This window comes from Rufibacter immobilis (assembly GCF_003721565.1).
Lineage (GTDB): Bacteria > Bacteroidota > Bacteroidia > Cytophagales > Hymenobacteraceae > Nibribacter > Nibribacter immobilis.
The window spans coordinates 171,760-229,430 of sequence record NZ_RJJE01000003.1 but is presented as its reverse complement, the minus strand read 5'-3'; the positions used below and the strand labels follow the sequence as shown (position 1 = coordinate 229,430).

Below are 57,671 nucleotides of genomic sequence, written 5' to 3'. Positions count from 1 at the left end.
GTGAGATAGAAGCGTTCTGCACCACTAAATCAATGACTGGCATGGCAACGGTAAGTTTTACAGAAACCATATTGTTGGCCTCATTGCTTTCTGCAACAGCACCCGCGTGGTCTGCGACAAACAGGATGTAGTAAGTTCCGTTGGCCGTGTTAGCCGGTATGGTAAGCGTGGCTGATTTAGAAGCACTTGCCTGAGGGGCTAGGGAGGCACCAGTTGAGTTGCCTAAGGCAATGTCTGAGCTCTCCAATGTGTTGTTCGCTGATAAATAATAGCCTACTGTGCTAGTGTTGGCAGCAGTATTTCCATTATTAATGATTGTGCTTGTGACGGCTACAGTACCACCGCTGAGTACGGACGCTACAGAAACAGATGGAGATTCCAAAGCTAGATCAATAGTTGGAGCTATCACGGAGAAAGCGGTGTTCATTACATTGTTGTTCTCATTGCTTTCAGTGACTGCATTGCCTGGGTCTGCGACAAACAGTAGATAATAGTTGCCTGCGGCAGTGCTAGTAGGAACAGTTAGTTTAGAAGATCTTGTCGCATTGGCACCTGCGGCAAGCGCTCCACCTGTAGAAGTTCCCAATGCAATGTCATTGACATCAAAGGTTAAATTAGAAGAAAGGTAATACCCTACATTGCTGCTGGCCGCTTCTGTGTTCCCACCGTTGTTGATTTTCACAGATACATCAAATGAAGAACCTATCAGCGCGTTTGAGCTAGAAGCCGTCACGTTGGTCAATGTAAAATCAACAGTGGCGTTCACTACCGTTACACTGCTTGAAGTCACATTATTGTCTTCATTTCCTTCGGTTACGGTATTTGCATAATCGGCTTTGGCTATCAATTTGTAAGCTCCGGCAGCAGTAGCCGTAGGGATTGTCACCGTAGCAGATAAAGTAGAAGTAGCATTCACATTCAACGCTGTTCCTGTTGCCTGCCCTACCAGGAGATCGTTCGCATCCCAGGTGTCGTTTGCGGACAAATAGAAACCTACAGATGAAACCGTACTGGAGGCATTACCTTGGTTCGTGATAGTGGAGGAAACCGAATAGGCAGCTCCTTTGATGAAGGTGTTGGAGGCTGCCGTTGGTGCGCTGGCCACTAAATCAGGCAGGGCTGGCGCGGTAACAGTTAAGGCTACGGCCTGTAGGTTATTGTTTTCATTACTTTCTGTCACAGCGCTGGTTGGATCAGCTACAAACAAGATGAAGTAATTGCCAGCGGCAGTGGTAGCAGGAATGGTAAGCGTAGCCGTATTGGATGCAGAAGTACTGGCGGCTAGCGTTCCTCCGGTAGATGTTCCCAAAGACACATCACCTGCTTCATACGTATTGTTCGTAGACAGATAATAGCTCACCGTACTCGCGCTGGCTGAGACTGTGCCGTCATTCTTGATAGAGCTGGTGGCGGTAAGGGTGTTTCCTCTTACTATTGTAGACACTGACAATGCTGGAGTCTGGATGAGTAAGTCAACAGTAGGCGCTACAATGGTGAGGGAAGTGCCATAGATGTTGTTCGTTTCGTCTCCTTCTGTAACTGCGTTGGCAGGGTCTGCTACAAACAAGATATAATACGTGCCAGCTGCTGTTCCTGCCGGTATGGTTAGAGACGCGGTCTTGGAGGCAGAAGTTTTAGAGGCCAATGAACTACCAGTTGTAGTGCCTAATAAAACATCAGCGGCTTCAAACGTCTTGTTAGTGGATAGGTAGTAGGACAGATTGCTGCTGGCCGCGGCAATGGTGCCTTGATTTTCCAACGTGGCAGTAGCCGTTACCGTTCCACCCGCTAAAAGTGATGAAGCAGATAAACTACCATTTTTTACCACAAGATCAGCAGAGTTACTTGTAACAGTTATAGCCGATGACATTACGCCATTGGTTTCATTAGATTCTACAATGTGATTCTCTGGGTCTGACACAAACAGAATATAATAACTACCTGACGTTGTGGCGCTAGGTATGGTTAAGGTGGTGCTAATAACTTCTGATGCAGCTGCGGTCAGCGTACTAGTCGTTTCCTTACTTACCAGTAAAACGTCATTCTCATCAAAGGTCGTATTGCTGGAAAGATAGAAGCCTATCGTATTCTTTGGTGCGGTTACATTGCCATTGTTTTTGATTGTAGCTGTGGCGTTCACCGTACTGCCTACTGTCACAGAAGTGGAGGCTAAGGTTTTAGCGGTAACTTCTAAGTCAAGATAATTTGAAGAGTTAACTGTAATGGCAGCGGTTCTAACGTTATTTTTTTCGTTTGTTTCCTCCACATCATTGTTTGCATCTGCAACAAATAGCAGATTATAGTTCCCTGCCGTGGTAGAGCTAGGTAAAGAAAGTGTGCTTTTGCGCTCTACAGTGGTTCCACTTGTCAGTAAACCACCGGCAGTGTTGCCTAGATACACATCAGTAGACTCAAACGTGCTGTTGGCCGATAGATAATATCCTACAGCACTGCTAGGAGAGGAGGTGGTCCCTATATTGGCGACAAAACTATTGGTGGTAAATGAAGTTCCGGGGCTCATGCTGCTAGCGGAAGTAAACGCAGAAAGCAATGTTAAGTCAACAGCCGGCTCAACGCAGGAAATATCCGCTTCAAATCCAGAATAGGAATAATAATAGCCACTACCGTAGAAGCGGAGGGTTAAAGCGCCAGATGCATTTGAAGCCGTGACTATTGCAGGACCTGAGCTAGAGGAGTATCTGCCTATTAACGTTGCAGATGTACTGGTGCCATCATAGATTTCTAAGTAATCATAATAATACAGTGCGAAACTCAGAAACGATAACTGTATCTTATTGCCAGTGACAGCAGGACTCAGCGTGAGAGTCGAATTTGATGTAGAAGTATAAGGTCCTGTTCCGCCATTGTCGTATAATTTCCCTGAACATGTGGTAAAGCTGGAGTTTCCACTGGAAGGCATCACAAAGGTGGTGCCTTGCGCGGTAACACTCATATAAGTGCTACTGGTGTTGTTGTTCTCATTGCTCTCTTTTACCACGTTCAGGTAATCTACGGCCTGAATAAGGTAATAATTCCCTGGAGTGGTGTTAGAGGGAATAGTCACGGACGTGCTTCTGTATTCATATGATTCTGGATATACTGAAGAACCATTGGCAAATCCAATCAGGACATCTGCTGCATCTAAGGTATTATTTGTAGATAAATAGTAACCAATGTTGCTGGAAGTAGCACTTGTATTCCCATAGTTTCTCACAGTGGCAGTGACAGTGACTGGGTTTCCAGCAGAAACGGAAGAGGCAGTAACCGCAGCAGATTCTAAGGCAAGGTCAATGGAGGGTAAAACCACAGCCAAGGGCATGCTCACAGTATTATTTTTCTCATTGCTCTCCGTAAGGGTATTGAGATAATCTGCCACAAATAATACATAATAGTTTCCTGCTGTGGTATTGCTTGGGATGGTAAAGCTAGGATTCCGATAAGAGTAGCTTCCCGCAGCCAAGGCGCCACCCGTAGAGGATCCAACAAACACATCAGAGGCATCATAGGTGGTATTGGTGGAAAGATAAATACCAACATTGCTGGAGGTAGCGGAAACGTTTCCTAAATTATAAATATAATACTGTCCAGACATACTGGAGCCAGGAGTGGCGGAGGTAGAATACAAATAGGCAGATTCAATATATAAGTCTGAATAAGGCGCTACTACGGAAATAGCCAGACTGTTCACATTGTTAGATTCATTGGTTTCTGTGACGCTGTTCAAATAATCCGCCGCAAAAAGAATGTAATAGGAGCCAACAGCAGTACCCGAAGGAATGGTAAGGTTGACGCTTCGGTAACTAGAAGATCCAGCAGCGAGGCTGGAACCGGAAGAAGAACCAATGAAGGTATCTGAGTTGTCTAATGTAGTATTGGTTGACAGGTAAAATCCAACATTGCTGGAAGAGGCAGCTGTATTCCCCTGATTATAGACATAACAACTTGCCGCTACCGTATTGCCTGGAGATAAAGTAGAACTGCTTAGGTAAGAGCTCTGTACAATCAAATCAATAGAAGGAGAAGTTACTGTGAACTGACGAGAAAGAGTATTGTTGGTTTCGTTACTTTCTGTGACACTATTGAGGTAATCTGCTACAAAAACAATGTAGTAAGTGCCAGGAGTGGTATTAGAGGGAATAGTTATAGAGGAGCTGAAACCTGTGGTATACGAAGGACTGATTGCACTGCCAGAATAAGAGCCTATAAATACATCTGAGGCATCATAAGTGCTGTTGGTAGATAAGTAGAAACCAACAGAACTGGAGGTTGAGGCAATATTTCCCTGGTTGTAAATACTCCCCTCTACATATAATCCGCTCCCCGCTGTAACAGAGGTAGAATACAAGTAAGCACTGTAGATGGAGAAATCAACACTGGATGGAACTACTGCAATAGAAACACTGCTCACATTGTTATTCTCATTGGATTCTTTAACAGACCCAAGATAGTCAGCCACGAATAAGAGATAGTAACTTCCGGTAGCTGTACCTGTGGGAATAGTTAAATATACATTTCTGGATGAGGTTGCACCTTCGTTAAGGTTACCTCCGGAAGAAGAGCCAATGAAAACATCTGAGTTATCTAAGGTGTTGTTTGTAGACAGATAGTAACCAATATTACTGGAAGAACCTGCCGAGCTACCTATATTATAGATAGAACCTGTTGCGTAAATGGAACTCCCCACAGCCACTGATGTGGGAGATACGGCTGCTCCTTGTATGGCGAAATCAGCCTGAGCATAACTGAGATGGATACCGCTAAAGAAAAATAGGAATGCGCAGAGTAGTTTCCATCTGGTGCCAGATGGAGAAGAGAGTAAATTTTCCAACATAAAGGGAGAGTAGTAGTTTAGACGATAGGTAGATGATTTTGATTTGTGATATTTTATAAAGTGTACTAAGGATCGGTATAGAAGCCTGAATCTGTGGGGGAGAGATCAAGGGCTATGAATCTTGCAAAATGTTTATATGCTATAAATTTTTTATAAATATAAGAGTTTAAAAATAAAGGATATATAGGTGTTGAAGATATTATCTTAGAAGTGAAGTTGCTCTCCAAATAATTGCTGCTGCTTTTTCCTTGGTGAATGTAAAAGACAAAAGGAGCAGAAAAGAACCATACCATTCTTTCTTGCTCCTTTTGCAGTGGAAGTGTTCAGCAGTGACCTTTCCAACTTCTAGGCCAAATATTCCTATCTTAAATGCTCCTCCAAATACTCCGTTACTTTTTTGTACAGGTGCACCCGGTCTTTGCCGCCCACGTTATGCGGGTGGCCAGGGTACACAAAATAATCCAGAAGTATGCCTTCGTCTACGGCTTTCTTCAGGAAGGCTTGGCTGTGCTGCCATACCACCACATCGTCTACCGTGCCGTGGATCATGAGCAGTTTGCCTTTCAGGTTTTTTACGTAGTTCAGCAGGTTGGCTTTCTGGTAGCCTTCGGGATTTTCCTGCGGGGTGTCCATGTAGCGTTCTGTGTACATGACCTCATAAAGGCGCCAGTCAATTACCGGACCGCCGGCCACGCCCACTTTGAAAACGCCCGGCTGCTTGAGCATCAGGGAAGTAGTCATGAAACCCCCGAAGCTCCAGCCGTGCACGCCCATCCGGTTGGCATCTACGTACGGCAGGTTTTTGAGGTATTCCACACCTTTCATCTGGTCGGCTAGTTCAGGGGTGCCTACCTGGCGGAAAATAGCCTGCTCAAAGGCGCGTCCTCTGTCGGCGGAGCCTCGGTTGTCCAGGGAGAAGACAATGTAACCTTTCTGGGCCATGAGCTGCATCCAGAGGTTAGAGCCTCCCAGCCAGCTGTTGGTGATCATTTGCAGATGCGGGCCGCCGTAGACATACACTACTACAGGGTATTTCTTCTTCTCATCAAAATTGGGCGGGGTAATCATGCGGCAGAACAAATCAGTACCGTCTTCGCCTTTGATGGGGAAAATAGAAGTTTCACCCAGATTGTAGTCCAGGAGCGGGTTTTGGGCCACCAGCAACGTACGGGCAACTTTCCCTGCATCGGTATCCAGAATCCGGATGGTGCGCGGGGTCACGGGGCTGCTGTAGTTGTCAATAAAGTATTGACCGGTAGGGCTGAAGGAGATGTTGTGCACCCCGCTGCCCTGGGTGAGTCTGCCGGTGCGGGCCGAACTTAACTCCACAGCGTACAGGTGACGCTCCAGCGGGCTCTCGGCGGTGGAGGTATAGTAGACCTCGCGGCCGCTTTTGTCAAAGCCCACCAATGATTTCACAATGAAGTCGCCCTGAGTGAGTTGCCGGATCAACTGGCCATTGGTGTTGTACAGGTACAGGTGCATAAAGCCGTCGCGCTCGCTCATCCAAACAAATTGGTTGGGCTTGCCCGGAACAAAGTACATGGGATTCTCTGGTTCCACCCATTTGTCTTGCTGCTCCCCAAACAGGGTTTTCACAAAAGCTCCGGTGGTGGCATCGTACTGGTTCAGCCACATGTGGTTCTGCGCGCGGTTCACCACGGCCAGATAAATGGATTTCTCATCTGGACTCCAGGTAAGATTGGTGAGGTACTGCTCGGCGGGCTCACCGGTCTTCAGGAAAATAGTTTTACCTGACGCCACATGATAGACCCCTACAGTTACGTGATGGCTCTTGTCGCCCGCCATAGGGTATTTAATGTTGTTTAGTTTGGCAGGCACGGCATTCACATCTACCAATGGATAATCGGTGACCATGGTTTGGTCCATGCGGTAGTAGGCCAGGCTGTTGCCGCTGGGGCTCCAGAAAGTGCCTTTGGTAATCCCGAATTCTGAGCGGTGGGCCGCCTGTCCGTTCACAATGGCTGGGTTAGTCTCCTGCGTGATCTGGAGATTTTCCTTACCGGGCTGGGAGAGGTACAGGTTCTGAGCCTTGGTATACGCTACACGTTGCAGCGTAGGCGCAAAGTCTATGTTCTCAGCGGCGGCGTCTAACGCATAATAGGCCTGAGCGGCTTTTGTCTGGAGGTTATAGCGGAAGAGGCGCCCCCGTTGGTTTAGCAGTACCTCGTTTCTGTTAAGCCACCGTAGCCCGCTCACGGTAGAAGTTTTGGTGCCGCCGGCTTTTGCAAGGCCCGCCCCCAGGTCTGCCGCGGTGAGAACTACTTGGGCGTTGCCTTTTACGGTGCCGCGCAGGAGTTGGTCCATTTTATCAGACACGTAGCTATATTCATCGGTGCCCGGAATCCAGGTGAGTTGGCGCAAATTGGCCGGAGTTAAAGCAGGATTCAGGAACGCGTCTTCCATGGTGAGCTGCTTTTTCTGGGCAAAGGCAGAAACAGAGGAAAGCAGCACCAGCCAGAGCAGGGTCAGGTAGGTGAAAAATGGTTTGTGCATGTTCATTTGGGTTTAAACAAAGGGAAAACCACGGTGGCAACACTGGCCAGCGATTGGTTTTGAAAGAGGATAATTCCTCAAAAATAAGGCTAAACTACCTATTTTTCAGGAACAAGGGCTACTTTTTAGCTGTTTTACTATTGCTGAGGCCGGAGCAGGAGGAGCTTCCTTAACTCATGTTTATTGCTTAATTTTGTGGTATGGATATTCTAACCGAAATTCTGGAGCAGGAAGACGTGCTGTTGTTGGAGGAAACCACTGATATGCGGGAGCTGGTGGTGTACAACGACGACGTGAATACATTTGAGCATGTCATTAATACATTGGTACAAGTCTGCAAACACACGCAGGAACAGGCCGAACAGTGTACCATGTTGATACATTACAAAGGGAAGTGCTCTGTGAAACTAGGTACTTTCACAGAGCTTCAAACCATGTGCACTGCCATCCATGACCGGGGTATCTCAGCGGATATTGTTTAACCCTGACCTAATTGGATGAATTTTCCATCAAAGCTGATTGAGAATGCGGTTGATGAGCTGGCTAAATTGCCGGGCGTAGGTAAGAAAACTGCCTTACGCCTGGTGTTGCACCTGCTCAAAGCCGAAACTGAAGACACCAAACAACTTTCTGAAGCCTTGGTGCGCATGCGTACCGGTATAAGGTACTGCAAAACCTGCCATAATATCTCAGACACAGAAGTATGCAGTATCTGCGCCAACCCACTCCGCGATAGGGCTCTGCTCTGCGTGGTAAGTGACATGCGCGATGTGATCGCTATTGAGAATACGGCGCAGTACAAAGGGCTCTACCACGTGCTGGGCGGTGTCATTTCTCCGCTGGAAGGCATTGGCCCCTCTGATCTGCATATTCAATCGTTGGTGGAGCGGTTGCCTAGTTCTGGAGTGAAGGAAATCATTCTGGCTTTGAGCCCTACCATGGAAGGAGATACCACCGCTTTCTATCTTACCCGTAAATTAAAAGACTACTCGGCAAGAATTTCCAGCATCGCCAGAGGCGTACCGGTAGGAGGAGAGCTGGAATATACAGATGAGATTACCCTGGGGCGCAGCATACTAGATCGTACCACTTATAGCCAGGGCTGAGTCAAAATATAAATGCAATGATATTAAAAGCAGGAACAATGGTTCCTGCTTTTTTATGTTTGTAGTATCTTCCAGAATTAATGCCTGCACATTAACAATTCTAATAAAGGCCAACCCAACAGCTGCTTGAAAGACCTCTCCGTCATTATTGTCAATTACAACGTCAGCTACTTCCTGGAGCAATGCCTGCTCTCGGTCAGGAAGGCCGTGCAGGGGCTGCAGGCTGAAGTGTTTGTGGTAGACAATAATTCTGTGGATGGATCTGTGGAGATGGTGCGGCGGCGTTTCCCTGAGGTAGTTCTGCTGGCTAATAAAGAAAACCTAGGGTTTTCCAAAGCCAACAACCAGGCTATTAGGCAGGCGCAGGGCAAGTACGTGCTGTTGCTCAACCCAGATACGGTGGTAGAGGAAGACACCTTTCGGAAGTGTTTCCAGTTCATGGAGGAGCACCCGGGGGCAGGGGCACTGGGGGTGAAGATGATGGACGGAGCCGGTAAATTTCTGCCAGAATCCAAGCGGGGACTTCCTACGCCATGGGTAGCTTTTGCCAAGGTATTCGGGTTGGCGGCTCTGTTTCCAACGTCAAGCTTATTTAACCGCTATCACCTGGGGCACCTGTCCCATGATGAAGTCCATCAGGTTGATATATTGGCTGGGGCCTTTATGTTTATGCGTGCCAAGACTTTGGCTAAGGTAGGGTTGCTGGACGAAGGCTTTTTCATGTACGGCGAGGACATTGATCTCTCTTACCGCATCAAAGAGGGAGGGTATGAGGTCTATTACTTCCCGCACACCCGCATCATTCACTACAAAGGCGAGAGCACCCGTAAAACCAGCGCCAACTACGTGTTCATGTTTTACCGTGCCATGATGATCTTCGCCGAAAAGCACTTCAGCGGCCGCCAGGCCAAGCTGTACTCCGTCCTGATCAGGTTGGCTATTTATCTGAGGGCGGCCATGGCTTTGGTGTCCAGGGTTTTTCAGTGGCTGTTTCCAGTTCTGCTTGACGGGCTCTGTCTGGCGGTGGGCGTGTGGCTGGGAGTCCAGGTAGTGGCGCATCCGGTACCGTTGGAATTCAATGGCAAGTGGGGCCTGTATTTTGCAGTTTGGCTGGGTACTGCCTTCTTCAGCGGAGCGTATGATCAGCCTCCACACCTGTACCGTTTGGTGAGAGGAATGCTTTGGGGAAGTATCTTACTCATGGCTTTCTCCAGTGCGGGAACCATTGCGGGCAGTGCCAATAAGAGGCATATTCTGGTGGCGGTACTGGTAGGGTTAGTGGGCATGAGCCTCTGGCGCTTTGTCTGGCATTACTGGCAGTTTGGCCACTGGCGGTTTGGTGAGCCCAAGGCCAAGCGCATAGCGGTGGTGGGCAGCAGCCAGGAAATCAAGAGAGCCGCAGAACTGCTCAGTCAGGTGGGTGCCCAAAAACCGGTTGCCCATCTGGAGCCCCAACATACCCCCGCCGATTTAAGGCAGATACGTGAGGTAATCCAGATTCATAAAATCAACGAGCTGATCTTCTGTGGCAAAGATTTAACGGTGTCCCAGATAATTGAGTGGATGGTACAGATTCATAACAGAGCTGTTGAGTTCAAGATTCTGCCCGAAAACAGCGCCTATATAATTGGGTCTTCCTCCAAAAATGCCCGAGGCGACTATTACGCCCTGCACATTGAGGTGAATCTGCTGAACCCGTATCACCGGCGAAACAAGATCATACTTAACTCTCTGGTGAGTGTGCTGCTCCTGGTGCTGTCGCCGGTGCTTGTCTGGAGGGTGAAAGGAAAAAAACAGTTTTTCAGGAATTGTCTGGGCAATCTGTTCGGGCTCTATCAGTGGGTAGGGCTAAAGGAAACAGCCACCGATGAGACCAGGCCGGCCGTACTTTCACCGGTAGACAAAGTTTCCCAGCAGCCCATTCATCTCACCGCCGCCCGGCAGATAGAGATGTTATATGCCAAAGACTATACCCCTTCCGCCGATTTGCTGATTCTGGCGCGCAATCTCTCCAATCTGGGCCGGAAGGTGTAATTTTAAAATAAGCCGACTTGTCGTAATTCATAGCGGAGCGCGCTGCCTTGCCGTTTGAGTAAGCTTCCTGTTTTCCGGTTTAAGCCATGCCCTCCTCTGTTTAGGCGCTAGGCTAACTCTTTCAAAAGTTGCTAATCCTGGGTCGCGTTTGCCTAAAGCTTTAATTAAATTTAGCCGAAGAAGAGATAAAAACGGCAAAAGCTTCTATTTTTGGAGCCACACCTTATATGTCTGCTTAAGAGATGATTACTAACCAACAAAAAACACTTTCTGACCGCATTACCTCTCTGGCTGAGTCTCAGACAATTGCCATGGCTAAAAAAGCAAGAGAACTGGCGGCCAAGGGGGTTGATGTGATTAATTTAAGTTTCGGGGAGCCTGATTTCCAGACCCCTCAGTATATTAAAGATGCAGCCAAGAAAGCCATTGATGACGGCTATACGTTCTATACACCGGTTGCAGGGTACCCAGAGTTGCGCAAAGCCATTGTAGAGAAATTGCGCCGAGACAACGGCCTGGAGTATGGCCCGGAGAACATTGTGGTTTCCACGGGTGCCAAGCAATCTATCGCCAATGCCGTGATGTGTCTGGTAAACCCCGGCGACGAGGTGATCATTATCTCTCCGTATTGGGTTAGTTATGAAGAAGTGGTGAAACTGGCCGAGGGGATTCCGGTGCCGGTGCGTGGCCAACTGGAGAACGATTATAAAGTGACCGCCCAGCAACTGGAAGAGGCCATCACGCCAAACACAAAGCTGATCATGTACTCTTCGCCGTGCAACCCTACCGGCTCGGTGTTCACCAAAGATGAACTGGCTGCCTTTGCGGCTATTCTGGAGAAACATCCGCAGGTGCACGTCATCGCAGATGAGATCTATGAGTACATCAACTTTACCGGTGAGCATTACAGCTTGGCGCGTTTTGAGTCTGTGAAAGACCGTGTGATTACCGTGAACGGTTTCTCCAAAGGCTACGCCATGACCGGCTGGCGCGTGGGCTACATTGCCGCCCATAAAGACATCGCCGATGCCTGTGACAAGATGCAGAGCCAGATAACGAGCGGTACCTGCTCCATTGCCCAGAAAGCAGCCCAGGCTGCGTTGGAGGGCGGAAGAGCATCTGCCGAGGAAATGAGTGCGTCTTACCTGCGCCGCCGCGACCTGGTGCTGGGGCTGATGAACCAGATTCCGGGCATCAAGACCTATGTGCCGCAGGGGGCGTTCTACATCTTCCCAGATATCAGCGACTACTTTGGCAAATCTACCGGCGAGGTGGAAATCAACAACGCGAATGACCTGGCCATGTATCTGCTCAATGATGCGCACGTGTCATTGGTAGAAGGTGGGGCCTTTGGCGCGCCTGAGTGCCTGCGGTTCTCTTTCGCGGCGTCAGATGCCAAGCTGATTGAAGCCCTGGAGCGCATCAAAAACAGCCTGGCTAAGCTTAGCTAAAAGCAGAATCAAGTTTTTCTTGCTACCTTTACCCCAGACATTGGATAACGCGCCTGCTCATTGGGCGCGTTATCCAATGTTTTGTTTCTAACCTATTTTTATTCTGAATGTCCATTCGGCACACGGTTTCTGCTCTGTTCAACCGCTTCAGCCAGCTCAAGGTGTTGGTGGTGGGTGATGTCATGATTGACGCGTACCTCTGGGGGAAATCTTCCCGCTTGTCGCCGGAGGCGCCGGTACCTATTGTGAACAGAACCAAGACCGAACAGCGGCTGGGCGGGGCCGCCAACGTAGCCCTGAACGTACAGAGCCTGGGCGCTACCCCGTTGCTGTGCTCCGTGGTAGGCGATGATCAGGATGGAGCTGCTCTCATCAGGCTGCTGCGGGAGCAGGGGCAGAGCGAGGAGGGGATTGTCCTGAGCCCCGAACGGCCCACCACGGTAAAACAGCGCATCATCTCCGGCGGCCAGCAACTTCTCCGGATAGACTCTGAAGTAGAAACCGACCTGACGGAGTTTGAGCGCCGCGCCCTGGTGCAGCGGTTCCAGCAGCTTCTGCCCAGCGCCCACGTCGTGATCTTTGAAGACTATGACAAAGGAGTTTTGAGCGCCCCCGTAATTCAGGAGTTGCTGGCGTTGGCCAAACAAGCGGGCATTCCTACCGTGGTAGACCCCAAGAAAAAGAACTTTCTGTCTTACAAAGGCAGCACCCTGTTCAAGCCCAACCTGAAAGAACTTAAAGAGGGCCTCAAAGTAGATTTCTCAGATGCCAATCTGGATGCTTTTGAAGCCGCCGTTGACCAGTTACAGGAGCAGATGGCGTTGGAGAATGTATTAGTGACCTTATCAGAGCGCGGCGTTTTCTGCCAATCTGCTGAAAAGAAGAGAACGTACCTGGACGCTCACATCCGTTCCATCTCAGATGTGTCCGGGGCCGGAGATACGGTGGTGAGCATTGCCGCCCTGAGCCTCGCGGTGGGGCTACCGTTGCCCGCATTGGCTGAGTTAGCCAACCTGGGAGGCGGTTTGGTCTGCGAACACGTGGGCGTGGTACCTATAGACTGGGATCAGCTCCGGGAGGAAGCATTGCAGTCTGAGGTGTTGCAAAAAGAACTGGCAGGATTTGAAGTAAAGCAGTAGATGCCCCACGCGCCGTTTAGCGGCTCTTTTTCTGAAATCAATCCTAAAACGCCCGAAGCTTTTCCGGGCGTTTTCTGTTGGGAGACAGGGCAAAGGCCCTTGCGTGTATTAACCTTGTTTTAGGAAAAAGAGCCGCTAAACGCAATTCTGAAAATGGGAAGCCCTAAAGCCGATGCCCGGGTTGCTCCTGGAAGCACGAACGCCACTGCAAAAAAACGTCCTCCCGCACCAGAGGCACAGGAGGACATTTAGCGGCTGTTTTTCCTAAATTAGGCCTAAAACAGATTTTAGCGCTGGCTATATTCTTTCACCGTCTGGATAAAGCATTTCACCTTCTCAGGGTCAGTGTCTGGGTACACGCCGTGGCCCAGGTTGGCAATATGGCGGTTCGGCCCGAAAGCGTCCAGCATTTTCATCGTCTCCTTTTTCACGCCGTCAAAAGAGTTGTAGAGGGCGCATGGGTCCAGGTTGCCTTGCAGGGTTTTGGTATCTCCCACTACTTTGCGGGCATCGGCTATGTCCATGTTCCAGTCCAGACCAATCACCTGGCAGTCCAGCTGCGCGAAATCAGAGAGGGAGAAGAAGGCGCCTTTGGCAAACACGGTAACGGGTACGTCTGTGATGGCCTGGCAAATCTCTGAGATATAGCGGTAAGAGAACTCCTTGTAGTGCGCCGGCGGCAGAATACCCGCCCAGGAATCAAAGATCTGAATCAGGTTGGCACCGGCTTCCACCTGGGCCTTCAGATAGGCAATGGTAGTATCGGTGATTTTGCGGAGCAGCTGGTGCGACATTTCCGGTGCCTCGTACAGCATTTTACGGGCTTTGGAGAACGTCTTGGAGCCGCTGCCTTCCACCATGTAGGCGAAGATGGTCCAGGGCGCACCGGCAAACCCGATGAGCGGCACCCGGCCGTTAAGTTCCCGTTTGGTGACTTTGATGGCCTCCAGAACGTAGTTCAGGTGCTCGTACGGATCGGCTACGCGCACTTGCTCCACATCGGCGGCGGTTTTGATGGTGTTAGGGAACAGCGGACCGCGTTTCTCTATCATCTCATAGGTACAGCCCATGGCTTCGGGCACCACCAGAATGTCAGAGAAAATAATGGCGGCGTCTACATCCAGCAGGTCAACGGGCTGAATGGTCACCTCCGCGGCCAGTTCTGGGGTTTCTACCAGTTCCTTGAAGCCAGAGAGGCGTTCGCGCACGGCACGGTATTCAGGTAAGATGCGGCCTGCCTGGCGCATGAGCCAGACCGGGGTCCGTTCAGTTGGCTGGCCCAGGGCGGCACGCAGCAACAGGTCATTCTTTAATTGCATGGTGCAAAGATAAGGCAAATAATGAGTCCTGAGTTCTGAGTCTGGAGTTCTGAGTTAGAAAAAATAGGCAGTAACGTCTTTGGGTGAGGGCTGTTTTTAAGCAGTTTTCGGAAAAACAGCCCCTAAACAGGATACGGTACGGGAAGAAGCGGTTTATTTAAAGAGCGCCAGCAGGGCCGTCACAATAAAGCTCACGCCCAGAGACAGCACAATGAAGCCCATGATTTTGGCCAGCGCCGCCAGCCCCGCCTTGCCCATGAACATGACCAGTCTGGGCGAAAAAAGCAGAATCACGTAGCTTACGGCACCTAACAGCACAATGGCCAGCACCGTAAGGCCCATGTCAATCACGGTGAGAGATTTGGTGAAAAGGCTGATGACCACCGCAATAGACCCGGGGCCTGAGAGCAGCGGCATGGCCAGCGGCGTAAAGGAGATGTCTTCTTTCTCCACCCCTTCGGCCACCACGTCTTTGGAGATCTTCTTGCCTTCTTCGGCCTTGGGGTTGAGCAGGTCCAGCCCGGCCCGCATGATCATGATGCCGCCCGCAATGCGCAGGTCATGGATGCGGAGCCCGAAGAAATCCAGAACCGCCTGCCCGGCCAGAAAAAAGACCGTGAGAATGAGCACCATGTACATACAGGCCCGTAGCGCCTGCTGGCCCCGCCGTTCGGGGGTGTCGTCTTGGGTTAGGGTGAGAAATACCGGCATGGCCCCAAAGGGGTTCACCACAGAGAAGAGGGCCGAAAAGGTAGCGAGTAGAATTTCCATTGCTTCCAATAATACGGAATTTCAGGAAATTACCCACTTAGTATAAAACGGAGATAGCTACAGAAGCCCGGTCTCTAGCTGAAGAGCCGTTTCCAGAAACTTTTAGGGGCGGGTTTGGGGCTACGCGAATAGGTGCGGGTCTGCTGCACAAACTGCACCTTCTGGATGGCCTGTACCAGCCACCGGTGGGCTTCGGGACTGCGTTCCAACACGCCTTTCACGCCCGGCTGCCACAGGCGCAGGATTTCCTCTCCGTCTTTAGAGGGTGTTAAAATATAGATGTGCGTCCGCTCCATCTGGGCCAGCAGCGTTTTGAGTAGCTGAGGGTCAGGATTGAAGTCCAGAGCAGCTTTGCCGCCCATCACAATGAGCTCACGGGTGGAATTACGGGCAATACCAAACCTCGCTTCAAAGTCTGTGTAGCTAAAAGATTGAATTTCAATCCTCTGACTGTATAAGTTCTGCTTGTTTAAAGCTTGGAGAAGAGAACCTACTAAAGCAAGGTCGTCTTCTATGAGAAGGAGCCGGTAGGGTGTTGTCATACGAGCTTCTAAGGTAGAATATTTCTTCTTATTGGCTCAAGCTATCTTGATAAATTTATGAACATTTAAGCCATTATTATAAGTATAGAAGAAATTACCTTAACATGAGCTCAAAAAGCACGCAGCTGCTCCTCATGATAAACCGAAAGGAAGGGAGAGGGACGGAGAAAAAGTGCCGTCGCCGCTTAAAAAACTTGTAGCTTACTTTTATAACTGTGAGATTTGGGTTTCTGTAGAAGAAGGCCTTTTCTCTGCGTAAAGAGGCGCTTCCTGTACCATGAAACCATCAGCTTTCCAATGAACAATATACGATTAGGCATCTTGGGCGGAGGACAACTGGGCCGCATGCTCTTGCAGGCCGGCCTGGACTTCAACCTCTATACCCTGGTGCTGGACCCCGATGAAAACGCGCCCTGTCGGCATCTCTGCGAAGAATTTGTGCACGGCGATTTCAAAGATTATGACACGGTGTATGCTTTTGGCAAGCGCTGCACCCTGCTTACCATAGAGATTGAGCACGTAAACGTAGACGCCCTGTTCCAACTGGAGAAAGAAGGGGTGCAGGTATATCCTAAGCCTGCGTCGCTCAAAATCATCCAGGACAAAGGCCTGCAAAAAGAGTTCTACCGGCAGAACGCCGTTCCCACCGCCGACTTCAGGTTACTGGCCCAAGCCGATGAACTGGAGAACCACCTGGACTTTCTGCCCGCTTTTCAGAAGCTGCGCCGAGGTGGTTATGACGGCAACGGCGTAACTCGCCTCACCTCGCAAGAGGATTTCCCCAAAGCTTTTCAGGCCCCCACGGTTCTGGAGAAGCTGGTGCCGTTCGAGACTGAAATCTCCGTGATCTGCGCCCGCAATGTGCAGGGGGAGGTAAAGGCGTTTCCGGTGGTGGAGCAGGTCATGCACCCCCAGCACAATCTGGTGGACTATCTGTTGGCTCCCGCACAGATTTCGTACAAACTGCAGCGCATGGCCATAGAAATCGCCACGCACGTAACCACCGCCCTTGACATTGTGGGTTTGCTGGCCGTGGAGATGTTTGTGACGCCAGACGGCCAAATTCTGGTAAATGAAGTGGCCCCGCGTCCGCACAACAGTGGTCACCACACCATGAAAGCCAATGCCACCTCCCAGTTTGAGCAGCACCTCAGGGCTATTCTGGGACTCCCCCTGGGCGACACCGAGCCGCATTGCCCCGCCATTCTGGTGAATCTGCTGGGCGAAGCCGGTTACGCAGGCGAAGCCAAATATGAAGGCTTGCCCCAAACCTTGCAGGAGCCCGGCGTGCACATCCATTTGTACGGCAAGAAGTTCACCAGACCGCACCGCAAGATGGGGCACCTCACCGTGCTGGCCCCCACCCTGGAAGAAGTAAAACAAAAAGCAGATACCATCAAAAACCGTCTAAAGATCATTGCATGAGCCAATCTCCTGATACCAACACACCCCAGATAGGAATTATCATGGGCAGCCAGTCAGACCTGAAAGTGATGTCTGGCGCCGCCGATATTCTGGAGCAGTTGGGGATTCCCTTTGAAGTCACCATTGTTTCTGCCCACCGCACCCCGCACCGCATGCTGGAGTACGCCGAGGGAGCCCGTAAAAAAGGCCTGAAGGTAATCATTGCCGGGGCCGGCGGGGCTGCGCACTTGCCCGGTATGGTGGCCGCGCTCACCACGCTGCCTGTGATTGGAGTACCCGTTAAATCAAGCAACTCCATTGACGGCTGGGATTCCATCTTGTCTATTCTACAGATGCCCTCAGGAGTACCGGTGGCCACAGTGGCGTTGAACGGAGCCACCAACGCCGGTTTACTGGCCGCCCAAATTCTGGGTACTACCAATGCCGTTGTAGCCGACACCCTGGAGAAGCACCGCACCACCCAACGCGACAAGGTCATGCGCTCCGTAGAGCAACTGCGCCGCGGTGACATTGAAATGGACTAGTCTTTTGCTGTCTTTTTCGCCCATAAAAGATACTGCCACGCCCGATTTCGTTCAGGCGTGGCAGTTGTATGAAGAGGCCTTCCCAGAGGAGGAGCGCCGTAGCCTGGAGCAACAGCGAACCTTATTGCCTTGTCCAAACTATTCTTTTGAAGCCATTTCCCTGGATGGGGAAATCTGTGGCATTATAGGATACTGGCAACAGCCCGGCTTCCTGTTCCTGGAGCACTTCGCTGTTGACGCAAGGAAAAGAGGAACGGGAATTGGGAGCCAGGCACTGGGGCAGTTTCTTCAAGGCAAACAACAACCAGTAGTGCTGGAGGTAGAGCCACCCACAGACCAACTGACCCAACGTAGGGTCGAATTTTACACCAGAGCCGGGTTCTGTCTGAACGAGTTTTCCTATCGGCAGCCTCCTTACAGCCCCGAGAAACCGTGGGTTCCCCTGCAACTGATGACCTTTCCAGCAGCTTTGTCTCCGGTGGCTTTTGAGCAGGTGCGCTCTCAGTTGTACCAGGTGGTGTATCAGCAGGCATAGCCGCTAGGACGTTTAGGGGCCATTTTTTCAAAAACAGCCCCTAAACGGACGTTTCCCCTTCTCCAGCTTAAAACCCATAACCCACCAGCACCGAGAACTGATCTGTTATGGTAGGGATGCCCACGTAATCAGAGAAGCCGTTGCCGCGTTCATACCTTGCCTCTACCGTGACCGGGTGTTTTGACCAGGCTGGCAGCGCCAGCCCAAAGCCCGCCAGGTAACCTTGGGCATACTTGCGGTACTCTTTTAAATAGGGCTCAGATGAAACCGTACTGCTGCCTTGGTAAATCAACGTTCTGGTTACACTTGTCTCGTCTTTAACCTTAACGGCAAATGAGTTGACAAACCCCAGGTTGAAAAACGGCTTCAGCTTACCTACCGGCACAGCGTACCGCAGCAAAACAGGCACCTTAAGGTAGTTGAGCGTCAGATGTACATCATATTCATACCGCATCGCCGATTCTGATTCTGTCACCACATTGGTATATTTCTGGGGCTGGTACTGCAGTTCTAGCTGCAGGGCAAACTTTTTGTTGAGCCAGGGGAGCGTGAGGTGGTAAAAAAGTGCCGCCGATGGCCCCCAAGACGTGAACGATTGGTTATAACGGGGTCTTTCTGAGCTGCCAGACACTTGGAGGCTGGTATGGGTAGCCCCCGCCGCCACTCCCCAGGAAGAAACCGCTTGCCGGGGTTGGGCCACATACGTTTGGGGAGGCAGAGGAGTGCACCCGTTGTTATAGTCCGTAACGTACTGGATCAATTCTTTTTCCCTGTAACGGAGATTTTTGGCTTTGGCGGCCAACGCCGGACAATCTTTAAAAGCCTCCTGCAAAGTACCCCTAAACAGGTTGTAGGGAATAGAAACTCGTCGGCCTTGTACCTTCTCAATGGCTTTATAGGCCACTAGTTCCCGCAATGAGCCATCTTTCAGCAGATAAAAGCGGTCTCTGGAGTCTTTGTCCCTGAAAAAGTACAGACTGGCGTAACCTTTCACCAAAAGGGTAAAGAAATGAACCTGGGCTGTGTCACCGGTTCCTAGGCCGTGCGTTTCAAATCTATGACCGCCGTCCAGTCCATAGCCACCAATCTCAGCGGGAGTGTACGTGATGGCTTCGGCTTCTGCCGATGCTTTGAAAACTACCTTGGCGGCGCTTCGGCGGTCACCGCGTTCGTCCACCAGTCCGCGCAAGGTGTCCTGCTGCTGGAGAATATACCCTGGTTTGAAATTGCGTTGCGCAAAAACAGCATGAAAAGCCAGCACCAGCAGGCCTGAGAGGAAAATTTTTTTCATGGAAGAGCATTGGTGGGTAAAAATAAGACAATTCCTGAAATGCAAATAACAGTAAGATACCCAGCTTCTTCTTTGTAGGCAGAATATTTGGAAGAGTGAAAGATTTAGAATTCTTACTGCTGTTCTGGGGCTATTTTCTAAAACAGTCTCAGAACAGCAGTAAGCTTTGTCATGTTAAATGTGTGATAAAAGCGTAGTTGCTCCGTATCTAACATGTCTTGCCAAGAGGCGGCTTACATACGTTTAGAACGCTAAGCCCATCAGCAGAGAAAATTGCTTAGTGTTTGTGCTTATGACTGGAATTTCTGAAAACCCGTTGCCACGTTCAAAGCGTGTTTCAATCATTAAAGGATGCTTTGGTAAAAGTGGCAATTTAACTCCGCCGCCTATGAAAAATGCTTGTGCATGTTTTCTGAAGGCTTCTACATAACTCCATCTAGACTCATTGGGGTTGAAGGTTTCAATGAGATAGCGATTCTCTACAGTGGTGGTACCAGAAGAGGTGCTAGAGGTAGTCAATACGTTTTGTTTATGCTTCAGAACTAAAGAGTAAGCTATGCCAGCCTGTAGATATGGAGCTATCTTACCAATAAAAAAGGAGTATCTGAGCATTACAGGTATTTTGAGCGAATGTACATCTATGTCGACATCGTACTCATTCTGTCTGATACTCACCACTTCAGTGAGATGTTTTGAAAATGACATTCTATCATAGAGTACTTCTGCCTGAACCGAAAGTTTTTTATTCACCCAAGGCAGAGTGGTATTGATAAATAATCCTGCCGTAGGTCTTAATGTAGATGTGTATGTTTGGTTCAGTACTGGAGTAGGTACATTTTTAACCTCCAATGATGTTGTGGAAGTGCCTATTAAAACTCCCCAACTCACCTGTGCTTTTACTGGTTGCGCCACATACAAGGTCTCGTCTGAACGCTGGCAGTTATTGAATTGAATTATGAAGTTGGTTAAATCTTTTTGCTTCAAATAAACTCTCTTTAATGCTGTATGTAAAGAAGGACAATCTTTGGCCAAATCCAGTAACGTAGCCCTGTAGACCTCATTAGTAAACATTACCTTTTGACCAGAGGGAAGTACTCTGGTCTCTTTTTTCCTGATCAATTCTCTTGTTATTCCTTCATGTGTAACATAATAATGTACTTTGTTGTCTGCATCTCTGAAGGAGTAAAGATTAGTGTTTCCAAGAACCAATACTTTAAAGAATACAAGCTGAGCAGTATCCCCAGTTCCTATTCTCATGGCCTCAAATCTGTCACCTTGGGCTAAGCCATATGCATCAATATCATTAGGGGTATAAGTAGTAATGGCAGAGGAATGAGGTAGTTTAAAGTCTACTTCATTCCCACTTTTAACTAATCCTTTAAGGCTCACCAAACCTTCAAGTGTATCACCTTTCTGAACTATGAAACCTGGATTGAAATTTTTTTGGGCAATTACTTTAAAAGTTAAAAAAGGGAGAATAATAAAGAGAAATAGCTTTTTTTTCATGAAGGATAGAAAGATTAATTCTTAGAGGATATAGTTGGAAGGAATTATGCTACTCAATTAGGTATAGAAATGAAACTTCTTTCATAAGCAAAGATATAAATATAGTGTTGAAACCTTCCTCATCTAATAAATAGAATTATTTAAGATAGGAATGGGTTGATTGTTCCATGAAAATCTTCTTAGAGTAATTAGACTTTCCTAAGCTCACCTGAACAAATACATTATGAGGAAATCAAAGTTAAGAATCTACCTCATTCGGCACGCCAGGCCCCTTGTCAGCCGGGAAGGGCTCTTCAGCAAGGCGCAGGCAGAGCAGTACCTGAAGGACTATCAGGTGGCCGAGGTAGAACAGATCTTGCCCCAGCCTGGGCATTTGCCGCTCACTCAGGTGAAGAAAGTTTTTTGCAGTATCATGCCCCGGGCCAAAGCCACCGCCAGAATGTTGTTGGGGGAGGAGGTGGAGCTGGTGGAGGATGCTATGTTCCGCGAGTTTGAGAACCGCATCTGGGGTTTGCCGTGGGCGAAGCTTCCCTTAAGCTGGTGGCAGGTTCCGTCGCGCATTCTCTGGTTTCTGGGGCTCAACCAAAAGGAGATAGAGAGTTTCAGGGAAGCTAGGGCCAGGGCCGCGCAAGCGGCGGAACATTTAATTGCTGAAGCAACACAGAACGGCGTGGCGGTGCTGGTGGCCCACGGCTTCCTGAATGAATTTATCAAACGGGCACTGGTGAAGAGGGGCTGGCACGTGCTGGTGAACGGTGGGCGCGGCTATGTTGGCATCACTCAACTGGAGAAGTAAAGCCGTTTAGCGGCCGTTTTTCCCAAAACAAGCCCAAAACAGGAACGGTAGCAGCGCCGCAGTTTTAGGCAAAGACTTGAAGTAAATTGATAATGCAAGCGTCCGTTTTGGCCCGCGTTTAGCGCCTGTTTTTAGAAAAACAGGCGCTAAACAGAAAACCGTTTTACCTTCAGGTACCAGTGTTTGAGTATGGGCTTTGCAGCAGTTATCAGACTTATATCAATTTGGGCAATCGTCTGTAAACCATGTGGCTGGTCCTGAGGAAATGAAGTCGAAATTCGCCTTCTCCTCGCCAATTCGGCTCACGGTTTTGGGAGTTTGAAACAAATAAATATATTGGCCCCCAAACCCCTACGCCCAATGCGCCTTAAGCAATTCACCATTGTTCCGGCTTTTCTTCTGTTGTTAAGCTGCAATCCCTCCAAACAGATTAGCACGCCCGTCTCGCGCAACAGCCTGGAGACCATCCTCAAAGAATTCCATGACCCCCATGGCAAGCAGGTGCTGGTGGTGGCGCACCGCGGCGATTGGCGCAATGCCCCTGAGAATTCGTTGCAGGCCATCCAGAACGCCATAGACATGGGGGTAGACATCATGGAGATTGACATCCAGAAGACCAAAGACGGGCATCTGGTGCTCATGCACGACCAAACGCTGGAACGTACCACCAACGGCAAAGGAAAAGTAGCTGACCATACCCTTGCCCAGCTGAAGAAACTGTACCTCAAGGGCGGGCACGGCGTAGTCACAGAACACCGGGTGCCCACGCTGGAGGAAGCCATGCTGCTCATGAAAGGCAAAGTAATGGTGAACCTGGACAAAGGCTACGATTATTTCAAGGAAGCCCATGCGGTGCTGGAAGCCACCGGTACCTTGCGGCAGACCATCCTGAAAAGCGGCCACCCGTACGCCAAAATAGCGCAGGAGAACGGAGACGTGCTGCGCCAGGTGCCGTTCATGCCCGTAGTGTGGTTGGAGAAAAAGGAAACCCGCCAGATTATGGCCGATTACCAGCGGGAGTTAAACCCCCCAGCCTTCGAGATTGTCTTTAAAACCGATACCTCCGCCGTGCTGAAGGAATTTAATGCGATCAAGAAAGCCGGCGCCCGGGTATGGGTGAATACGCTGTGGCCCAGCCTCAATGCCCGCCACCACGATGATCTGGCCGTAGAAGGCAAACAGGCCGACCAAAGCTGGGGCTGGGTCCTGGACCGAGGCTCCAACATCATCCAAACCGACCGCCCCAAAGAACTCCTGGAATACCTCCGCAAGCGCGGCCTGCACCAATAGCTTTTCTTAGTCAGCAGTTCAAGAAACGAGCATGTGTCTGTTTAGGGGCCGTTTTTCTTAAAACGGCCCCTAAACAGACACATGCTCGTTTTAGAAAGGCGAAGTACTTCTACGCGGGGCTTTCTTCACCGAGGACGCCGTATACCCTCCTGCAAACAGCCGGCCGGGGTTGATCTTCAGCTTTTCCGGGAAATCGGTGAGGTGGTGGCAGTTCACTTGTTCCAGGGCGCGTAGGGTCAGTTCTGCGCAGGCATAGGAGTCTGCCGCGGCCCGGTGGTGCTTAAACTGAATGCCGTGCCGGTTGCAGAGCGATTTCAAGTCATACTGCGGCAATCCCTGCCACACTTGCTTGGAAAACTGCACGCTGCACGCATAATGTAGCTCCGGAAAGGGCAGCCGGTACGTGTTCAGGGTAGCCCGGAGCACGCTCATGTCAAAGCTGGCGTTATGGGCAATGACCAGCTGGTTCTGCAACAGCGGGTGCAACTCCCGCCACAGTTGGTCAAACTCGGGGCTGTTTTTCACATCCTGGGGCTTAATGCCGTGGATGCTGATGTTCATGCCATTGAAGTAAGGGTAAGACTTCGGTTTAATCAGCCAAGATTCTGTTTCGGCAATCTGCCCGTTCCGCACAAATGTCAAGCCAATCTCACAGGGGCTGTCCCGTTCTGGGGTGGCCGTCTCAAAATCTAGGGTGATGAAGTTCATTCTGGTACCTCCATAAAATAGGTGTGCGTAAAGTTACGAACTAGGCCGGGCAGAAATGGAACCTGGGCAAACAAAAAAAGCCTCACCGCAGGGCGGCGAGGCTTTCCTCAACTAAACCTATTTTAGTATTACTTCACTTCTTCGTAGTCAACGTCGGTCACGTTGTCACCGGCCGGTTGGCTGGCTCCCTGACCGTTGCCGCCAGGCTGTCCGCCCCCGAAACCGGCGTCTGCGCCTGGCTGGCCAGCGCCTTGGGTGGCGTTGTACATCTCCTGAGAGGCAGCCTGCCAAGCGTTGTTGATGTTGGTCATGGCGCTGTCAATAGCGGCTAAGTCTTTAGACTCATGCGCTTTCTTCAGGTCGGCCAGGGCACCTTCAATGGCAGATTTGTTTCCGGCAGATAGTTTGTCTCCGTACTCGCTCAGCTGTTTCTCAGTCTGGAAGATCATAGAGTCAGCCTGGTTCACTTTCTCTACCTGCTCCTTGGCTACACGGTCAGCTTCGGCGTTGGCCTCCGCTTCTTTGCGCATGCGCTCAATTTCCTGCTCAGACAGACCGGAAGAAGCCTCAATTCTGATTTTCTGCTCTTTACCGGTGCCTTTGTCTTTGGCAGACACGTGCAGGATACCGTTGGCATCAATATCAAAGGTCACTTCAATCTGCGGAACGCCGCGTGGAGCCGGTGGAATATCTGACAAGTGGAACCTTCCGATGGTGCGGTTGTCGCGGGCCATAGGGCGCTCACCTTGCAGTACGTGAATCTCCACGCTTGGCTGGTTGTCAGAAGCGGTAGAGAACGTCTCAGATTTCTTGGTTGGGATAGTGGTGTTAGACTCAATCAATTTGGTCATCACACCGCCCATGGTCTCAATACCCAAGGAAAGCGGAGTAACATCCAAAAGAAGAACGTCTTTCACTTCGCCGGTCAATACACCACCCTGGATTGCAGCACCAATGGCTACTACCTCATCTGGGTTCACACCTTTAGATGGTTTCTTGCCGAAGAATTTCTCTACTTCCTCCTGTATTCTTGGGATACGGGTAGAACCACCCACCAAGATTACTTCATCAATGTCACTTGGCTGCAGGCCAGCGTCTTGCAACGCCTTTCTTACCGGCTCCATAGATCTGCGAACCAATGAATCTGCCAATTGCTCAAACTTGGCTCTAGACAGACGGCGCACCAAGTGCTTAGGACCAGTCTGCGTAGCGGTGATGTACGGCAGGTTGATCTCAGTTTCAGAAGAAGAGGAAAGCTCGATTTTAGCTTTCTCAGCGGCTTCTTTCAAACGCTGCAGGGCCATTGGGTCTTGGCGCAGGTCCATGTTCTCCTCTGCTTTGAACTCGTCTGCCAGCCAGTTGATGATTACTTGGTCAAAGTCATCACCACCTAAGTGCGTGTCACCGTTGGTAGACAATACTTCAAATACACCGTCACCTAATTCCAGCACGGAGATATCAAAGGTACCCCCCCCTAAGTCGTACACGGCAATTTTCTGGTCGGCGTGTTTTTTATCTAAACCATACGCCAAGGCGGCGGCGGTAGGCTCGTTGATGATGCGTTTCACATCCAGACCGGCAATCTGTCCGGCCTCTTTGGTGGCCTGACGCTGGGCATCGTTGAAGTACGCAGGAACGGTGATCACCGCCTCGGTCACGGTAGTGCCTAAGTAGTCCTCAGCGGTCTGCTTCATTTTCTGCAACACCATGGCTGAAAGCTCCTGCGGCGTGTACTCGCGGTCGCCGATTTTCACGCGTACGGTGTTGTTGCTGCCAGACTGCACGTTATAAGACACGTGGCTGGTTTCGTCTTTTACTTCTGAATAACCGCGGCCCATGAAACGCTTGATGGACGCGATGGTATTTTGTGGGTTGGTGATAGCCTGACGCTTGGCAGGATCTCCTACTTTACGCTCACCGTTCCCGTTGTCCAGGAAAGCCACGATGGACGGCGTAGTCCGACGGCCTTCGCTGTTCGGAATCACCACTGGTTCGTTCCCTTCCATTACGGCAACGCAAGAATTGGTAGTTCCTAAGTCAATGCCTATGATTTTTCCCATTGTCTATAGTTATATTTAGTAGTTCCAGATTCAAACTTAATTGCTGTCTTATTAACAAGACATGTGCCAAGGCCTTTTTCTATGCCATTTGTGACACAATGTCATTTTTGCCAAAAGCTGGAAGTTTCTCTATACGAAGTTTCGGCAGAAGGTGACAGGCAGGACTGCGGTTTTGACTTGTTTTCTGGAGGAGCGGGGGGAGACATTAGATGTATTTCTCCCACAGTATTGACTAATGGGTACTCTTCCGCCGCCACCGGTGCCCGCAGCCGCTAATTTAATTTCCCCATTGAGCTTACTGCAAAAGTATCATCATGTTCCATTGGTGCATATGAGCGGGGTATAATGATATATTTACTTGGCGAAGCATGCTAATTGTAAAGTTTATGCTTTTGTTAAATTTTGTCTTGCTGGCTTTCTGTTTCCTAATGTTCTCTTAAGCTTGGTTAAACATTAAGGTAAAACCGATGCCCTAGCTTTGCTCCAGAATCTTATCACACACTGAAGCAAAGGAGGATGGAGTGCATGAAGAGCTGTAATTGCCCTGTTAGGAGGGCAGTCCCTCGCTCCTGCAGCTCAATTTCCCCATTTCTGCTGCGTTTGAGCCATTGTCTCAAATAACTTGGAAAAATTCAATAGCAAATTCAACAATAATATCTAGTTTAGGCACTGCAGGGTGGTAGTGGTGGTCTGATTCTTCCAGTGTAAAAACCGAATATGAATATAATTAACCCTTTACCATAGCTTAGCAATGAAATCAAAATTACCAGTTAAAAGCAAAGATGGCACCAAGGCAGGGTACTCCCTCCTGTTTCTGGCCATGCTTGGCTTAGCCCCCTTCCATGGTGTTGCGAAAGGCTCTGAGCACACAGACTCTAAAGCTGCTTTTTCTGATGCCGTACAGCGAGTCAGACAGAGCAGAGCCGTCTCCGGGCAGGTGAAGAACTCAGCTGGGGAGCCACTCCCCGGGGTTTCTGTATCTCTGAAAGGTACTACTACCGGAACCCTAACTGATGTTGACGGTAAATTCTCACTCAATATGACCGGGGCCGGGGAACCGGTATTGGTCATTACCTACATTGGGTATCTCAAACAGGAAGTGGCTGTAGGCAGCCGGAGTTTTGTGTCAGTTTCCCTCGCTGAAGACACTCAGGCGCTTGATGAGGTGGTAGTAGTTGGGTACGGCGTGCAGGAAAAAGTAAACGTAACAGGAGCCGTGGAGGTGATTGATGCCGAAGCTCTGGAAAACAGACCTCTCACCAATGCCGCTTCAGCATTGCAGGGCTTGGCTCCAGGCTTGACGGCGGTAAGTTCCTCTGGTTTTCCTGGTGCCTCTGGTGCCAGCCTGCGCATCCGGGGGATTGGTACCCTTAATAACGCCAATCCTTTCATAGTTGTAGATGGTATTCCAGATGTAGACATCAACTCCCTCAACCCAGATGACATTGAGAGTGTATCTGTACTGAAAGACGCCGCCTCTGCCTCTATTTATGGTTCCCGAGCGGCCAACGGGGTTATCCTGATCACCACCAAAAGCGGGAAGGCCAACCAAAAGCCCATACTTAGTTACAATGGGTATTATGGTATACAAAAGCCCACGGCGTTGCCCAAAATGGTAGGTTCTGCGGAGTATATGGAGATGCTCAATGAGTCTCAACGCAACGTGAACCTTCCTACCACTTATACAGAGGATCAGATCAGGGTTGCCCGGGAAGGAACAGACCCTAACTACTTTGCCAACACCAATTGGTCAGAGGAACTCTTCAAAGAGTATGCCCCTCAGCAGAACCACAATGTAAGCTTGAACGGTGGGACTTCAGATCTTAATTATTACGCTTCTTACGGTCGGTTAGATCAGGAAGGGCTGGTGGTTGGAAACCAATACTGGGCCAAACGCAACAACGTCCGGTTACGCTTAAACTCGCAGAAGCTGTTAGATTTCCTGGACCTGGATCTGAATCTGAACTACATAGACCGGGAGCAAAATCAACCAGCTGGCGGTACTGATCACGATACAGGGCCTATCTATACCACCTTTACCATGTCTCCTCTAGATCCGGTTAGGTTTAGCAACGGAAAGTGGGGGTATGGGGGAGGATCCAGCAACCCAGTGGCCATCGCCACAGACGGAGGCTTCAATAACTTTACCTCCCAGGAGTTTTACGGCAACCTGGCCGGTACCGTGCATATCTTGAAAAACCTGAGCCTGCGGGGGCAGTATGGCCTTAATGCTATCAACCAATTCAGGTCTACATTCTCACGCAAGATTGATTACTTCTATCCAGAGACAGGGAAGTTCTGGTACAGCAACATGCTCACCAACCAGTTGGAAAACCGCGACTACAAACAACGCAAAGAGTTGTTGTCTGGTGTGCTGAACTATGACACCAACATAAGCGACCATAATCTAAAGCTGTTGCTGGGGTATCAGCAGGAGGTATTCAGGTATGACAGTTGGGCTGCTTCCAAAATGGGATTTGTGAGTGATGATGTGCCGGTACTCAATTTGGGTAGCAATGATCCAAGGGCCTCCGGTGATGCGTACCAATGGGCACTTAGATCTTACTTCGGGAGAATCAACTACAGCTACAAAGACAGGTACCTGCTAGAAGCGAACGCCAGGTATGACGGCTCTTCGAGGTATCTTCCCTCCAGACGCTATGGGTTTTTCCCTTCCGCCTCGGTGGGTTGGAGATTCACTCAAGAAAACTTTATCCAGAACAGTAGTGCACTTTCCTGGCTGAGCGAAGGTAAGATACGGGCTTCTTACGGTGACCTTGGAGGGCAATATGGAGCCAATGGGCCAGCCTATTCAGAGTGGTACCCTTACATCAGGGTGCTCACCGCCTTGACTACCATGCCCATTGGGAATGTGCTCACCACCAGCTTGGCGCAACAGATCTTAGCAAACCCTTACTTGGAGTGGGAAACAGCCAGTATGGCCAACCTGGGGATTGATCTGAGCTTTCTGAACAACCGGTTAACCTTCACCGGGGATCTGTTTGACCGCAGAACCAAGGACATTCAACTACAGGTGCCGCAGCCTGATATCTTGGGTTTAGAAGTGCCGGACCAGAATGCCGGGGAGGTGTCCAACAAAGGTTGGGAGGTGAGCCTTGGGTGGCGCGAGTCAAGAAAAAATTTCCGGTATGGGTTTACTGCCCAACTTTCTGATGTGAAGAACAAAGTAGTGAACCTGGGAGGAGCGCCTCCTACCATAGGAAACGTGATCCGGCAGGTGGGGTACCCCATTGATGCGTACTATGGTTACAGAACCAATGGTTTAGCCCAGATAGAGGATTTCAAAGTAGATGAGAAAGGAGCGTTGATTCCTCTATTCCCCATTTTTGACGCTGATAAGAACAAGGTGGGGCCCGGCGACATCAAGTTTGTGGATTTGGACGGTGATGGCAAGATCACGGCAGATAAAGACCGCACCGTGATAGGCGATGCTTTCCCCCGCTATACCTTCTCCCTGAGGGGAGACTTTGCCTACAAAGCATTTGATTTCTCTTTCTTTCTACAAGGGGTGGGCAAAGCAAACGGCTACTTAACGGGTTCGGGTATCCATACCTTCCATGTGAACGGCGCATTCCCGCAGGAGGTGCACCGCGACCGCTGGACTCCTGAAAACACAGATGCCTGGTACCCGCGCTTCACCTACTCTGATACCCGCAACTCTACCATGCGCATGTCTGACTATTGGCTTCAGGATGCCGCGTACCTCCGCGTGAAAAATGTGCAGGTAGGCTATACGCTGCCAAACTCCTTGATCAGCAAATTCCGCATTGACCACCTCAGAATTTACATGTCTGCTGAGAACCTTTTCACTAAAACAGACTATTTCTACGCCTATGATCCTGAGACGGCAGGTGTAGGGGGCGCTGCTACGAACGGCGGTATGTACCCGCAGGTGAAAACCTTCATTGTGGGCCTTAACCTGAGGTTCAAGTAATAGAGCAGGTTTAAGTATCTATGCTTGATAAGGTTATCGTCCTAAAGCGTAACGAAGCAATAACCAAGTTTAACAGAGTGTCCTTAGATGCTTGGCATCTTCATTAAAAGACCTGATTAGTATTAGCCATCATGAAACAAATAAATCTTTTCAACCTGCGTAAATCAACTTTGCGGCAGTTTTCTCTTAGATGTGCCTCCTTCATAATACCCATTGCCTTTGGCGTTTCCATCAGCAGTTGTAACGATGATTTCCTGGAGCGGCAGCCCATTGATGCCATTACAGATGTTACTTTCTGGGAAACCGAGGAGCAGCTGAAACAGGCTGTGAATGGGGTATACGCGTCCCTGAAAGGCAAGAACTTCGCAGATATGGAGAACCTGGCGGACAATACCATTTATCCGCCCCGTTCAGATTATCAATCCATCTCCAGCGGTAACTTTGATTTTACCGTGGGCACTCTCAACAGTGAATGGACAGCGCAGTATGACGGCATCCGGCGTTGCAACCATTTCTTGGAGAATTACACAAAGGCCGAAGGAACAGTCAGTCCGGAAGTTCTGAACCAGTTTGTGGGTGAGGTACGCTTCATGCGGGCTTTCCTCTATAGCTACCTGTCGTTTTTCTTCGGAGATGTGCCTCTGATAACCAAGACCCTGGATATAGGTGACCCTGAGATTTATGGCCCAAGAGCACCGCGGGCGCAGGTAGTTGATTTCGTTTTAGAGGAGCTAGACAAAGCCGCCCAAGGTTTACCGGTAACCTATAACACAGCCAACCTTGGTAGAATTACCAAAGGGGCGGCACTGGGCTGGAAGGCGAGAGTGGCTTTGTTCTACGGCCGCTATGATGTAGCGGAAGCCGCCGCAAAAGCTGTTATGGACCTAGGTGTTTACCAACTGTACTCCAACGGAGATCCTGCCACCAGTTACATGCAATTATTTACAGATGCGGGTAAACTGGCCGCTGGGAAGAACAAAGAGACAATTCTGGCAAGGCTCTACCTGGAGAACGTTTCCATGCACAACATGAGCCGGGAGACACTTGTACCAGACCAGACCTCCCGCTTCAGCCCCACCAAATCGCTGGTAGATGCTTATCTGGCCAGTGACGGTTTGCCCATCCAGAAGTCACCCCTTTACAGCGAAGCTACCTATGGCGACATCTTCAAGAACCGGGATCCTCGTATGACGCAGACCATTCTCACTCCAGGGACTGCCTGGGGCGGGAATGACGATGGTGACCAGGACGATAAGCCTAATGCCATTTTCAACCTTCCCAAGTTCAACGCAGATAAGAAAGGCAGTGTGACGGGCACCGGCTATTACTTTATTAAGTATGTAGATCCGGGGGCCGTGGCCACCTATAACAAAGATGACAATGATATTCACCTGCTCCGCTATGCCGAAGTGTTACTGACATATGCCGAAGCCCGTTTAGAGCAAGGCAAATTAACCCAGCAGGACCTGGATATCACCATCAATAAGCTGAGAGACCGTGTGGGCATGGTGCACATGAACATAGAGGAATTGGCGGCCAATGGATTAAACCTGCGGGAAGAGATAAGGAGAGAACGGAGGGTAGAGCTGGCCCGGGAAGGACAGCGGTATTTTGATATTTTACGCTGGAAGCAGGGAGACCTTTTGGCCCAGGATGTAAAGGGAATCAAAAAGAGTCTGATCCCAAGCTGGGCTCAAACCTATGTGGCCAGTTACCCCACAGATGAAAACGGATACCTGATCATTAATAACGGTAGAAGGTTTGATCCAGCTAAGAACTACCTGTGGCCAGTTCCTTTCACCCAACTACAGCAGAACCCTAACCTGGGGCAGAACCCTGGCTGGTAATTATTTATGAGATCATTCCTTATTTTTTTGCTCACAGGAGCCACTCTTTGGGTGGCTTCCTGTGCTAACACCTCCCACCAGTCTTTGGGGCCTGGTCCAGGGGGTGCCCATGAGGCGAAAAAGTTTTCGTCACTAACCGTCATGGCGTACAACATCCACCACTGTAACCCTCCTTCCAAACCAGGACTGATAGATTTGGAGGCAATTGTAAGCACAATCCGGAAGCAAGCTCCAGATTTGGTGGCGTTGCAGGAGGTAGATGTGCGGACAGAGCGTTCTGGGGGAGTGCACCAGGCAGAAGAAATTGCCAAGAGACTGAATATGCATTTCTTCTTTGGGAAAGCGATAGATTTCCAGGGCGGCGAATACGGAGTGGCCCTACTTTCCAGGTACCCCTTGTCAGAGGCAATTGTTCACCGGCTGCCAACCAAAGCTGAGACCAAAGGAGAACCAAGGATATTAGCCACAGCCAAGGTGACGCTGCCAGACGGAACCACGCTTCGGTTTGGCAGTACCCATCTGGATGCCCAGCGAGATTCAGTCAATAGGGAGCTCCAGATAAGGGAGATTGTGAAAGTTGCCTCCGCAGAACCGCTCCCGTTTCTGTTGGCCGGCGACTTCAACGCCACTCCGGGAACTGGCACCATCAACCTGCTGGACCAGGCCTTTACCCGAACCTGTCAGGAATGCGCGCCCACCATTCCAGTCCTGAAACCAACCAAAGCCATAGATTTTATTGCGTATAGGCACCCAGGAGGCAAGTTCTCGGTGAGCAGCCATAAAGTTATTCCAGAAACATACGCCTCAGATCACCTGCCAGTAACGGCCATCATCCGGGTTCAAAAATAAAGGAGATGAACAGTTTCCTTAGAACGTGGGGATTTTCCTGCTGCTTCCGCTCTCTTGAAATCATACATCCTCTACTCTTATTCAACCAGAGGAACAGCTTGGAAAGCAGTATTAGCTAGCCTGCTTATGGCGTGGGCAGTACAGGCCCAACCAACAGTAGAGGGCCATGTTGATGAAGACGCCCATGGCAAGAAGCCGCTACTGCATGGAAGAACCTAAAACGGTTCAATAAATTGGCAATTTTCACAGCAACAGGGTTCAGGGCGCAGATGGTTTTCTGGCAGCCCTGAACCCTGTGGTGTGAAATGGAGGCTTGTGCTTTTGTAAATTTGTAACATGTAGATCAAGGAGATGCTTCCATTCCCTTCGCGGAGACGAAAAGGAGCCAGCTAGAAAATGGCTTCTAGGGTTTACCGGCGGCGGAAGTGGGGTTGGTAGGGAGCTTTAGGTCTAGCCAAGTCTTTCAGTTGCTTCACTTCCTCCATGCTCAAGTCCCGGTATTCGCCGGGTTGCAACTCTCCCAAAGTGAGCGGGCCAATGGCTACCCGCACCAGCCGGAGCGTAGGGTAACCTACCGCCGCCGTCATTTTGCGTACCTGCCGGTTCATGCCCTGGCTTATTTTGATTTCCAGCCAAGTGGTGGGAATGTTTGCCCTGAAGCGGATAGGTTTAGAACGTTCCCAAAACATGACACCTTCCAGCAGTTTTGCTTTAGCGGGAGTGGTTTTCTTTCCCTGAATCAGCACACCACTTTCCAGTTGGTCTAAGGCCTCTGGGGTGGGAATGCCTTCTACCTGCACCCAATACGTTTTCTCCACTTTGAACTTGGGGTCTGAGAGGCGGTGCTGCAACTGCTTATCATTGGTGAGCAGGACCAAACCTTCGCTGTCATAATCCAAGCGGCCTACCGGGTAGACATTAGGAACTGGCACGAAGTCTTTTAACGTGCGGCGGCCGTTCTCATCGGTGAACTGCGTGAGAACTTCATAGGGCTTGTTGAGGAGAAGGTACTGCAAGGCGAATGCGGATAGGTGAAAGGCAAAGGTACGTCTTAACTAGAGCAAAACAGCTGACTTTAACTGTTGGAGCGTGCGAAAGCCTTGAAGGAAAACGGAAGCAGACGCGAAGCTGGCCTGAATGAGCACCTACTTCTGCTATTCTCTCCGGAACTCCTTCCCGCAGCGTTCACACTTGTATTTGTCTTTGGAGAGCAAGGGCAGGCTAAACGTGAGAAACGCCAACACAAATCCCAGGAAAGATTTTACTTTTTTGTCTGAATCATGCGAATACGTGACAGCCGTAGCGCCGCAGCGGGGGCAATGCACCGGCTGGTTTTCTTCATTGGTGTAAGGTTGCGCCTGCATGCGCTGGAGCACCTCCCAGGCCTTAGGGGCATCGCTTTCCAGCACCTTGAGCTTGATGCCACCCACCGTAATGTTGAACAAAGGATTAATGGACACCAGGTTCTCGTCAAACAGAAAAGACAGAATGCCCTCGCTCTCCAGCTTGTTCTTGGCCAGGTGGGCGTCAATGGGGCTGGAATAGGTGCTGAGAAGGACCAAGGTATCTTTCCCGTTGGAAGTTTCTGTGGTGAATTTTGGGCTCATGCATGTACAACGTCTGAAGCGCGGGAATGATTTTACTTTTCTGTTTAGGGGCCGTTTTTCCAAAAAGAGCCCCTAAACGCGAGCCTTATAAACTGCCATAGAAGCGCCGCAAGGCCCATTCGGCGCAGGCCAGGCCCAGCAGCAGGAAGTAATACCAGGACTGTTCCAGCAGGTCTTTTTCTTCCTGGTGGCTGCGCAGCACCGTTTTAAAATCGGCTTTGAGCAGGTCTTGTTCCAGTTGGGCCAGCTGAGCGGGGTAGTACAGACGGGTCTCAGAGCGTTGGGCTACCTGGCGCAGCAGCTCATGGTCGGCCACGGCCAGGAGGGACTCCAGGTTCTGTTCCTGCACCACCAGCTCGCCGGTGTCGGATTGGTTCTGGTTGTCGAGCCGCGCGGAGGCGGCGTAGCGGTAGACACCGGGGGCTAAATTTCCCAGCTTGAGGCCTTCGCCGCCCTGCTCGTGCCGGAAACGGTGCTGGGTCTGCTTGCCGTCTGGGTGGGTGAGCGTGAGGGAGATGTTCTGGCCGAAAATCTCTTCTTGAACGGTATTGAAGACATCGGTCTGCAGGCTTACTTCTTCTGTGACATCAAACTCATCTTTTACTGGGTACACGTGCAGGCGCTTCTGGTTGCGGCGGTTGGCCAGCAATTGCACCAGATGGGTCATGAGCTCATCATAGATTTGGGAAGAACCATGTTCGGTGGCCTCATTGAGGCGCCATTGCCAACTGCCATCGGTGAGGAGCACGGCAGCGGGGACCACAGGGCCAGGCTTGTAGACGAGCAGTGGTTTGGTGGAGCGCACGCTGCCTATCTGTTGGTAAAGCAGTACCTCAGTGCCCGCCTGTACATTCCATTCCCCAAAGGTGACGGCGGTGGGTGGCCAGGCTTTGATTCTGTCCTGGGCGATGGGCTCGGTGGAAAAACGGCGGAACCCGTTGTTCAGAACCGGCTGCACCTGGTCATACTGCCCCGAAGGCCGGTTGAGCCGAACGCCCGCCTGCAAGGCATTGAAAGCGTTGTAATCGGTTTGGGCGCCCAGCAGGTAAAAGGTAGGTACTTTGGCGGTCTGTAATCGGCGGAGCCAGGGAGTACCCACGTTACTTAGGTTAGGAATCTGGTGCAGAACGGCCGCGTCATAGGGTGTTTTAAAGGTAGGATTCTGGAATGGCCCCAGCACTACTTCCACGTCCAGCAACGGATTGGTGAGCAGGGCGCTGCGCAGGGCTTTGATGTCGGGGTGGGGGGCGGCGGCGGCCAGGAGTATTTTCAACTTGCCTTTCACTACTTCCAGATACGCGTGGCGGCGGTTGTTCAGGTCTGTGAACTCGCCGGACAGCGGTTGTACCCGCACCTCGTAGTATTTCTTGCCCGGTTGGGCGGCGCTGACCTGAAACGTAGTCTCCAAAGTACCGGCGCGGGGGAGGGAAACGGTTTTACGCTGCACGGTTTTGCCGCCCTCCTGCAACAACACGGTAACGCTGGCACCTCCGTAACCCGAATGCCCGATGCGGGCCACTACCGGAAACGAGGTGCCGGTGTAGTTGATTTTGTTGTACTGTACTTCTTCCAGCACCACATCGCGCTTGGCCACGGTATCGCCGAGGGCGAGGGGATAGATAGGGGCTCTGTACAGCTGGAAAGTAGGGGTAGGGCCCTGGTTGTGGATACCGTCTGAGACGAGCACGGTGGCCGCCAAATTCTGGTTACGATAAGCGCTTTCACCTTTGCTTACCAGGGCGTGTAAATTGGTAATTGGAGCTTGGAACGGAACTGTAGCCAGGAGATTCACCGCCGTATCGCCTTCCTGAAAAGTTTCGCGCACCACCTCGTAGCCTTTGTCTTGCAGGCGTTCGGCCAGCGCGTCCAGGCCCTGGAGGGTGCCGTTGAGGCTTTCTTTGGGCGTAAACAACCCCACCGACTGGGAATTGTCCAGCGCCAGCACTACCCGGGGTTTGATTTCCTCCTGCGTAATGCGGCGGGTGTAGGGCTCCAGCAGCAGGAAACAAACCAACGCCACCAGCAAGGCCCGCAATGTGGCCAGCAGCACGCGCAGGCCGGTAGACCAGGGGCCTTTGCGGCGGTACATGACCCAGGAAACACCTATTCCGGTAGCCAGGCACAGCAGCGCATACCACGGGGAATAGACAGTGTGAATTTGGAAAAAGGGCACAAACGGGAGATTAGGTCACAAGATCAGGTAGCAAGATAAAAGAAGTACGGCATATTCAAGCGGAACTTCACCTGCATCAGGCCTTTATTTCTAAACTGCAGGCCCGCTCAGTTATTGTTTGGGTACGTTTTGAGCTTGCTTTCTCTAAAATAGGAAAATAGTAGGGGCAATCCCTTGTGGTTGCCCTTTGCTGCAATTACTGTAAGGGCAACCACAAGGGATTGCCCCTACAAAAAAGCCGATGAAGGGTATTCCCGACATCGGCTTTCTATCAAAAAGGAATTCCTAATTCTTGATTCCCAATTCTTAATTGAAACTAGGTGAGCATACCGCCGTCTACCTGCAGGGTTTGGCCGGTAACGTAGGCAGAAAGGTCAGAGGCCAGGAACACGGCCGCGTTGGCTACGTCCTCAGGGGCACCGCCGCGCTTCAGCGGAATGGCCTTGCGCCACTCGGCTACCACGTTGACGTCCAGCTCGTCGGTCATGTCGGTTTCAATGAAGCCCGGCGCGATGGCGTTGCTTCTGATGTTTCTGGAACCCAGCTCCAGCGCCACTGATTTGGTGAACCCAATGATCCCGGCTTTGGAGGCGGCGTAGTTGGCCTGCCCCGCGTTGCCTTTGATGCCCACCACGCTGGTCATGTTGATGATGGAACCGCTCTTGGCGCGCATCATATGTTTGGTGGCCGCTTTGGTGAGGTTGAACACAGACTTGAGGTTGGTGTTGATCACGGCGTCCCACTGGTCCTCAGACATGCGCATCAAAAGACCGTCTTTGGTGATGCCGGCGTTGTTCACCAGCACGTCCAGTTTCCCGAAGTCTTTTACCACACTTTCCACCAGCTGCTCGGCCTGGGCGAAGTCTGAGGCGTCTGAGCGGTAGCCTTTGGCCTGAATGCCGTACTCAGCCAGTTCCTGCTCCAGTTGCTGCCCTTTCTCCACGCTGGAGAGATAGGTGAAAGCCACGTTGGCGCCCATCTCGGCATATTTCTTCGCAATGGCCCGACCAATCCCTTTGGAGGCGCCGGTCACTAAGGCAATTTTTCCTTCCAGTAATTTCATAGTGCTTCTTTAGAGGGCGATTTGCCAAATGGCGGCAAGCCCGGTTCTCGGGTTCAAATATACTAATTGCGTACGGGAGCCAAAGAAACCCCGGAAAGGTTTTCGCGCGAAATGCGTTTAGGGGCTCTTTTTCCAAAAAGAGCCCCTAAACGGAAAGGACCGGCGGGCTTACTTGCAGAACCGAGAAAGCAGCGCGCTCACCTGCGCGTTGCCCAGTTCAAAAGCCTTCTGCCAGTCGGCGCAGGCGGCTTTGCGGTTGCGGCGGGTGTGGTGCAGCACGCCGCGGTTGTAGAAGGCCTGCTCCATGCTGGGGTCAAGCAGAATGACTTTGTCATAGTCTTCCAGGGCGGTGCTGTACTGTTTCTGGCGCATGCGCAGGTTGGCGCGGTTCAGGTACGCCACGGTGTAATCTTCCTGCAGCGCAATGGCCTGCGTGAAATCCTGCATAGCGCCTTTGTTGTCTTTGAGGCGGGCTCTGTTCAGGCCCCGGTTGTTGAAGGCCTTGGCGTAGTTGGGCTGGTGCGTAATGGCCTGGTTGTAATCTGAGATGGCTTCTTTGTACTGCTTGCGGTTCTGTTTGATGTCTCCCCTGAACTTATAGGACTCGGCGTCGGTGGGCAGCAGGGTGATGGCCTGGGTAAAATCGGCGTAGGCGCCATCAAAATCATCCATCTCATATTTGGCCACGCCCCTGAGGCGGTAGAGGCTGGGGTCGTCGGGCTTTTTGGCGATGGCGGCGTCATATTCGCGCACGGCACCAATGAAGTCGCTCTTGCTGGCGCGCTCCAGGCCCTCGCGATAATGGGTTTTCGCGGTTTTGCAGCCGGTGGCCGCCAAGAGCAGCAGACAGCAAAACAGCGCGGTTCTGGAAAGGGAAAAGGGTGGGGAAAAGATCTGCATAAAGAAAGAATAACTAGAGCCTCATACTGATTTTGCCGGTATATAGTTATAGTTACATATTGTACTACATTGATTTTATCTTGGTCAGGAGAACTGCAACTCTTGCTTTAGCCGTCAAAGGTCCTGCAAAGCAGGGAGGTCCTATGCCTGATATTCCGGCAGAAAAAAGTAACTTCCGCTCCTAAACCTTCTTGTCATGAAAAGATTTTTGTCTCTTGCCGGTCTGCTGGGCTGTCTGTTGAGCGTGTGCACGCTGTTCAGTTGCGCGGCGCAGAAGAAAACCCCGGGTGCCTCCGGTAAAACGAAAAAGGGTGAAACGGTAGTGTATGTGGTGCGGCACGCCGAGAAAGCACCTTCTTCCGGCGCCATGACCGACGACCCTGATCTGTCTGAAGCCGGTCACCAGCGGGCCCAGGCGCTCCGCGACCAACTGACCAAAGAACCAATCAGCGCCCTGCTGGCCACCAAATACAAGCGCACCCAGCAAACCCTGCAACCGCTGGCCCAGGCTAAGAACCTCACCGTGCAGCTCTACAACCCCACTGACTATCTGGGGCTGGCGCAGAACATCAAAACCAATTACCGCGGCAAAACCCTGGTAGTGGCCGGACATTCCAACACGGTGCTGTACGTTCTGGAGGCACTGGGCGGAAAAAAACCGTTCACAGAAGTAGCCGACCACCAATATGATTACCTGTTCAAGGTGACGCTCCGCGAAGGTAAAGACACGCAGGTGGAAGTGAAGAAATACGGGGAGCCCTCTGTGGCCCCAGCCAAATAAGACCAACCGCTCAACGTCTATACAACCCTACCTGGTAAGCCCTTGCGTTTAGGGGCTCTTTTCCCAAAAAGAGCCCCTAAACGCAAGGGCTCCGTCTTTTCAACGGCCTGGAAAGTTCTGGATAGCCTCCTGGTAAAGCTGGAAATACCGTTCATGCGTCTGCGCCAGCGCAAATTTGGTCTGCGCGTACACGGCGGCCCGGGCACCTAATGCTCTGCTTTGAGTCAGGTTGCGTAAGGCCGCCGAGACTTTGTCTAACAGATCTGTTGGGTTTTCAGATTCAAAGAGCATTCCCACCTGTTGGTTCACCACCTCTGGCAGCGCGGTAGCCGTGGAGGTGATGACGCATACGCCGCAGGCCATGGCTTCCAGCGGAACCAGCCCAAACGTTTCGGCTTTGGAAGGGAACACCAGCAGGTCTACTTGGTTGTAAAGATCGCGGAGCGCTTCCCGGTCCTGGATGTAGGGCTGGTGGAAGACCACGCCAGGGTGCTCCAACGGCTGCCCAACCACGTACAGCTCAAAATCTGGCGGGAGCGCAGGCAGGATTTCCATGAATAAATGCGAGGCCTTGCTTTCGCCGGTGGCGTTGAAAAACAGAAGGCGGGGCTTGGGCCAGTTACGGAGGTCCTGATTATAGAAAACCGTGGTGTCTACGCCGTTATAAATGGTCCTGAGCTTAAGGCTGGGGTGAAAGACATAGGCGTGCTTGAAGGCATTTTCCAGCCAGTAGCTCACGGGCACAAAGGTGAGGCGGTGGGCCAGTTGCCGGTAGAGTTTCTTCTTGAGTTCCAGGTGCTGCTGCCTTCGGTCCAGAAGCGGGTCCTGGAGGGGCGCCAGATACTGGATAGGAGTTTTCCCGATGCCTTGCTGGTAGTTCAGGTTGCCGTAGGTGTAGAATTCGCCGCCGGTCATGGGCCACATGTCGTGCAAGGTCCAAACCACCGGTTTTTCCCGGGCAATCTGGGCCAGCGCCGCCCAATCAAAATAATTGCCGTGCAGGTTGTGGAGGTGAACGAGGTCTGCCTGCTGGTACGCCTGCGTTTGCCGTAGCCGCGCGTACGTGAAATTGCCCTGCTCGGCCAGCGAGAACAGAATCTTGAACTGGTTGTTGAACCCCAGCTTGCGCACCACCCGGTCCAGGAAATCATACACTTTGGCAGAGAAGTGCTCCGGAATAGCCTGAATTCTGGGATCTGCCGAGGCGTGGGATTTCACCAGCAGCGAAGAAGAAACCCACGGGTTGTTCAGCAGGTCACAGGCCACTTGTTCGGCCCCGCCGGCCTTGGCGTAGGAGTTGATGTGTAAGATGTTGAGCATGTAGAAGGAGGGTAGGCCAATCAGCCAGCGTTTAGAGGCCGTTTTTCCAAAAAGAGCCCCTAAACGTAATTGGGCTGGTTCAGGCTTTGGGGGCAGGTTTCAGGAACAGCAGGTGCAGGAGCAGCGCCAGCCCGGAGAAAACCAAGCCCACGCCCACCACGCCGTTCCATTTCCAGAGGTGCCAGGCCTGGCTGGCGATGAACGTGCCCGATGCGCCGCCAATAAAATAAGTGACCATGTAGATGGTGTTGAGGCGGTTGCGGGCCTCGGGCAAGATGGAGAAGATGAAGGTCTGGTTAGAGATGTGGGTGGCCTGCACGCCCAAATCCAGCAGAATCACGCCAATCACCAGCCCCACAATGCTGCTGCCGGAAAACCCGAAGACCACATATGAAACCACTATCATGAGAATACACAGGGTGGTCACCGTGAAAGAATTGCCTTTGTCAGAGAGCCGGCCCATGTAGCCAGCGCCCAGAGCACCCGCCGCGCCCACCAAGCCAAACAAACCGGCCGCATCACTCCCCAGATGGAAGGGCGGCTCTTCCAGCAGGAACACCAGCGTAGTCCAGAAAGCCCCGAAGGTGGCGTAGCACAGCCCCCCGCGCAGAGCCACCAGTCGCAGCATGGGCTGTTCTTGGATGAGGTGCACCAAAGATTTCATCAGTTTCCTGTAATTGCCCTTGAAATCGGGATGCACCTCGGGGAGCAGGAAGTACAGCGTGAGCCACAGCACCAGCATCATGCCGGCAGCGATGAAAAACATGGCCCGCCAGCCCAGGTGCGCCCCCACAAAACCACTCACCGTGCGCGACAGCAGAATGCCAATGAGCAGGCCGCTCATCACAAAACCCACCGTGCGGCCGCGGGCCTCGGGTTTGGCCAGGTGCGCTGCCATGGGCACCAGCAACTGCGGCACCACAGAGGTGGCCCCAATGAGGAAACTGGCCACCATGAGCATCTCAATGTTCACCGCCAAAGCCGCCAGCAGCAGCGCGATGATAATGGCCGCAAAGTCTACCATGATCAGGCGTTTGCGGCGCAGCATATCGCCCAGCGGAATAATGAAGAGCATGCCCACCGCGTAGCCAATCTGGGTAAGCATGGCCAGACTGCCCGCCGAGGCCTCCGTGACCCCAAACGTGGCGGCAATGCGGCCCAGCAGCGGCTGGTTATAGTACAGGTTGGCCACCACCATGCCCGTGGCGATGGTCATGACCCAGAGATTGAGTTTGGTGAGTTCGGGCTGCGCCGAAGAGGAAAGCGAAGGAGTAGTCATAAAAAGCAGGTGGCCGTCCAACAAATAGCCCCACGAAAAAGGGGCCACAGTGGCCAATTCAGGTGCGAGTATACGGTTCTTGGGCCCGTTTGTCTACTCATTTTTTCCGGATTAGTGGTTCCCGCGCCAGGTGAGGCGGTTACGTTTAGCGGCTCTTTTTGGAAAAACGGCCCCTAAACGCACGTAGGCAAACGCGGGGCATGGTATACTTATGGATAGCCGCAGCGTTAAGTTAAGTCCCATTGCTTTTCCAGAACCTGCTTAATGAGGGACATACGCATGGAGAGCATGGGGTTTTGCAGCAGCGGGTAAAACTGGTCATGGGTGGTATAGAAACCAAGGTAGAAAACCCAGAAGCCCAGGCCCAGGAACGGCACCGCTGCCAGTTCCTCCTCAGACAAGGGGCGATGCTCCCGGTAGGCGGCAACCACTGTAGCGAAGGACTGGTGGGCGGCCTCCGGCGTCATCCGCCCGAAGTGGGCGTCCAGGCACAGTTGTTGCCAGAAGGTCATGAGGTCGTTCACGAGCCAGCCCCGGCCCATGAAGTCAAAGTCAAAGAAAGTGAGTTGCTCTTCGCCCACAAAATGGAAGTTCTTGGGCAGAAAATCAAAGTGGCAGTAGCCGGTAGAGAAAGAGGCGGTATTTAGTTGCGCCAGCCGCTGCCGCACTTGCTGGGAGGCTTCCTGTAGCCACGCGTACTCATCAGGGCTGTCGGAAAAATAGGGGTTTAATGCTTCTAAAGGCTGGGTTAAAGTGGTATCTAGGTCAAAATTCCAGCGCGTACCCCGTAGTTCAAGGGTGGAAGAGACGTTGTGAAAGCGGGCCATCTGCTGGCCCAGCAGCCGCAGTTGCTTCTCATTTAAAACAGAGACAGATTTACCCGGAGCATAGGTGAATAAGACCGCGTGCCGTGTTCCTTCAGCCGCAGGCAGGGCCTGAATGATCTTGCCAGAGGCATCCGCAACAGGATGAGAAGCCCACACCTCGGCCGCCTTCAGTGCCAGCAGCAACTCCACCTCGGCCTCAATCTGGGAATAGGTTCTGTGCGAGGCACGATAGATTCTTAAGATAAAACGTTGCCCCGCCGCCGTGACCAGATAGGTGTCATTCACGTTTCTGGTCAGGAATTGGCACTGCACTGCGCCCTAGCTATAGCTTTCAGAGACAAATTGAGCCAGCGCCGAAGCGCTCAGGGTGGAGTAGACGGTGGGGAAGAGTTGAGGCGTCATGGTGCGGTAATGATAGAGAATTCTGCCTAGAAAAAGAGAATAGGTGCCAGAAATTGCCCCAGATCAAGCTTGAAGCTCAACCCTTTGCGGTTGGGTTCGTTTCTTTTTTAGTAGCAATCAACGCATACACTATGAACCAGGCAGAAGAAAACAAGCAGCAAGACCCCAAAGAACAGTACGACAAACCGCCGTTTCCGGAGCAAAGCCAGGACGTGCCGGGTACCGAGGACGAACTCACCCCCAAAGCCGACCACGGCGAGGAATCTTACAAGGGATCTGGTAAGCTGGAGGGGCGCAAAGCCATCATTACCGGCGGAGATTCTGGCATTGGAAGGGCGGTGGCCATAGCGTTCGCCCGCGAGGGTGCCGATGTGCTCATCTCGTACCTCAACGAAGACGAAGACGCGCAGGAAACGGCCAAGTACGTAGAGCAGGCCGGCCGCAAAGCCGTTCTGGTGCCCGGCGACATCAGTGAGGAAGCCCACTGCCAGGAGATTGTGCGGCGGGCCGTGGCCGAGTTTGGGCAAATAGACGTTCTGGTGAACAACGCCGCATTCCAGATGGCGCGCCAGTCTTTGCAGGAAATCCCCAGCGAGGAGTTTGACCACACATTCAAAACCAACATCTACGCCATGTTCTACCTGTGCAAAGCCGCCGAGCCGCACATGAAACCGGGTAGCACCATTGTGAACACCACCTCGGTGAACGCTTACAAACCAACGCCTACGCTGCTGGCCTACGCCGCCACCAAAGGTGCCATCCAGAACTTCACCGCCAACCTGGGCCAGTTGCTAGCCGCGAAGGGAATACGGGTGAACTGCGTAGCCCCAGGCCCTGTCTGGACTCCGCTCATTCCGTCTACCATGCCAGCGGAAGAAGTAAAGTCCTTCGGGAAAGACACGCCCCTGAAGCGCCCCGGCCAACCCGCCGAACTGGCCGCCGCCTACGTCCTGCTCGCCTCCCAAGACTCCAGCTACATGACCGGCTCCACCATCCAGATCACCGGCGGAACCCCTACTATTTAGTTCTGAGTCTAGAGTCCTGAGTGGAGAAGGGGGTATATATTTGCGTTTAGGGGCTGTTTTAGGAAAAAGAGCCCCTAAACGCAAACCCACCCCTACCCCTCCCGGGAGGGGAGTCCCGCCATCAAGGATCAAGACGCAATGCCTTGAACATATATGCCCCGCACTCCAGCCACGTCCACAGGACAATGGAGGCAAGGCAGCCGTTCCCTCTGGCAGTAGGCTTACCTGCGGGAGCGGGCAACGCAGGGGCGGCAGGCCCCGAGGCGCTTAGCGGGAGCACGCTTAGACGGTTTAAGCCTGCAACGGCCCGCGCTCCCTATGGAACAGACAGCGGTTGCCCGGTGGTACTGAACTGAAGCTCCGCCTGTTTGAGCGTCAGCGAGTTCGGAGCTTCTTGATTCTTTTGGTTACTTTTCTCATCAAGGAGAAAAGTGACAGACGTGGGCAGAGCGCATCCGCCGCCAAGAGCTTAGCAGGAACGGCAATGGAAAGCAAAGACGGATAGCTCACCGGGGCGGCAGTCCTGGTTGTCGGTGAGAACACCGACAACGGCGAGAATAGAAAGCAAAGACGGGTAGCTAAACGGAGCGGCAGTCTTGGTTGTCGGTGAGAACACCAACAACGGCGAAAGCAGCAGGATGGAGGTTCGGCAAGGAAGGTAATGGGGAGTGGCTGCCCATGTGAACAGTTCAGCAGAAGGGAGACCGACAGGTGTAAACATCCCCCTGCCCCCTTCAAAGGGGGACTCTGCGCGGTGAGAAGCAGTTCTTTTGGAATGAACCGTTTAGTAAATATGAAGCGCAAGCCGGCAATCCTTCAGCTGACAAACAAGAAACAGACTTTGCGTTTAGCGGCCGTTTTTCCAAAAAGAGCCGCTAAACGGCTTCTCCGCTATAAACTTGGGAAAAGCACGTTTATAATGTAGCTTTGCCTGAAGTAAAACCTTACATCCAGACACATGGCATCAACATATGATTTGATAGTGGTTGGAAGCGGCCCGGGAGGGTACGTAGCCGCCATTCGCGCATCGCAATTGGGTATGAAAGTAGGCGTGGTAGAGAAAGCCGAACTGGGCGGTATCTGCCTCAACTGGGGCTGTATCCCAACCAAGGCGTTGCTCAAGAGCGCGCAGGTATTTGAGTACATCCAACACGCCAAAGACTACGGAATCAATGTAGAGGGCGCCAGCGCCGATTTCGGGGCCGTGGTGAGCCGCAGCCGGGGCGTGGCCCAGGGCATGAGCAAAGGCATCCAGTTCCTGTTCCGCAAAAACAAGATTGACCATATCGCCGGGTACGGCAAACTGAAAGGGCAAGGCAAACTAGAGGTAACCTCTGAAGACGGAAAAGCCGAAATCTACGAAGCCAAGCATATCATTCTGGCCACCGGCGCCCGCTCCCGCGAGCTGCCTAACCTGCCCATTGACGGCAAGAAAATCATTGGCTACCGCCAAGCCATGGTGCTGGAAAACCAACCCAAGAAAATGGTGGTGGTAGGTTCCGGGGCCATCGGGATTGAGTTCGCGTACTTCTACAACGCCATGGGTACCGAGGTGACCGTGGTGGAGTTCCTACCTAACATTGTGCCCGTGGAGGACGAGGAAGTTTCCAAGCAGCTGGAGAAATCCTTCAAGAAAGCCGGGGTCAAAATCATGACTAGCTCAGAAGTGCAGTCTGTAGACACCAGCGGCGAAGGTTGCGTGGTGAAAATCAAAACCGCCAAAGGCGAGGAAACCATTGAGGCCGATGTGGTGCTTTCTGCCGTAGGCATCCAGACCAACCTGGAGAACCTGGGCTTGGAGGAGTTGGGTGTAGCCGTAGAGCGCGGCCGCGTCATCACAGATGATTTCTACAAGACCAACGTGGAAGGCGTGTACGCCATCGGGGACATCGTGAAAGGCCCGGCTCTGGCGCACGTGGCCTCGGCCGAAGGCATTATCTGCGTGGAGGCCATTGCCGGTCATCACCCAGAGCCGCTGGACTACAAAAACATCCCGGGCTGTACCTACTGCGTGCCGGAGATTGCGTCTGTGGGCTACACAGAGAAAGAGTGCCGCGAGATGGGCCGTGAGATCAAAGTGGGCAAGTTCCCGTTCTCGGCATCGGGCAAAGCCAGCGCCGGCGGAAACAAAGACGGTTTCGTGAAGGTGATCTTTGACGCCAAGTACGGCGAGTTCCTGGGCGCGCACATGATTGGTTCTAACGTGACCGAGATGATTGCCGAGGTAGTGGTGGCCCGCAAACTGGAAACCACTGGCCATGAGATCATCAAAGCGGTGCACCCACACCCCACCATGTCTGAGGCGGTGATGGAAGCCGCCGCCGCCGCCTATGGCGAGGTGATCCACCTGTAATCAATACTCCCAGTATTTTGGAAGGCCCGGGCTTTTGCCTGGGCCTTTCCTGTTTAGGGGCCGTTTTTTCAGAAAAAGGGCTAAAACAGAAAAGGGGCTTGCCGGTTAAAAAAGAAGAGATTCTGGCGGTGGTTTAAACTTTTGCCGAAAAGAACACTCTAACTACGGAGCTTCCCCTGACGCAAACTCCCTTTGCCGTCGTTTCTAAGACAGAATTCTTTACGCATTCACTTTCTATAACTGCATGAAACATATCCTTCCGTTAGTACTCGTTACCTGTTTTACCTTCCTCCACCTCTCTTCGGCCTTGGGCCAGGGCAAAATCACGGGCAAACTGCAAGACGCTACCACCAAACAGCCCGTAGGCTTCGCGACGGCCGCCTTATTGGCGGGCGCAGACTCTTCCATTGTGGCCAGTGCCCTGGTAAACGCCGATGGTTCCTTTACGCTGGCCCCGGTGGCGGTTGGCCGCTATCACCTGAAAGTTTCCTTTGTGGGCTACGCCACCCGCGTGGTACCCAACATTCAAGTGACGGCGGCCAAGCCTGCGGTAGATCTGGGCGTAGTGGCCTTCCGGTCGGCGAGCCAGCAGTTGCGGGCCGTGGAAGTGGTAGGGCAGCGGGCGCAGGTAGAATACGCTCTGGACCGGCGGGTGTACAACGTGGGGCAGGATCTGTCAACGGTGGGCGGCACGGCCGTAGACGTGATGCAGAACGTGCCCTCGGTGACCGTGGACCAGGAAGGGACCGTGAGCATGCGGGGTACCTCCAACATCACCATTCTCATTGACGGAAAGCCTTCGGCGTTGAGCGGGCTGGGGCTGGACCAGATTCCGGCCAGTACCATTGAGCGGGTAGAAGTCATCACCAATCCGTCTTCCAAATATGACCCCAGCGGCACGGGCGGGGTCTTGAACATCATCCTGAAAAAGGAAAAGCAGCGCGGCCTCAACGGAACGGCCTCGGCCAACGCCAGCTGGGGCGACCGCTACAACACCTCGCTCAACCTCAACTACCGCTTTGGCAAGCTGAACCTCTTCTCCAGCTATGATTTCCGGCAGGACCTGCGCAAGGGCAGGGGCAACCAGTTCAGGACCAATATGTTCACCGCCGAGGCCGGCAGAGACACCACCTCGTTTCAGGAGCAGGAGTCTACCAACACCAACCGCCGCGGGAACCACAATGTGCGCTTCGGGGCAGATTACCAGCTCCCCCACAATCAAAGTATCACAGGCGCAGTGCTGTACCGCTACGGCTATAGAGACAATGAAGGCATTACCAATTATAGATTTCTGGAGGAAAACCGTGACCTGAACAGCACCTCTACCAGAACTACCCTAGGCGATGAAACCAGCAATCTGTTTGAATACACGCTGGGCTACCGCAAAACCTTTGACCGCCCCGGCCGGGAATTAACCGCCGATGCCGTGTTCAACCTGGAAGAGGAAAAGGGTGCCGATGATTTCCGGCAGTCTTACTTTAACCCTGAAGGGGTGGCCTTGGCAGGCCGAAATTCCTGGCAGAAAAACAACGTGCTGGAGAAAGAGCGGGAGTTCTCTTTGCAGGTAGATTACGTGCACCCGTTCAGTGAGAAAGGGAAATGGGAAGCCGGTTACCGCAGCACCTTTGAACGCAATGATGCCGATGTTCAGGCCACGGACCAGGACAACGAAACCGGTCTTTTCCTGAACAGTCTGGGCCGAACCAACCATTTCATTTATGATGAATGGGTACACGCCGTGTACGGGAATTATGGCAACGCCCTCCATAAATTCAGTTACCAGTTGGGCGCGCGGCTTGAACAAACTAATCTGGTGATAAACCAGGTCACGCAGGGGCAGCGCAACAAACCCGGTTACCTCAACCTTTTCCCCAGCCTGTTCCTGACCTATGATTTCTCTGAGGAACAGAAAATCCAGACTTCGTACAGCCGCCGCATTGACCGGCCCGGCACCCGGCAGCTGAACCCCTTCCTGGATATCTCAGATTCCCTGAACCTGCGGCAGGGAAATCCGGCCCTCAACCCAGAGTTCATTGATTCCTATGAGGCCAACTACCTGCACTTCTGGGACCACGCAAGTGCCACCGTGGGAGTCTTCTACCGCAAAATGACCGACGTGGTACAGAGCATCAGGACACCGTTTGTGAACGAAAACGGGCAGAACGCCACGCTTTCTACCTACGCCAATATAGCCTCCGGTACGTCTTACGGCCTGGAAGTAACCGGCTCCGCCGACCTCACGCCCTGGTGGCGGGTAAATGCCAATGCATCTGGGTTCAACTATAAAATTGACGCGACGGAACAAGGATTGGCCACTAACAGCAGATTCAGCTGGACCAGCCGCCTCAACTCCAACTTCAGCCTGCCCTATAAAACAGAGGTTCAGCTTTCCCTGAACTACAGATCACCTACGGTTACGTTGCAGGGCGAGCGGTCTTCGTTCTTTACCACCAGCCTGAGTGCCCGCAAAGAGATCTTGGGCGGAAAAGGGAACATCATTCTTAGAGTGCAGGATCTGTTCAATACCATGCGCTTTGATTCTTACACGTTCATAGAAGGCGAGCTGGAGGAAAGAAGCCGCTACAAGCCCCAGAGCCAACTGGTGTATGTTGGGTTTAGTTTCCGGTTTGGCGGCACCAACGGCCCTCGCGAAGAGCGCCGCGAAAACGAAGGTGAACTACCCGGCGGACCGGAGCGCGAAGGCGGTCAGTATTAGTCTTTTACAAGAAAGGCACAGTTGCGTTTAGCGGCTCTTTTTCCGGAATTAGCCTCAAAACCCAAAAAGAAAGGCGGCTTCTATTTCTAGAAGCCGCCTTTCTTTTTGGAGAGAGAATATTGCTAGGTTAGTCATTCTTTTTGTTGGCGTACTGTCTGTACCGCTTAGGATCTTTCTTCTTGTCTTTCTTGCGGCCTATGGCGCCACCGGCTACCGTACCGGCGGCGGCACCAATGACGGCACCTTTACCGCCGCCCACAACTGCCCCGGCGGCTGCACCACCGGCTCCGCCAATGAGAGCACCTTTGGCTTTTTTACTCCAGCCTTTCTTCTCTTTCTTCACTTCCTGGGCCTGTGCTTCGTGCGTTACGCTGCCGCCTAACACAAATACAGAACAAAGCATGACCAATGATATCTTCAGATTTTTCATGATCTCTATTGGTTGATGTTTTGTGTTTTACGAGGCTGTTGTGCCGCTGTTTTTGTTTCTATAAAGAATGTAATAGGACTTATTTGCTTCTGTTCTTAAGAGATGCTATGGTTTGGAAACAGTCTTTAGGTTAAAGCAGGCACCTGCACGCCTTAAAAGATAATGGCCCCGCCAACTTAAAAAGAGGCGAGGCCAGGTCTGTATTGAGCAAGGTTCAGTGATGTTCTTATTTCGCACAGACTTTACAGGCCGTTCTTTTCTGGCTTTTGGCCTGGGCAATGGAAACAGTGCCGGTACTGCTTTTGCACTGCTGGAACAAGTGGCAGTCTTTATCTAAATGGTAGGTTTTGGAGCTCTTGCTCTCGCAGAGGTACGCTTTGCCAGATTTAGTGCCGGAAGTAGCCACCGCAGGAGAAGACGCTTGCTCAGATGTGCCCGATGCAGGGTTGCCAGCGGGATTGGTGGTTTTCTTTTTCCGGAAATCCCAAGGGGCCTGCGGAGACGGCTGCTCCCATAAACCGCGCTTGGCGGCCCGGGCCTCCGCTTCCAAACGGGCTAATTCCTGGTCTTTGGAGTAGGCGGTGTAATGCCAGGCATAGCCGTTCTTTACCAGTTCCTGATTGAGGTTGCGGCCGTCTGGCAGAATGATTTCGGCTACGGTGCGGCCATAGCGGTCGGTGTCATGCACCACCATGGAGACGTACTGGCCAAACACTAAATCAGAGGTAAACTGGCGGGCGCGGGTTCCGAAATCCTGGTTCTTCTCCGGACAATCTACGCCCTGTAACCTGATGCGCAGGGGCTTCCCGTCTTTCAGGAGCTCAATAGTATCCCCGTCTTTGATCGCGATAACTTTGTACTGGTTTTCGGCAGGGGCATCTGCTACTTCCTGTTGGGTTTCCTGCCGGGCCTCCTGCTGCCGTTGCTGGCAACCCAGAGACAGCAACAGAAAGAAGGCCAATAGCTTAGACAAGGTGTGAGATCTAAATAAATGCATGAGGTGGTAAACTTATTTGTCTGCCTAATACGCAGTTCGTGTTCCAGGCGCTAAGATGCATCTTTTCATAAAGCGAAAGCGGCGGCTCCTGAAAAAAATTACCAGATCCATTTTTTGAAAAAAATCTAAATCCTGGCCCTTCCTTTTAAAGAATTGGTAACCAGTGTCTGACTCTGGAAAGTGCAGTTAAACTTTTAATAAGTGATGTTTGAAGATTAGTTAATTAAACTTATTGGTGGATGGAAAATGCTTAATAGAAGTTTTTAAGTATTGATTTTTTTTTAACAAATTAAGACACTGTTTAAAACTATCTACACCAAACTAACCTACAAACTTCACCTTCTCCATGCACACCAAGCTCTCCAAGATTCCGTTCTTGCTACTCGTTCTTACGGTTATTCTCACGTTCCTCTTTCCCTCAGTGCCCACCGGGGCGCAGCAGGAGGGGTTAAGCCCCGCCGATACTGCTTGGATGCTGACGGCTACGGCTTTGGTACTGATCATGACCCCGGGATTGGCTTTTTTCTACGGGGGCATGGTGAATCGCAAAAACGTGATTTCTACCATGCTGCAGAGTTTTATCTGCATGGCTATGATCTCAGTCATTTGGGTGGTGTTTGGGTTCAGTTTGGCGTTCGGCGATTCTATAGGCGGTTTTGTGGGTAACCCCGGCACGTTCTTCATGATGCGTAATGTACTGGATGGAGCCCCTTGGGAACTGGCCCCCACTATTCCGCTGGCTCTGTTTGCCATGTTCCAGCTGAAGTTCGCCATCATTACCCCTGCACTTATCACGGGAGCCTTTGCTGAGCGCATCAGGTTTACCTCTTACACGGTGTTCGTGCTGTTGTTCTTTATCTTTATTTACGCGCCGCTGGCCCATGCCACCTGGCACCCGCAGGGATTGCTGTTCCAGTTGGGAGTACTGGATTTTGCCGGAGGTACGGTGGTGCACATGTCGGCGGGCTGGGCGGCGCTCGCGTCTGCCATTTGCCTGAAAAGACGCCATGAGGCAAGCCATTCGCCGGCCTATATCACCTTTGTGCTGTTGGGAACGGGTTTGCTGTGGTTTGGCTGGTTCGGTTTTAACGCGGGCTCTGCCATGGGGGCCAATGGATTGGCGGCGACCGCTTTGGCTACTACCATGACTGCCTCGGCCGCAGCCGCCCTGGCCTGGATCTTTTTTGACGGCGTGAAAGGGCGTAAACCTTCTGCCATGGGCACCTGCATTGGCGCGGTGGTTGGTTTGGTGGCCATTACCCCGGCGGCGGGTTTTGTCACGCTGCCCCATTCCATCGCCATTGGCGTGATTTCCTCCGTGGTTAGTAATTTACTCGTAGAACTGCGTTCGCGCACTAGCATTGATGATACCCTGGATGTGTTTCCCTGCCACGGCGTAGGCGGGATGGTGGGCATGCTCCTGACGGGTGTGTTTGCCAGCAAAGGCGTGAACCCGGCCATTCCAGACCAAGGCCTGATCTTTGGCGAAACCAAGCTGTTTCTGGTGCAATTGGGTGCTTTGATATGCGTTTCCATCTTCGCGTTTGGCGGCTCCTGGATTCTGCTCAAAGTCACTAATTTCATCACGCCTTTACGCGTGGCGGTAGAGGAAGAACAGCTGGGTCTGGACTTGTCTCAGCACGATGAGAAAATGTAACCGCAGCCAACGTTCATCAAACGCAGCAAGGGCTCCCGAATCATCTTCGGGAGCCCTTGCTGCTTTAGTTTATTTTTCCGTTTAGGGGCTGTTTTTGGAAAAAGAGCCCCTAAACGGAAATGGCCGGTGCTGTGGTAAAAGCGACCTAGACTTCCATGCCCACTGCGCTTACTACTTTAAGGCTGCTTCGGCCGCCGGCTTGTTTCTCTACTACAATCTGCGTGCTGATGCGCTCTTTCAACGCCTCCACGTGCGAGATTATACCAATCATCTTGCCGCTGGCTTGCAGGCTTTCCAGGGCATCCATGGCAATATCCAGGGTGTCAGCATCCAATGTCCCGAAACCTTCGTCAATGAACAGCGAATGGATTTGGGTTTTATGGCTGGCCAGGTCAGAGAGGCCCAGGGCTAGGGCCAGGCTCACCAGAAAGCTTTCGCCGCCGGAGAGCGAGTTGACGGAGCGCACGGCATCGCCTTGGTAGGTGTCCAGGATCTGGAGGTCCAGTTCGTTTTCCTGGCTCTTGAGGATGCGGTAGCGGTCGTTGAGGCGGTGCAGGTGGCGGTTGCCCAGTTCCACCAACCGGGCCAGCGTGAGGCTTTGGGCGTATTTGCTGAACTTCTTACCATCGGCGGAGCCGATGAGGCTGGCCAGTTGCGCCCAGCGGTGAGCTTCGCCTTTTTGCACGTCCAGCTGTTGGGTGAGTTGGCGGTGCTTCTCGCGTAAGGCAGCATCCTGCTGAAGCTGCAGTTCCAGACGGGCGATTTGGGCCAGGTGCTGGTTTTTCTCTTCCTCCAGCGCCTGAATGAGCGGTTGCAGTTCTTGCAGGGTGAGTTCGGTGAGGTGGCGTTCTTTCTCTGTCTGGTACTCCTGGCGGCATTGCTGCAGGCTGTGCTCCAGTTCATGGAGGGTTTTCTGCAGGCGTTCCTGCTCCTGGCGTAGGTGCCGCGCCTCGTGCTCTGGCAACAGCTGGGCTTGCAGTTCGGCCAAAGAAGCATAGCCTAGCGGCTGAATTTTCTGGAGAAGTTTTGCTTCCAGTTCTGTTTGGGCTTGGGTGTTGGCCTGCAGTTCCTGTTGTTTGCTGTTCAGTTGGTGCGTGAGCAGGTTCAGTTTTTCTTGTTCCTGCCGCAAGTTTTCCTCAGCGGTTGTCAAATCCTGGGCCGCCTGTTGCAGGGCCTGCTGCAGGCGTTGCTTTTCGGCTTGCGGCTGCACACCCTCGGGTAACAGGGCGTAACGTTGTGCCCGCAGTTCCTGCAATTGTTGCAGCGCCGTTTTCAGGTGTTCCTGCCGCTGGCGCAGCTCTTCTTGTTTCTCCGCCAGGGCTTTTTTGCCGTTATCTGCGTTGGCTTTGGCCTGCAGGTAGTTCTCCCTGAGTTCGGGCAACTGGGCATTCTTCTGTTCATACTCCGTCTTGCGTTTCTCCAGTTGGGCCAGCAACTCGGTGCCATTGGCGCCGGTGTACGCGAGGCCGTAGGTGCTGAAGAACCCGCGAAGGGTAGCTGAAATCACGTTCTCCTGCTCCGCAAGGTCAGAGAGTTCTTCCTGCAATTGCGTTGCCTGCTGCGTTGCCCGGGAGCTTCTTTCAGAACATCTTTCCAGCTCATGCCAGAGGCGCTGTTGCTGGGTTTGCAGGTCTCTCTCCCGCTGGTGGGCGGCTTCGGTGCGGGTGCGGAGGCCGCGCAGTTGTTCCAAGGTGGCATTGGCCTGCTCCAGTTCCAGCTTGCGGGCGTTCCAGTACTGGTCTATGGTGTGGGAGGCGGAAATCTCATGCGCCAGCTCCAGGGTGGTGTTCAGTCCCTTGAACTGGGTGTGCAGCTGTTCTTTGTCCCGCTCCAGTGCAGAGAGTTGGGTCTGGGCGTGTGCTTGGGCCAGTTCCAGTTTCTGGACGGCGGCGGCCACTTCCCGTTCCTGCGCCTCTAACTGCGCTACCCGTTGTTGTTGGTGTTGCAGGTTCTGCTCTGCCTCGCTCAAAGTCTGCGGATGGTGTTCCTCTACAAACGGGTGGTGGGTGGAGCCGCACAAAGGGCACGGCTGCTCTGGCTGCAGCTGAGCTCGCGCCTCTTCATATTTCTGAATCTGGCGCTGCAGGTCTACAATCTGCTGCAGGTCCTTTTGCTTATCCTGGGCTTGGGTTTGCTCGGCTTTGGTTTGGAGGTGCTGCGTGCGCTGCTGGTGCAACGCATCTGCTATTTTCCCTAGCTCTAGCTGTTGTTTCTGGTACTGGGCTTCCTGTTGCAGATAGCGTTTGCTTAGGTCTAACTGCTTTTCCAGCTGACTGCAAACCTGCGGAAGGCGCCGGCATAGCTGCTCCAGCGCCTCAGGCTCCCTGCCCTGCAAAACGGTGGTGGCTTGGGTCTGTAGCTGGGCCAGAAGGGCTTGCTGCGCCTTCAGGTTCTCTTCAAGGGCTTTTGCTTGTTCTTGCCAGTTGGAGGCGTTTAGGGCCTCTTTTTCCAAAATCTGCCTTAAACCAGCCTGTTCATTCCTGAGCTTTGTCTGTCGCTTCTGTACCTCCTCCAAATTTCTGTGCTCTGATTTCCCTTCTGGTAAGCTTTGCGGTAATTCCTGGTCCAGGGCGTGTTCCTTGAGCCAATCGTTCAGTTGTTTGCCTTCAGAGATGAGTGTCTGCAGCTGATTTTCCTGCTGCGTTAATTGCTGGGAAATCTGTTGCACCTGCTGTTGCAGTTGGCTGGCCGCCTGCTCGTCTTTGGCATATTGGGCCTGTTGGGCGCTAATTTGCGAGTCTTGCTGCAACACCTGGTCTAAGCGGGGCTCGGCTTCAAGTAAGGTTTGCTGGGTCTTTTGGTGCGTGGTGCGGGCGGTTTGGGTAGCCTGGGTTTGGGTGTTAACCTTCTGCTCCTGCGCGGGCATCTGCTCCTGCAAAGAGATCACCGTTTGGCTTACGCCCTGGCCTTGGCGCTGCACTTCCTGCAGGCGGGCCCATTCACTCCCGAACGGCTGGGCCTGTTCATGGCGTTGCAGTTTCAGTTGGTTAGGTTGCCAGGCCTGCTGCTCTGCCTGCGCCTGGGCCAGATGCGTGTTAAGTAAAGTCTCTTTCTCCGTTAGTTTCCGCAGGTTCTCCAGCCAGGTCTGTTGCAGGTGGTGCTGTTGTAGCTGGTGCTGGGCCAGACGTACATCTGCTTTCAGTTGGGTGGCTTCCTGTTCCAATGCGGCGCGGTCTTCTTCAGACAAAAGCTGGTCCAGTTGCAGCCGCTGCTCAATGTCCTGCAGTTTCTGTTTCTCGGCCTTGGCCTTTTCATAGGCGGCCATGGAAATCTGGGAGTAGATGCGGGTGTCGGTGAGTTTCTCCAGGAGTTCGCTGCGTTCACTTTCGCTGGCCTTCAGGAAACGGGTGAAATCGCCCTGGCTGAGCATGACGGAGCGGAGGAACTGCTGGAAATCCAGTCCGCAGAGGTCAATGATGCGCTGGCGGGTCTCGGAGAGGCGGCTCTCCAGTACTTCCTGCGTATCGGCGTCAATGAGTTCCATCACGGGGCTCTGTAGCTTACCGTCTGCTTTGCTGCGGCTGCGCCGAAGGTTCCAGCGGGCGCGGTAGTTTTTACCCTCGGCCTCAAACTCCACCTCAGACCAGCACTCGCCGGTGTGGCGGGTCATGATCTCGGCCACGTCCTTGCCATGGCGGGGCACCTGCCCGTACAGCGCCACAGTAATGGCGTCCAGAATGGTGGTTTTGCCCGCGCCCGTAGGGCCGGTAATGGCAAACAGCCCACTTTCACTCAACGGTGGCTGGTGGAACGGTATAAAGTGCTCGCCCTGCAGCGAGTTCAGGTTATAGAAGCGGACGGACGTTATCTTCACGGGAGGTAAGCGTTGCGAGATAGTAAAGATAACAGGATTTGGGGAAGGGAAGGAGAAGTTGGGTTTGCGTTTAGGGGCTCTTTTTCCCAAAACAGCCCCAAAACGCAAACTGGTGCATTACTGCTTCTGGTAGAAAACTAGTTCATTACATAATACAGGAACTCACCCACCCGCTTCCCGAACTGAAAGATGAAGAAGGTGGCAAGCGCCGCTAACATGAACTTCGCGTACTTGTGCCGGAGCAGAAAGCTATATTTTAACATCGTTTTCAGACTTTACCGCTTTTGATTTCCCACAAGGTAGAAAACCAACCTGCCAACCGCAATAGCTGCGCACCAGAAACGGCTGGCTGTTTAGCGGCTCTTTTTCTGAAATCTGCCCAAAACTGGAAGAAAGATCCCACGCTGAAGTGCTTGCGTTGAAATGGCCCCAAAGAAAATTAAATATTCATGTATCTAAATATTGCAAAATACGTTTGAGCACCTGATGAGCAAAACGGGGAGCCAAACGCGGGTTCTTCGTATAAAAGAAGGAAGTGTCCTGGCGTTACCGCTTTTCTGGAGCGGTTTTCCATTTTTGGCACGGAAATTGGAAAACGCTCTGTACATGAGTGAGAATTTTGAATAACTCTAAAAAGTACTGTTATGAAAAAGCTTAGTTTAATATTCAGCCTGATTTTCTTAGTGTCTGTTGCTTTCAATAGTGCCCAGGCGCAGGAAAAGAAAAAGTGGAGTCCACAAGCCAAAGGAACTGTGATTGGAGCCGGTACCGGGGCTGCTGCGGGCGCTATTATCAATAAGAAGAACCGCGTGGTAGGTGGTGTTGTAGGAGGTGTTGTGGGTGGTGCCGCCGGTTACGGAGTAGGCAAAATCATTGACAACAAACGCAAGAAAGAAGCCGCTGAAAGAGAAGCAGAGTTTAACAGAACGGTAGCCGCTAACAGAGCCTATGCCTATAGTTCATCTAACCGGTCTGCCGGTTCTAGCGCCAAGAAATCAACTTCTACGGCTGCTAAGGCCGCTGCCGTTGCCGCACCGGCTACTATGGCCTACACTGGCTACACTGCCGGTCAGCCACAGATCATGAGCATGTCTAACCTGAGCTTCCTGCCCAACGAAAACTACGGCGACTACTCTAAGCCGTACGCCGATTCTGAATACAGAAGAAAAAGCTGGTAAGTAGGGCGGGAGCCAAGCCAATAGCAGCCCAAGCCCCGTGCTTGGGCTTTTTTTATAAGATTCCTTAAATATTTGAAACACCTAATATTCAAAGCGAGTATGTGGGGTTGTACATCACTAAAAACAGTAACTATGAAATCGTCACTTGTCATGTTCGTGTTTGCCTTGTTCCTTTTCTCCTGTACCAAAGAGGAAAAGAAGGAAGCCGTAAACGTGCAGCAACTGAACCAGCAATTTATTGGAGCCTGGAACAGCCGTAACTCCGCGCAGCTAGATACTTTGTTAGCCGAAGACGCCCATTTTGTGCAGGGCGAGGTGCACTACAGCGGCCGCTCTGAGGTGTCGCAGAAGTGGGTGCGGGAAACCATGGGCACCATTGAAAACCTGAAGATTTTCCCGGTAAGCTCCGGTGCCGATGAGAACATCGCTTTTGAAGGGGGCACTTTCACCGTAGACGTGATCCCTTCTGACCGGCAGTTGCCCCGTGGCGAAGGAGAAGGAAACTTCCTGCTCCTCTGGAAAAAGAACGACAAAGGTGCCTGGAAGCTGCACTATGCCCAGCTGGAAGACCATCCGGTACAGGTGAAGCAATAACTTCCCATATTTTTTACAAGCGGAAACGGCCCGGAGACAATTCTTCGGGCCGTTTCCGC

At 52.0% G+C, this 57,671-nt stretch carries 41 protein-coding genes (1 of these 41 running past the window's edge); 20 read left to right on the top strand and 21 right to left on the bottom strand.

Annotated features, from left to right (window positions below; all coding sequences use genetic code 11):
• Together EFA69_RS05900 and EFA69_RS05895 are read right to left on the bottom strand one after the other, a co-directional pair.
• A protein-coding gene (locus EFA69_RS05900; protein WP_123132168.1) for a CARDB domain-containing protein crosses the window boundary here: on the bottom strand, positions 1-4,831 show its 5' portion. 980 nt of this gene lie to the left of the window's left edge; the window shows 4,831 of its 5,811 coding nt (coding positions 1-4,831); its start codon is at positions 4,829-4,831; the stop codon falls past the left edge of the window.
• Positions 4,832-5,191: 360 nt separating this feature from the next.
• Positions 5,192-7,348 (bottom strand): S9 family peptidase, encoded by a 2,157-nt coding sequence (locus tag EFA69_RS05895; protein WP_123132207.1) that lies wholly within the window; start codon positions 7,346-7,348, stop codon positions 5,192-5,194.
• 200 nt (positions 7,349-7,548) lie between these two features.
• On the opposite strand from EFA69_RS05895, the gene EFA69_RS05890 reads away from it, so the two are divergent.
• The 5 genes from EFA69_RS05890 (at position 7,549) to EFA69_RS05870 (ending at position 13,078) form a co-directional block, all read left to right on the top strand.
• The gene (locus EFA69_RS05890; protein ID WP_123132167.1) at positions 7,549-7,830 is read left to right on the top strand and encodes an ATP-dependent Clp protease adaptor ClpS; all 282 of its coding nucleotides are present in this window, start codon (positions 7,549-7,551) and stop codon (positions 7,828-7,830) included.
• Between the two features lie 15 nt (positions 7,831-7,845).
• Entirely contained in the window at positions 7,846-8,454 is a 609-nt protein-coding gene (gene recR / locus EFA69_RS05885; RefSeq protein WP_123132166.1) for a recombination mediator RecR, read from the top strand.
• 126 nt (positions 8,455-8,580) lie between these two features.
• Positions 8,581-10,488, top strand: a complete 1,908-nt coding sequence (locus EFA69_RS05880; RefSeq protein ID WP_123132165.1) for a glycosyltransferase family 2 protein — start codon at positions 8,581-8,583, stop codon at positions 10,486-10,488.
• Positions 10,489-10,730: 242 nt separating this feature from the next.
• Positions 10,731-11,939 (top strand): pyridoxal phosphate-dependent aminotransferase, encoded by a 1,209-nt coding sequence (locus tag EFA69_RS05875; protein WP_123132164.1) that lies wholly within the window; start codon positions 10,731-10,733, stop codon positions 11,937-11,939.
• Positions 11,940-12,046: 107 nt separating this feature from the next.
• Positions 12,047-13,078 carry a bifunctional heptose 7-phosphate kinase/heptose 1-phosphate adenyltransferase gene (locus tag EFA69_RS05870; protein WP_123132163.1) on the top strand — a complete coding sequence of 344 codons (1,032 nt, stop codon included), beginning with the start codon at positions 12,047-12,049 and terminating at the stop codon, positions 13,076-13,078.
• A gap of 287 nt (positions 13,079-13,365) precedes the next feature.
• Here the strand turns inward: EFA69_RS05870 and hemE are convergent, their stop codons facing one another.
• From hemE to EFA69_RS05855, 3 genes are all read right to left on the bottom strand, one after another.
• Positions 13,366-14,397 carry a uroporphyrinogen decarboxylase gene (hemE, locus tag EFA69_RS05865; protein WP_123132162.1) on the bottom strand — a complete coding sequence of 344 codons (1,032 nt, stop codon included), beginning with the start codon at positions 14,395-14,397 and terminating at the stop codon, positions 13,366-13,368.
• 153 nt (positions 14,398-14,550) lie between these two features.
• Entirely contained in the window at positions 14,551-15,168 is a 618-nt protein-coding gene (locus tag EFA69_RS05860; protein WP_123132161.1) for a MarC family protein, read from the bottom strand.
• 74 nt (positions 15,169-15,242) lie between these two features.
• Positions 15,243-15,710: a response regulator transcription factor gene (locus EFA69_RS05855; RefSeq protein WP_123132160.1), complete on the bottom strand. Its 468-nt coding sequence runs from the start codon at positions 15,708-15,710 to the stop codon at positions 15,243-15,245.
• Between the two features lie 297 nt (positions 15,711-16,007).
• On the opposite strand from EFA69_RS05855, the gene EFA69_RS05850 reads away from it, so the two are divergent.
• From EFA69_RS05850 to EFA69_RS05840, 3 genes are read left to right on the top strand one after another with little or no spacing between them, the layout of a single operon-like run.
• Positions 16,008-17,135 carry a 5-(carboxyamino)imidazole ribonucleotide synthase gene (locus tag EFA69_RS05850; RefSeq protein ID WP_123132159.1) on the top strand — a complete coding sequence of 376 codons (1,128 nt, stop codon included), beginning with the start codon at positions 16,008-16,010 and terminating at the stop codon, positions 17,133-17,135.
• Entirely contained in the window at positions 17,132-17,659 is a 528-nt protein-coding gene (gene purE / locus EFA69_RS05845) for a 5-(carboxyamino)imidazole ribonucleotide mutase (protein ID WP_123132158.1), read from the top strand. Before EFA69_RS05850 ends, purE begins: the two co-directional genes overlap by 4 nt.
• Positions 17,646-18,194 carry a GNAT family N-acetyltransferase gene (locus tag EFA69_RS05840; protein WP_221175681.1) on the top strand — a complete coding sequence of 183 codons (549 nt, stop codon included), beginning with the start codon at positions 17,646-17,648 and terminating at the stop codon, positions 18,192-18,194. The genes purE and EFA69_RS05840 overlap by 14 nt, the downstream gene beginning before the upstream one ends.
• A 67-nt stretch (positions 18,195-18,261) precedes the next feature.
• Here the strand turns inward: EFA69_RS05840 and EFA69_RS05835 are convergent, their stop codons facing one another.
• Complete coding sequence (locus EFA69_RS05835) at positions 18,262-19,485, bottom strand: porin family protein (RefSeq protein ID WP_123132156.1); 1,224 nt, start codon at positions 19,483-19,485, stop codon at positions 18,262-18,264.
• 243 nt (positions 19,486-19,728) lie between these two features.
• Entirely contained in the window at positions 19,729-20,991 is a 1,263-nt protein-coding gene (locus tag EFA69_RS05830) for an outer membrane beta-barrel protein (RefSeq protein ID WP_123132155.1), read from the bottom strand.
• Positions 20,992-21,214: 223 nt separating this feature from the next.
• Here EFA69_RS05830 and EFA69_RS05825 point away from each other — a divergent pair, with 223 nt between their 5' ends.
• Together EFA69_RS05825 and EFA69_RS05820 are read left to right on the top strand one after the other, a co-directional pair.
• Positions 21,215-21,787 (top strand): histidine phosphatase family protein, encoded by a 573-nt coding sequence (locus tag EFA69_RS05825; protein ID WP_123132154.1) that lies wholly within the window; start codon positions 21,215-21,217, stop codon positions 21,785-21,787.
• A gap of 360 nt (positions 21,788-22,147) precedes the next feature.
• Positions 22,148-23,077 (top strand): glycerophosphodiester phosphodiesterase family protein, encoded by a 930-nt coding sequence (locus EFA69_RS05820; protein ID WP_123132153.1) that lies wholly within the window; start codon positions 22,148-22,150, stop codon positions 23,075-23,077.
• Positions 23,078-23,167: 90 nt separating this feature from the next.
• Here EFA69_RS05820 and EFA69_RS05815 read toward each other — a convergent pair whose 3' ends face one another.
• Both EFA69_RS05815 and dnaK read right to left on the bottom strand, forming a co-directional pair.
• The gene (locus tag EFA69_RS05815) at positions 23,168-23,785 is read right to left on the bottom strand and encodes a 3'-5' exonuclease (RefSeq protein ID WP_123132152.1); all 618 of its coding nucleotides are present in this window, start codon (positions 23,783-23,785) and stop codon (positions 23,168-23,170) included.
• A gap of 128 nt (positions 23,786-23,913) precedes the next feature.
• Entirely contained in the window at positions 23,914-25,845 is a 1,932-nt protein-coding gene (dnaK, locus tag EFA69_RS05810; RefSeq protein ID WP_123132151.1) for a molecular chaperone DnaK, read from the bottom strand.
• Between the two features lie 751 nt (positions 25,846-26,596).
• Here dnaK and EFA69_RS05805 point away from each other — a divergent pair.
• The 3 genes from EFA69_RS05805 to EFA69_RS05795 all read left to right on the top strand — a co-directional run bounded on the left by EFA69_RS05805 (position 26,597) and on the right by EFA69_RS05795 (position 32,496).
• Positions 26,597-29,800, top strand: a complete 3,204-nt coding sequence (locus EFA69_RS05805) for a SusC/RagA family TonB-linked outer membrane protein (protein WP_123132150.1) — start codon at positions 26,597-26,599, stop codon at positions 29,798-29,800.
• A gap of 131 nt (positions 29,801-29,931) precedes the next feature.
• Positions 29,932-31,647, top strand: coding sequence for a RagB/SusD family nutrient uptake outer membrane protein (locus EFA69_RS05800; protein ID WP_123132149.1), 1,716 nt, complete (start codon positions 29,932-29,934; stop codon positions 31,645-31,647).
• Positions 31,648-31,788: 141 nt separating this feature from the next.
• Positions 31,789-32,496: an endonuclease/exonuclease/phosphatase family protein gene (locus EFA69_RS05795; protein WP_221175680.1), complete on the top strand. Its 708-nt coding sequence runs from the start codon at positions 31,789-31,791 to the stop codon at positions 32,494-32,496.
• Between the two features lie 410 nt (positions 32,497-32,906).
• Here EFA69_RS05795 and EFA69_RS05790 read toward each other — a convergent pair whose 3' ends face one another.
• The 5 genes from EFA69_RS05790 to EFA69_RS05770 all read right to left on the bottom strand — a co-directional run bounded on the left by EFA69_RS05790 (position 32,907) and on the right by EFA69_RS05770 (position 38,239).
• Positions 32,907-33,512 (bottom strand): pseudouridine synthase, encoded by a 606-nt coding sequence (locus EFA69_RS05790; RefSeq protein WP_123132147.1) that lies wholly within the window; start codon positions 33,510-33,512, stop codon positions 32,907-32,909.
• Between the two features lie 138 nt (positions 33,513-33,650).
• Entirely contained in the window at positions 33,651-34,103 is a 453-nt protein-coding gene (locus tag EFA69_RS05785) for a putative signal transducing protein (RefSeq protein ID WP_123132146.1), read from the bottom strand.
• A gap of 85 nt (positions 34,104-34,188) precedes the next feature.
• Positions 34,189-36,276 (bottom strand): VWA domain-containing protein, encoded by a 2,088-nt coding sequence (locus EFA69_RS05780; protein ID WP_148041273.1) that lies wholly within the window; start codon positions 36,274-36,276, stop codon positions 34,189-34,191.
• Positions 36,277-36,592: 316 nt separating this feature from the next.
• Positions 36,593-37,339: a 3-oxoacyl-[acyl-carrier-protein] reductase gene (gene fabG / locus EFA69_RS05775; RefSeq protein ID WP_123132144.1), complete on the bottom strand. Its 747-nt coding sequence runs from the start codon at positions 37,337-37,339 to the stop codon at positions 36,593-36,595.
• A gap of 168 nt (positions 37,340-37,507) precedes the next feature.
• Complete coding sequence (locus EFA69_RS05770) at positions 37,508-38,239, bottom strand: tetratricopeptide repeat protein (protein WP_123132143.1); 732 nt, start codon at positions 38,237-38,239, stop codon at positions 37,508-37,510.
• A gap of 196 nt (positions 38,240-38,435) precedes the next feature.
• Between EFA69_RS05770 and EFA69_RS05765 the strand changes: the two genes are divergently transcribed.
• On the top strand, positions 38,436-39,020 hold the full coding sequence (locus EFA69_RS05765) for a SixA phosphatase family protein (RefSeq protein WP_123132142.1): 585 nt from the start codon (positions 38,436-38,438) through the stop codon (positions 39,018-39,020).
• Positions 39,021-39,119: 99 nt separating this feature from the next.
• Here the strand turns inward: EFA69_RS05765 and EFA69_RS05760 are convergent, their stop codons facing one another.
• The 3 genes from EFA69_RS05760 to EFA69_RS05750 form a co-directional block, all read right to left on the bottom strand.
• Positions 39,120-40,340 (bottom strand): glycosyltransferase, encoded by a 1,221-nt coding sequence (locus tag EFA69_RS05760; RefSeq protein ID WP_123132141.1) that lies wholly within the window; start codon positions 40,338-40,340, stop codon positions 39,120-39,122.
• A gap of 79 nt (positions 40,341-40,419) precedes the next feature.
• Positions 40,420-41,619, bottom strand: a complete 1,200-nt coding sequence (locus EFA69_RS05755; RefSeq protein ID WP_221175679.1) for an MFS transporter — start codon at positions 41,617-41,619, stop codon at positions 40,420-40,422.
• 227 nt (positions 41,620-41,846) lie between these two features.
• The gene (locus EFA69_RS05750) at positions 41,847-42,731 is read right to left on the bottom strand and encodes a phosphotransferase enzyme family protein (RefSeq protein WP_221175678.1); all 885 of its coding nucleotides are present in this window, start codon (positions 42,729-42,731) and stop codon (positions 41,847-41,849) included.
• Between the two features lie 248 nt (positions 42,732-42,979).
• On the opposite strand from EFA69_RS05750, the gene EFA69_RS05745 reads away from it, so the two are divergent.
• The 3 genes from EFA69_RS05745 to EFA69_RS05735 all read left to right on the top strand — a co-directional run bounded on the left by EFA69_RS05745 (position 42,980) and on the right by EFA69_RS05735 (position 48,942).
• Entirely contained in the window at positions 42,980-43,873 is an 894-nt protein-coding gene (locus EFA69_RS05745) for an SDR family oxidoreductase (RefSeq protein ID WP_123132205.1), read from the top strand.
• A 958-nt stretch (positions 43,874-44,831) separates the two neighbouring features.
• On the top strand, positions 44,832-46,226 hold the full coding sequence (lpdA, locus tag EFA69_RS05740) for a dihydrolipoyl dehydrogenase (protein WP_123132139.1): 1,395 nt from the start codon (positions 44,832-44,834) through the stop codon (positions 46,224-46,226).
• A gap of 244 nt (positions 46,227-46,470) precedes the next feature.
• Positions 46,471-48,942 (top strand): TonB-dependent receptor domain-containing protein, encoded by a 2,472-nt coding sequence (locus EFA69_RS05735; RefSeq protein ID WP_123132138.1) that lies wholly within the window; start codon positions 46,471-46,473, stop codon positions 48,940-48,942.
• A 127-nt stretch (positions 48,943-49,069) separates the two neighbouring features.
• Here the strand turns inward: EFA69_RS05735 and EFA69_RS05730 are convergent, their stop codons facing one another.
• Both EFA69_RS05730 and EFA69_RS05725 read right to left on the bottom strand, forming a co-directional pair.
• On the bottom strand, positions 49,070-49,372 hold the full coding sequence (locus tag EFA69_RS05730) for a YMGG-like glycine zipper-containing protein (protein WP_183906702.1): 303 nt from the start codon (positions 49,370-49,372) through the stop codon (positions 49,070-49,072).
• A gap of 226 nt (positions 49,373-49,598) precedes the next feature.
• Positions 49,599-50,345: a thermonuclease family protein gene (locus EFA69_RS05725; RefSeq protein WP_245964507.1), complete on the bottom strand. Its 747-nt coding sequence runs from the start codon at positions 50,343-50,345 to the stop codon at positions 49,599-49,601.
• A 370-nt stretch (positions 50,346-50,715) separates the two neighbouring features.
• Between EFA69_RS05725 and EFA69_RS05720 the strand changes: the two genes are divergently transcribed.
• Positions 50,716-52,026, top strand: coding sequence for an ammonium transporter (locus EFA69_RS05720; protein WP_123132135.1), 1,311 nt, complete (start codon positions 50,716-50,718; stop codon positions 52,024-52,026).
• Positions 52,027-52,171: 145 nt separating this feature from the next.
• Here the strand turns inward: EFA69_RS05720 and EFA69_RS05715 are convergent, their stop codons facing one another.
• Together EFA69_RS05715 and EFA69_RS20585 are read right to left on the bottom strand one after the other, a co-directional pair.
• A complete protein-coding gene (locus tag EFA69_RS05715; protein ID WP_183906701.1) occupies positions 52,172-55,840 on the bottom strand; it encodes an AAA family ATPase in 3,669 nt (1,222 codons plus the stop codon).
• A gap of 137 nt (positions 55,841-55,977) precedes the next feature.
• On the bottom strand, positions 55,978-56,103 hold the full coding sequence (locus tag EFA69_RS20585; RefSeq protein ID WP_262696968.1) for a hypothetical protein: 126 nt from the start codon (positions 56,101-56,103) through the stop codon (positions 55,978-55,980).
• Positions 56,104-56,484: 381 nt separating this feature from the next.
• Between EFA69_RS20585 and EFA69_RS05710 the strand changes: the two genes are divergently transcribed.
• Together EFA69_RS05710 and EFA69_RS05705 are read left to right on the top strand one after the other, a co-directional pair.
• Positions 56,485-57,018, top strand: coding sequence for a YMGG-like glycine zipper-containing protein (locus EFA69_RS05710; RefSeq protein WP_123132133.1), 534 nt, complete (start codon positions 56,485-56,487; stop codon positions 57,016-57,018).
• Positions 57,019-57,150: 132 nt separating this feature from the next.
• On the top strand, positions 57,151-57,612 hold the full coding sequence (locus tag EFA69_RS05705; RefSeq protein WP_123132132.1) for a YybH family protein: 462 nt from the start codon (positions 57,151-57,153) through the stop codon (positions 57,610-57,612).
• The last annotated feature ends 59 nt before the right edge of the window (positions 57,613-57,671 follow it).

What these genes read in the sequence shown, in the direction of transcription:
- EFA69_RS05895 (WP_123132207.1), bottom strand. Translation starts at nt 7,348, where the DNA reads ATGCACAAACCATTTTTCACCTACCTGACCCTGCTCTGGCTGGTGCTG.
- EFA69_RS05890 (WP_123132167.1), top strand. Translation starts at nt 7,549, where the DNA reads ATGGATATTCTAACCGAAATTCTGGAGCAGGAAGACGTGCTGTTGTTG.
- recR (WP_123132166.1), top strand. Translation starts at nt 7,846, where the DNA reads ATGAATTTTCCATCAAAGCTGATTGAGAATGCGGTTGATGAGCTGGCT.
- EFA69_RS05875 (WP_123132164.1), top strand. Translation starts at nt 10,731, where the DNA reads ATGATTACTAACCAACAAAAAACACTTTCTGACCGCATTACCTCTCTG.
- EFA69_RS05870 (WP_123132163.1), top strand. Translation starts at nt 12,047, where the DNA reads ATGTCCATTCGGCACACGGTTTCTGCTCTGTTCAACCGCTTCAGCCAG.
- hemE (WP_123132162.1), bottom strand. Translation starts at nt 14,397, where the DNA reads ATGCAATTAAAGAATGACCTGTTGCTGCGTGCCGCCCTGGGCCAGCCA.
- EFA69_RS05860 (WP_123132161.1), bottom strand. Translation starts at nt 15,168, where the DNA reads ATGGAAATTCTACTCGCTACCTTTTCGGCCCTCTTCTCTGTGGTGAAC.
- EFA69_RS05855 (WP_123132160.1), bottom strand. Translation starts at nt 15,710, where the DNA reads ATGACAACACCCTACCGGCTCCTTCTCATAGAAGACGACCTTGCTTTA.
- EFA69_RS05850 (WP_123132159.1), top strand. Translation starts at nt 16,008, where the DNA reads ATGAACAATATACGATTAGGCATCTTGGGCGGAGGACAACTGGGCCGC.
- purE (WP_123132158.1), top strand. Translation starts at nt 17,132, where the DNA reads ATGAGCCAATCTCCTGATACCAACACACCCCAGATAGGAATTATCATG.
- EFA69_RS05835 (WP_123132156.1), bottom strand. Translation starts at nt 19,485, where the DNA reads ATGAAAAAAATTTTCCTCTCAGGCCTGCTGGTGCTGGCTTTTCATGCT.
- EFA69_RS05830 (WP_123132155.1), bottom strand. Translation starts at nt 20,991, where the DNA reads ATGAAAAAAAAGCTATTTCTCTTTATTATTCTCCCTTTTTTAACTTTT.
- EFA69_RS05825 (WP_123132154.1), top strand. Translation starts at nt 21,215, where the DNA reads ATGAGGAAATCAAAGTTAAGAATCTACCTCATTCGGCACGCCAGGCCC.
- EFA69_RS05820 (WP_123132153.1), top strand. Translation starts at nt 22,148, where the DNA reads ATGCGCCTTAAGCAATTCACCATTGTTCCGGCTTTTCTTCTGTTGTTA.
- EFA69_RS05815 (WP_123132152.1), bottom strand. Translation starts at nt 23,785, where the DNA reads ATGAACTTCATCACCCTAGATTTTGAGACGGCCACCCCAGAACGGGAC.
- dnaK (WP_123132151.1), bottom strand. Translation starts at nt 25,845, where the DNA reads ATGGGAAAAATCATAGGCATTGACTTAGGAACTACCAATTCTTGCGTT.
- EFA69_RS05805 (WP_123132150.1), top strand. Translation starts at nt 26,597, where the DNA reads ATGAAATCAAAATTACCAGTTAAAAGCAAAGATGGCACCAAGGCAGGG.
- EFA69_RS05800 (WP_123132149.1), top strand. Translation starts at nt 29,932, where the DNA reads ATGAAACAAATAAATCTTTTCAACCTGCGTAAATCAACTTTGCGGCAG.
- EFA69_RS05795 (WP_221175680.1), top strand. Translation starts at nt 31,789, where the DNA reads ATGGCGTACAACATCCACCACTGTAACCCTCCTTCCAAACCAGGACTG.
- EFA69_RS05785 (WP_123132146.1), bottom strand. Translation starts at nt 34,103, where the DNA reads ATGAGCCCAAAATTCACCACAGAAACTTCCAACGGGAAAGATACCTTG.
- fabG (WP_123132144.1), bottom strand. Translation starts at nt 37,339, where the DNA reads ATGAAATTACTGGAAGGAAAAATTGCCTTAGTGACCGGCGCCTCCAAA.
- EFA69_RS05770 (WP_123132143.1), bottom strand. Translation starts at nt 38,239, where the DNA reads ATGCAGATCTTTTCCCCACCCTTTTCCCTTTCCAGAACCGCGCTGTTT.
- EFA69_RS05765 (WP_123132142.1), top strand. Translation starts at nt 38,436, where the DNA reads ATGAAAAGATTTTTGTCTCTTGCCGGTCTGCTGGGCTGTCTGTTGAGC.
- EFA69_RS05760 (WP_123132141.1), bottom strand. Translation starts at nt 40,340, where the DNA reads ATGCTCAACATCTTACACATCAACTCCTACGCCAAGGCCGGCGGGGCC.
- EFA69_RS05755 (WP_221175679.1), bottom strand. Translation starts at nt 41,619, where the DNA reads ATGACTACTCCTTCGCTTTCCTCTTCGGCGCAGCCCGAACTCACCAAA.
- EFA69_RS05745 (WP_123132205.1), top strand. Translation starts at nt 42,980, where the DNA reads ATGAACCAGGCAGAAGAAAACAAGCAGCAAGACCCCAAAGAACAGTAC.
- lpdA (WP_123132139.1), top strand. Translation starts at nt 44,832, where the DNA reads ATGGCATCAACATATGATTTGATAGTGGTTGGAAGCGGCCCGGGAGGG.
- EFA69_RS05735 (WP_123132138.1), top strand. Translation starts at nt 46,471, where the DNA reads ATGAAACATATCCTTCCGTTAGTACTCGTTACCTGTTTTACCTTCCTC.
- EFA69_RS05730 (WP_183906702.1), bottom strand. Translation starts at nt 49,372, where the DNA reads ATGAAAAATCTGAAGATATCATTGGTCATGCTTTGTTCTGTATTTGTG.
- EFA69_RS05720 (WP_123132135.1), top strand. Translation starts at nt 50,716, where the DNA reads ATGCACACCAAGCTCTCCAAGATTCCGTTCTTGCTACTCGTTCTTACG.
- EFA69_RS20585 (WP_262696968.1), bottom strand. Translation starts at nt 56,103, where the DNA reads ATGTTAAAATATAGCTTTCTGCTCCGGCACAAGTACGCGAAGTTCATG.
- EFA69_RS05710 (WP_123132133.1), top strand. Translation starts at nt 56,485, where the DNA reads ATGAAAAAGCTTAGTTTAATATTCAGCCTGATTTTCTTAGTGTCTGTT.
- EFA69_RS05705 (WP_123132132.1), top strand. Translation starts at nt 57,151, where the DNA reads ATGAAATCGTCACTTGTCATGTTCGTGTTTGCCTTGTTCCTTTTCTCC.